Annotated in this window: 55 protein-coding genes, 2 tRNA genes and 1 riboswitch (1 of these 58 cut by a window edge); of the genes, 30 read left to right on the top strand and 27 right to left on the bottom strand. The window is 68.5% G+C overall.

What is annotated here, in order from left to right; all coding sequences use genetic code 11:
• A protein-coding gene (locus ACE3QP_RS14660; RefSeq protein WP_374437185.1) for a flavin monoamine oxidase family protein crosses the window boundary here: on the top strand, window positions 1-714 show its final stretch. The gene continues 837 nt to the left of window position 1, outside the view; 714 of the gene's 1,551 nt are visible here — the last part of the coding sequence; its start codon lies beyond the left edge, outside the window; the stop codon is at window positions 712-714.
• Here the strand turns inward: ACE3QP_RS14660 and ACE3QP_RS14655 are convergent.
• Complete coding sequence (locus tag ACE3QP_RS14655; protein ID WP_198112573.1) at window positions 689-1,006, bottom strand: helix-turn-helix transcriptional regulator; 318 nt, start codon at window positions 1,004-1,006, stop codon at window positions 689-691. The genes ACE3QP_RS14660 and ACE3QP_RS14655 overlap by 26 nt on opposite strands.
• A 75-nt stretch (window positions 1,007-1,081) precedes the next feature.
• On the opposite strand from ACE3QP_RS14655, the gene ACE3QP_RS14650 reads away from it, so the two are divergent.
• Window positions 1,082-3,154, top strand: coding sequence for a prolyl oligopeptidase family serine peptidase (locus tag ACE3QP_RS14650; protein ID WP_374437183.1), 2,073 nt, complete (start codon window positions 1,082-1,084; stop codon window positions 3,152-3,154).
• Here the strand turns inward: ACE3QP_RS14650 and speD are convergent.
• From speD to ACE3QP_RS14620, 6 genes are all read right to left on the bottom strand, one after another.
• Window positions 3,151-3,513 carry an adenosylmethionine decarboxylase gene (speD, locus tag ACE3QP_RS14645; protein WP_374437182.1) on the bottom strand — a complete coding sequence of 121 codons (363 nt, stop codon included), beginning with the start codon at window positions 3,511-3,513 and terminating at the stop codon, window positions 3,151-3,153. The genes ACE3QP_RS14650 and speD overlap by 4 nt on opposite strands.
• The gene (locus ACE3QP_RS14640) at window positions 3,514-3,762 is read right to left on the bottom strand and encodes a MoaD/ThiS family protein (RefSeq protein WP_374437180.1); all 249 of its coding nucleotides are present in this window, start codon (window positions 3,760-3,762) and stop codon (window positions 3,514-3,516) included.
• A gap of 7 nt (window positions 3,763-3,769) precedes the next feature.
• A complete protein-coding gene (glp, locus tag ACE3QP_RS14635; RefSeq protein WP_374437178.1) occupies window positions 3,770-4,984 on the bottom strand; it encodes a gephyrin-like molybdotransferase Glp in 1,215 nt (404 codons plus the stop codon).
• Entirely contained in the window at window positions 4,985-6,388 is a 1,404-nt protein-coding gene (gene thrC / locus ACE3QP_RS14630; protein ID WP_374437176.1) for a threonine synthase, read from the bottom strand.
• Window positions 6,389-6,520: 132 nt separating this feature from the next.
• Complete coding sequence (locus tag ACE3QP_RS14625; protein ID WP_198112578.1) at window positions 6,521-7,837, bottom strand: homoserine dehydrogenase; 1,317 nt, start codon at window positions 7,835-7,837, stop codon at window positions 6,521-6,523.
• Window positions 7,838-7,845: 8 nt separating this feature from the next.
• Window positions 7,846-9,075, bottom strand: a complete 1,230-nt coding sequence (locus tag ACE3QP_RS14620; protein WP_374437174.1) for a pyridoxal phosphate-dependent aminotransferase — start codon at window positions 9,073-9,075, stop codon at window positions 7,846-7,848.
• A gap of 113 nt (window positions 9,076-9,188) precedes the next feature.
• Here ACE3QP_RS14620 and ACE3QP_RS14615 point away from each other — a divergent pair, with 113 nt between their 5' ends.
• From ACE3QP_RS14615 to ACE3QP_RS14600, 4 genes are all read left to right on the top strand, one after another.
• Entirely contained in the window at window positions 9,189-9,560 is a 372-nt protein-coding gene (locus ACE3QP_RS14615; protein WP_374437172.1) for an Mth938-like domain-containing protein, read from the top strand.
• A gap of 151 nt (window positions 9,561-9,711) precedes the next feature.
• A complete protein-coding gene (locus ACE3QP_RS14610; RefSeq protein ID WP_198112581.1) occupies window positions 9,712-10,200 on the top strand; it encodes a peroxiredoxin in 489 nt (162 codons plus the stop codon).
• A gap of 278 nt (window positions 10,201-10,478) precedes the next feature.
• Complete coding sequence (locus ACE3QP_RS14605; protein WP_374437171.1) at window positions 10,479-12,608, top strand: alpha-amylase family glycosyl hydrolase; 2,130 nt, start codon at window positions 10,479-10,481, stop codon at window positions 12,606-12,608.
• 121 nt (window positions 12,609-12,729) lie between these two features.
• Complete coding sequence (locus ACE3QP_RS14600; RefSeq protein ID WP_374437170.1) at window positions 12,730-14,352, top strand: PhoH family protein; 1,623 nt, start codon at window positions 12,730-12,732, stop codon at window positions 14,350-14,352.
• 60 nt (window positions 14,353-14,412) lie between these two features.
• On the opposite strand, the gene ACE3QP_RS14595 is transcribed toward ACE3QP_RS14600, so the two are convergent.
• Entirely contained in the window at window positions 14,413-15,024 is a 612-nt protein-coding gene (locus tag ACE3QP_RS14595; RefSeq protein WP_374437168.1) for a PEP-CTERM sorting domain-containing protein, read from the bottom strand.
• A gap of 130 nt (window positions 15,025-15,154) precedes the next feature.
• Entirely contained in the window at window positions 15,155-17,056 is a 1,902-nt protein-coding gene (locus ACE3QP_RS14590) for a propionate--CoA ligase (protein WP_374437166.1), read from the bottom strand.
• A gap of 249 nt (window positions 17,057-17,305) precedes the next feature.
• Here ACE3QP_RS14590 and ACE3QP_RS14585 point away from each other — a divergent pair, with 249 nt between their 5' ends.
• Genes ACE3QP_RS14585 through mobA form a run of 3 tightly spaced genes read left to right on the top strand, consistent with a single transcriptional unit; the run spans window position 17,306 to window position 19,655 of the window.
• Window positions 17,306-17,920, top strand: a complete 615-nt coding sequence (locus ACE3QP_RS14585; protein ID WP_198112586.1) for a C40 family peptidase — start codon at window positions 17,306-17,308, stop codon at window positions 17,918-17,920.
• Window positions 17,921-17,968: 48 nt separating this feature from the next.
• Complete coding sequence (gene moaA / locus ACE3QP_RS14580; protein ID WP_374437164.1) at window positions 17,969-19,048, top strand: GTP 3',8-cyclase MoaA; 1,080 nt, start codon at window positions 17,969-17,971, stop codon at window positions 19,046-19,048.
• Window positions 19,041-19,655: a molybdenum cofactor guanylyltransferase MobA gene (gene mobA, locus ACE3QP_RS14575; RefSeq protein ID WP_374437162.1), complete on the top strand. Its 615-nt coding sequence runs from the start codon at window positions 19,041-19,043 to the stop codon at window positions 19,653-19,655. Before moaA ends, mobA begins: the two co-directional genes overlap by 8 nt.
• A 3-nt stretch (window positions 19,656-19,658) precedes the next feature.
• Here mobA and ACE3QP_RS14570 read toward each other — a convergent pair whose 3' ends face one another.
• Window positions 19,659-20,549 carry a patatin-like phospholipase family protein gene (locus tag ACE3QP_RS14570; protein ID WP_374437161.1) on the bottom strand — a complete coding sequence of 297 codons (891 nt, stop codon included), beginning with the start codon at window positions 20,547-20,549 and terminating at the stop codon, window positions 19,659-19,661.
• A 33-nt stretch (window positions 20,550-20,582) separates the two neighbouring features.
• On the opposite strand from ACE3QP_RS14570, the gene ybiB reads away from it, so the two are divergent.
• The 16 genes from ybiB (at window position 20,583) to ACE3QP_RS14490 (ending at window position 35,302) form a co-directional block, all read left to right on the top strand.
• Window positions 20,583-21,527 carry a DNA-binding protein YbiB gene (gene ybiB / locus ACE3QP_RS14565; RefSeq protein ID WP_374437159.1) on the top strand — a complete coding sequence of 315 codons (945 nt, stop codon included), beginning with the start codon at window positions 20,583-20,585 and terminating at the stop codon, window positions 21,525-21,527.
• A 64-nt stretch (window positions 21,528-21,591) separates the two neighbouring features.
• Window positions 21,592-22,581: a sulfite exporter TauE/SafE family protein gene (locus ACE3QP_RS14560; protein WP_374437158.1), complete on the top strand. Its 990-nt coding sequence runs from the start codon at window positions 21,592-21,594 to the stop codon at window positions 22,579-22,581.
• A 3-nt stretch (window positions 22,582-22,584) separates the two neighbouring features.
• Window positions 22,585-24,306, top strand: coding sequence for a nitrite/sulfite reductase (locus ACE3QP_RS14555; RefSeq protein WP_374437156.1), 1,722 nt, complete (start codon window positions 22,585-22,587; stop codon window positions 24,304-24,306).
• Between the two features lie 8 nt (window positions 24,307-24,314).
• Complete coding sequence (locus tag ACE3QP_RS14550) at window positions 24,315-24,809, top strand: DUF934 domain-containing protein (protein ID WP_374437155.1); 495 nt, start codon at window positions 24,315-24,317, stop codon at window positions 24,807-24,809.
• Window positions 24,806-25,558, top strand: coding sequence for a phosphoadenylyl-sulfate reductase (locus ACE3QP_RS14545; RefSeq protein WP_374437153.1), 753 nt, complete (start codon window positions 24,806-24,808; stop codon window positions 25,556-25,558). Before ACE3QP_RS14550 ends, ACE3QP_RS14545 begins: the two co-directional genes overlap by 4 nt.
• A complete protein-coding gene (gene cysD, locus ACE3QP_RS14540; protein WP_374437151.1) occupies window positions 25,555-26,520 on the top strand; it encodes a sulfate adenylyltransferase subunit CysD in 966 nt (321 codons plus the stop codon). Before ACE3QP_RS14545 ends, cysD begins: the two co-directional genes overlap by 4 nt.
• Entirely contained in the window at window positions 26,520-27,809 is a 1,290-nt protein-coding gene (locus ACE3QP_RS14535; protein ID WP_374437150.1) for a sulfate adenylyltransferase subunit 1, read from the top strand. The genes cysD and ACE3QP_RS14535 overlap by 1 nt, the downstream gene beginning before the upstream one ends.
• Window positions 27,809-28,564 carry a uroporphyrinogen-III C-methyltransferase gene (gene cobA / locus ACE3QP_RS14530; protein ID WP_374437148.1) on the top strand — a complete coding sequence of 252 codons (756 nt, stop codon included), beginning with the start codon at window positions 27,809-27,811 and terminating at the stop codon, window positions 28,562-28,564. The genes ACE3QP_RS14535 and cobA overlap by 1 nt, the downstream gene beginning before the upstream one ends.
• A 39-nt stretch (window positions 28,565-28,603) precedes the next feature.
• The gene (gene fdxA / locus ACE3QP_RS14525) at window positions 28,604-28,927 is read left to right on the top strand and encodes a ferredoxin FdxA (protein ID WP_127681772.1); all 324 of its coding nucleotides are present in this window, start codon (window positions 28,604-28,606) and stop codon (window positions 28,925-28,927) included.
• Window positions 28,927-30,015 (top strand): NAD(P)/FAD-dependent oxidoreductase, encoded by a 1,089-nt coding sequence (locus tag ACE3QP_RS14520; protein ID WP_374437146.1) that lies wholly within the window; start codon window positions 28,927-28,929, stop codon window positions 30,013-30,015. Before fdxA ends, ACE3QP_RS14520 begins: the two co-directional genes overlap by 1 nt.
• A 92-nt stretch (window positions 30,016-30,107) precedes the next feature.
• Complete coding sequence (locus tag ACE3QP_RS14515; RefSeq protein WP_374437144.1) at window positions 30,108-31,691, top strand: hypothetical protein; 1,584 nt, start codon at window positions 30,108-30,110, stop codon at window positions 31,689-31,691.
• A 63-nt stretch (window positions 31,692-31,754) separates the two neighbouring features.
• Window positions 31,755-31,854: riboswitch (TPP riboswitch) on the top strand.
• A 35-nt stretch (window positions 31,855-31,889) separates the two neighbouring features.
• A complete protein-coding gene (locus ACE3QP_RS14510; RefSeq protein WP_374437142.1) occupies window positions 31,890-33,992 on the top strand; it encodes a TonB-dependent siderophore receptor in 2,103 nt (700 codons plus the stop codon).
• 53 nt (window positions 33,993-34,045) lie between these two features.
• Window positions 34,046-34,121 (top strand) — tRNA-Asn (locus ACE3QP_RS14505).
• Between the two features lie 99 nt (window positions 34,122-34,220).
• A tRNA-Asn gene (locus ACE3QP_RS14500) sits at window positions 34,221-34,296 on the top strand.
• Between the two features lie 56 nt (window positions 34,297-34,352).
• On the top strand, window positions 34,353-34,694 hold the full coding sequence (locus tag ACE3QP_RS14495) for a zinc ribbon domain-containing protein YjdM (protein ID WP_374437140.1): 342 nt from the start codon (window positions 34,353-34,355) through the stop codon (window positions 34,692-34,694).
• A gap of 185 nt (window positions 34,695-34,879) precedes the next feature.
• A complete protein-coding gene (locus ACE3QP_RS14490) occupies window positions 34,880-35,302 on the top strand; it encodes a hypothetical protein (protein ID WP_374437139.1) in 423 nt (140 codons plus the stop codon).
• On the opposite strand, the gene ACE3QP_RS14485 is transcribed toward ACE3QP_RS14490, so the two are convergent.
• Window positions 35,286-36,281, bottom strand: a complete 996-nt coding sequence (locus tag ACE3QP_RS14485) for an alpha/beta fold hydrolase (protein ID WP_374437138.1) — start codon at window positions 36,279-36,281, stop codon at window positions 35,286-35,288. The genes ACE3QP_RS14490 and ACE3QP_RS14485 overlap by 17 nt on opposite strands.
• An 86-nt stretch (window positions 36,282-36,367) precedes the next feature.
• Here ACE3QP_RS14485 and ACE3QP_RS14480 point away from each other — a divergent pair, with 86 nt between their 5' ends.
• Window positions 36,368-37,318, top strand: a complete 951-nt coding sequence (locus ACE3QP_RS14480; protein WP_374437137.1) for a LysR substrate-binding domain-containing protein — start codon at window positions 36,368-36,370, stop codon at window positions 37,316-37,318.
• Between the two features lie 141 nt (window positions 37,319-37,459).
• On the opposite strand, the gene ACE3QP_RS14475 is transcribed toward ACE3QP_RS14480, so the two are convergent.
• Entirely contained in the window at window positions 37,460-38,335 is an 876-nt protein-coding gene (locus ACE3QP_RS14475; protein ID WP_374437135.1) for a biotin synthase, read from the bottom strand.
• A 26-nt stretch (window positions 38,336-38,361) separates the two neighbouring features.
• Here ACE3QP_RS14475 and ACE3QP_RS14470 point away from each other — a divergent pair, with 26 nt between their 5' ends.
• A complete protein-coding gene (locus ACE3QP_RS14470; RefSeq protein WP_374437134.1) occupies window positions 38,362-39,072 on the top strand; it encodes a ComF family protein in 711 nt (236 codons plus the stop codon).
• Between the two features lie 4 nt (window positions 39,073-39,076).
• Window positions 39,077-39,547, top strand: coding sequence for a tRNA (cytidine(34)-2'-O)-methyltransferase (locus tag ACE3QP_RS14465; RefSeq protein WP_374437133.1), 471 nt, complete (start codon window positions 39,077-39,079; stop codon window positions 39,545-39,547).
• Window positions 39,548-39,577: 30 nt separating this feature from the next.
• Here ACE3QP_RS14465 and ACE3QP_RS14460 read toward each other — a convergent pair whose 3' ends face one another.
• The 5 genes from ACE3QP_RS14460 to ACE3QP_RS14440 form a co-directional block, all read right to left on the bottom strand.
• Complete coding sequence (locus ACE3QP_RS14460) at window positions 39,578-40,585, bottom strand: NAD(P)H-dependent glycerol-3-phosphate dehydrogenase (protein WP_374437132.1); 1,008 nt, start codon at window positions 40,583-40,585, stop codon at window positions 39,578-39,580.
• 55 nt (window positions 40,586-40,640) lie between these two features.
• Entirely contained in the window at window positions 40,641-41,102 is a 462-nt protein-coding gene (secB, locus tag ACE3QP_RS14455; RefSeq protein ID WP_374437131.1) for a protein-export chaperone SecB, read from the bottom strand.
• A gap of 54 nt (window positions 41,103-41,156) precedes the next feature.
• On the bottom strand, window positions 41,157-41,417 hold the full coding sequence (gene grxC, locus ACE3QP_RS14450) for a glutaredoxin 3 (RefSeq protein ID WP_374437129.1): 261 nt from the start codon (window positions 41,415-41,417) through the stop codon (window positions 41,157-41,159).
• Window positions 41,414-41,791 carry a rhodanese-like domain-containing protein gene (locus ACE3QP_RS14445; RefSeq protein WP_374437228.1) on the bottom strand — a complete coding sequence of 126 codons (378 nt, stop codon included), beginning with the start codon at window positions 41,789-41,791 and terminating at the stop codon, window positions 41,414-41,416. The genes grxC and ACE3QP_RS14445 overlap by 4 nt, the downstream gene beginning before the upstream one ends.
• Before the next feature lie 91 nt (window positions 41,792-41,882).
• On the bottom strand, window positions 41,883-43,394 hold the full coding sequence (locus ACE3QP_RS14440; RefSeq protein WP_374437127.1) for a methyl-accepting chemotaxis protein: 1,512 nt from the start codon (window positions 43,392-43,394) through the stop codon (window positions 41,883-41,885).
• Window positions 43,395-43,555: 161 nt separating this feature from the next.
• On the opposite strand from ACE3QP_RS14440, the gene gpmA reads away from it, so the two are divergent.
• Window positions 43,556-44,293 carry a 2,3-diphosphoglycerate-dependent phosphoglycerate mutase gene (gene gpmA, locus ACE3QP_RS14435; protein WP_374437125.1) on the top strand — a complete coding sequence of 246 codons (738 nt, stop codon included), beginning with the start codon at window positions 43,556-43,558 and terminating at the stop codon, window positions 44,291-44,293.
• On the opposite strand, the gene ACE3QP_RS14430 is transcribed toward gpmA, so the two are convergent.
• Genes ACE3QP_RS14430 through ACE3QP_RS14400 form a run of 7 tightly spaced genes read right to left on the bottom strand, consistent with a single transcriptional unit; the run spans window position 44,275 to window position 50,337 of the window.
• Entirely contained in the window at window positions 44,275-45,885 is a 1,611-nt protein-coding gene (locus ACE3QP_RS14430; RefSeq protein WP_374437123.1) for a GMC family oxidoreductase, read from the bottom strand. The two genes, gpmA and ACE3QP_RS14430, sit on opposite strands and share 19 nt — an antisense overlap.
• Before the next feature lie 5 nt (window positions 45,886-45,890).
• Window positions 45,891-46,622 (bottom strand): lysophospholipid acyltransferase family protein, encoded by a 732-nt coding sequence (locus ACE3QP_RS14425; protein WP_374437121.1) that lies wholly within the window; start codon window positions 46,620-46,622, stop codon window positions 45,891-45,893.
• Window positions 46,619-47,908, bottom strand: coding sequence for a dihydroorotase (locus tag ACE3QP_RS14420; protein ID WP_374437119.1), 1,290 nt, complete (start codon window positions 47,906-47,908; stop codon window positions 46,619-46,621). Before ACE3QP_RS14420 ends, ACE3QP_RS14425 begins: the two co-directional genes overlap by 4 nt.
• A complete protein-coding gene (locus tag ACE3QP_RS14415) occupies window positions 47,905-48,897 on the bottom strand; it encodes an aspartate carbamoyltransferase catalytic subunit (protein WP_374437227.1) in 993 nt (330 codons plus the stop codon). The genes ACE3QP_RS14420 and ACE3QP_RS14415 overlap by 4 nt, the downstream gene beginning before the upstream one ends.
• Window positions 48,867-49,376, bottom strand: coding sequence for a bifunctional pyr operon transcriptional regulator/uracil phosphoribosyltransferase PyrR (gene pyrR, locus ACE3QP_RS14410; protein WP_374437117.1), 510 nt, complete (start codon window positions 49,374-49,376; stop codon window positions 48,867-48,869). Before pyrR ends, ACE3QP_RS14415 begins: the two co-directional genes overlap by 31 nt.
• On the bottom strand, window positions 49,373-49,762 hold the full coding sequence (ruvX, locus tag ACE3QP_RS14405) for a Holliday junction resolvase RuvX (protein WP_374437116.1): 390 nt from the start codon (window positions 49,760-49,762) through the stop codon (window positions 49,373-49,375). Before ruvX ends, pyrR begins: the two co-directional genes overlap by 4 nt.
• Window positions 49,759-50,337, bottom strand: a complete 579-nt coding sequence (locus tag ACE3QP_RS14400; protein ID WP_374437114.1) for a YqgE/AlgH family protein — start codon at window positions 50,335-50,337, stop codon at window positions 49,759-49,761. Before ACE3QP_RS14400 ends, ruvX begins: the two co-directional genes overlap by 4 nt.
• A gap of 34 nt (window positions 50,338-50,371) precedes the next feature.
• On the opposite strand from ACE3QP_RS14400, the gene ACE3QP_RS14395 reads away from it, so the two are divergent.
• Window positions 50,372-51,799 (top strand): deoxyribodipyrimidine photo-lyase, encoded by a 1,428-nt coding sequence (locus tag ACE3QP_RS14395; RefSeq protein WP_374437113.1) that lies wholly within the window; start codon window positions 50,372-50,374, stop codon window positions 51,797-51,799.
• On the opposite strand, the gene tssA is transcribed toward ACE3QP_RS14395, so the two are convergent.
• From tssA to ACE3QP_RS14380, 3 genes are read right to left on the bottom strand one after another with little or no spacing between them, the layout of a single operon-like run.
• Entirely contained in the window at window positions 51,800-52,846 is a 1,047-nt protein-coding gene (gene tssA / locus ACE3QP_RS14390) for a type VI secretion system protein TssA (protein ID WP_374437111.1), read from the bottom strand.
• A gap of 2 nt (window positions 52,847-52,848) precedes the next feature.
• Complete coding sequence (locus ACE3QP_RS14385; RefSeq protein ID WP_374437109.1) at window positions 52,849-53,370, bottom strand: hypothetical protein; 522 nt, start codon at window positions 53,368-53,370, stop codon at window positions 52,849-52,851.
• Window positions 53,371-53,379: 9 nt separating this feature from the next.
• Window positions 53,380-54,942 (bottom strand): hypothetical protein, encoded by a 1,563-nt coding sequence (locus tag ACE3QP_RS14380; protein ID WP_374437107.1) that lies wholly within the window; start codon window positions 54,940-54,942, stop codon window positions 53,380-53,382.
• Window positions 54,943-55,111 lie beyond the last annotated feature (169 nt).

Below are 55,111 nucleotides of genomic sequence, written 5' to 3'. Positions count from 1 at the left end.
GTGGAGCGCCTGGCCGCACCGCTGACGGAGGCCATCCACCGCCAGCGCTTGGCGCTGGCCGTCAATGAAGAGCGCGAGGGCGTGAGCGTGCTGGCCCAGGGCCCCGAGGGCCTGGAGCAGTGGCAGGCCCACCAGGTGGTGCTGGCCACGCCGCTCTTCATCGCCCGCCGGCTGCTGCGCCGCCCCGACGCCGCGCTGGACACACTGCAACTTCCGCGCGCCCCCTGGCTGATCGCCAATCTGCGCCTGGACGGCCCGCTGCTGCAGCGCCGCGGCGCGCCGCCGGCCTGGGACAACGTCATCCACGGCAGCGCCGCCCTCGGCTATGTGGACGCTCGCCACCAGAGCCTGGACCCGCGCCCCGGCCCCACGGTGCTGACGGCCTACTGGGCCCTGCCCGAAGCCCGCCGCGCCGAGCTGCTGAGCCGCCCCTGGCGCGACTGGCTGGCCGAGCTGCTGGCGCACTACACCGGCGTGCACCCGGACCTACCCGAGCGCCTGATGGAGGCCCGCCTGACGCGCTGGGGCCATGCCATGGCCATCCCCGCGCCCGGCGTGCGCGGGCAGGCCGCGCTGGCCGCGCTACGCCAGGGCCGCGGGCGCCTGGCCTTCGCGCACAGCGATCTGGCCGGCTATTCGGTGTTCGAAGAAGCCTTCGAGGCCGGCCGCGCCGCCGCGGAAGGCTTGCTCACTCGTCCGGCCCGAGCGCGTTGAGCTCGGCCGCGCAGCGCGCCAGCAGCTCCACCGCACCGATGCTGTTGAGGCGATAGAGGTTCTCGGTGCCGCGCGGGTGCAGCTCCAGCAGCCCGGCCTGGCGCATGATCTTCAGGTGGTGCGAGATGGCCGGGCGAGACAACGGCAGGTGCTCGGCGATCTGATTCACGTTCAGCGCTTCGTGCTGGCTCAGCAGCAGCAGGATCTGCTGGCGCGGGATCTCGGCCAGCGCGAAGAACAGCGGCTTGCATTCGGCAAAGGTCTGCGCCAGCTGCTCGATCGATGTGCTCATCGCACGGTCCTTTGGTTCAAACGTTCGAACCAATTGTAGGCAGCGCGGGCCAGACCCCGCGGCGACACTGCGGCCATGGTCACCGCCTCCCCCCGCCCCTCCCGCAAGGCGCCGCCGCTGACAGTGGACGCCCTCTGGCAACTCGAACGCGTTGGCGCCCCCAGCCTGGCCCCCGATGGGCGGCAGCTGGTGTGCACGCTCACACGGCACTCGATGACCGACAACCAGGCGCGCAGCCAGCTGTGGCTGCTGCCCACCCAGGGCCGTGCGCGCCCCCGTGCGCTCACCGCCTGCGGCGACAAGGACGGCCAGCCGGCCTGGTCCCCCAAAGGCGACCGCATTGCCTTCCTGGCGCGGCGCGAGCAGGAAGGCGAGCGCGACCACACGCCGCAGCTCTACCTGATCGCCCCCGACGGCGGCGAGGCCCAGCGCGCCAGCCGCTTCGCGCCCGGCATCGAGGCCTTCAAGTGGCTGCCCGATGGGCGCGGCATCGTGTTCTCGGCCTGGGTCTGGCCGGAGCTCAAGGGTGCGGCCGCGCAGAGCCGGCGCTTCAAGGCCTACTCCGAACGCAAGGAAACCGGCTACGCCACCAGCGAGGCCTACTACCGCCACTGGGACCACAACCTGCCCGAAGGGCGCGTGCTGCACCTGCTGCGCCTGGACCTGGGCAGCGGCCGCATCACCGATCTGTTCGAAGGCACCGGGCTGGAGCTGCCGCGCGACGGCGAGGCTGGAGCCACCGCCTGGGACATCCACCCCAGCGGCCAACGCATCGCCTTCCAGCACGACCCCGCCGCGCGCAAGCGCCCCAGCAACCGCCTGGCCGTGGCCGAGCTGGACCTGCGCACCCGCCGCGTGCGCACCCTGGCCGATGACCCGCAGTGGAACTTCGGCGCGCCCAGCTACCACCCGGACGGCCACAGCCTGGCGCTGTGCGCGGCCGAGACCGGCCGCAGCCACAAGGCCTTGAACGAGCTCGCCCTGGTGGAGGGCCTGGACGGTCGCCGCCCCAGCTGGCGCGTGCTGACGGCACGCGACTGGGACCACGACGTGGAAGCCCCGCTGCGCTGGGCCGATGCCGGCCAGACCCTGCTGTTTGCCGCCGAACAGCGCGGCCGCCGCCTGCTGTGGCGCCACACGCTGAGCGCGGCCCAGACCGCCGCACTGCACCCCGAAGGCTGGGTGCAGGCCTTCACCTGCGCCGGCGACACCCTGGTGCTGGCGGCCGACAGCGCCCAGCACCCCACGCGCCTGCTGGCGCGCAGCTTGGCGGCGGCCGGCTCAGACACACCCCGCCGCCTGGAGCGCTGGAACGACGCCCTGCTGGCGCGCCACCGCCTGGGCGCGGTGCAGGAGCTAACGGTGGCGGGCGCGCGGGGCGAGCCGGTGCAATGCTGGATCACCTACCCGGTGGACTTCGACCCCAAACGCAAGCACCCGGTGCTGCACGTCATCCACGGGGGCCCTTATGCCGCCGCGGGCGACAGCTTCAACTACCGCTGGAACCCGCATGTGCTGGCCGCGCGCGGGCATGTGGTGGTGCAGCTGAACTATCACGGCTCCAGCGGATTCGGCTTTGCGTTCCGCGACAGCATCATGGGCCGCCAGGGCGAGCTCGAACTGCAGGACATCGAAGCCTGCACCGACTGGCTGCGCCGCCAGCCCTGGGTGGACCGCGAACGCATCAGCGCCAGCGGCGGCAGCTATGGCGGCTTCCTGGTGGCCTGGATGAACGGCCATGTGAAAACGCCCGGGCGCTACCGCAGCTATGTCTGCCACGCCGGCGTGTTTGACCGCGTGGCCACCTTTGCGGCGGATTCCTACATGGAACGCCCGCGCGACCTGCACGCCCGCTACTGGGAAGACCCGGCGCGCGTGGCCGCGCAGAGCCCGCACAGCGCGGCCCAGCATTTCCAGACGCCCACGCTGGTGATCCACGGCGCGCGCGACTACCGCGTGCCCGACTGCAACGGCCTGGCCTACTACAACACCCTGCAGGCGCGCGGCATCGACAGCCGGCTACTCTGGTTCCCCGACGAGAACCACTGGGTGCTGAAGCCGCGCAACAGCAAGCTCTGGTACCAGGAGTTCCTGGACTGGGTGGAACGGCACGACCGGCCGGCCACGCCGAGAAAGAAACGCGGCTAGAGCGAACCGCGCTCGACCGCCTGCACCTTCACCTGCTGCGGCGCAAAGGCGGCCTGCAGCGCCGCCAGCAGGGCCTGCGCCTTGGCGCGGTTGTCGGCGCTGTAGTTGCAGACGTAGACGTCCAGCGTCACTGCTTGCTGTTCCGGCCAGGTGTGGATGGCCAGATGCGATTCGGCCAGAAGCACCACGCCGGTGATGCCGGAACCCGAGGGCTCGAAGGCATGAAAGCACTCGGCCACGGCCTGCAGACCCGCTGCCGCCACCGCCTGCACGCACAAGCCGCGCAGTGCGGCCGGCTCGGTCATCAGAGCCTGGGGCGCGCAGCCGCGCAGGTCGGAGCATAGGTGAAGGCCTTGCACCTAGCCTCCGGTGACCGGCGGAAAGAAGGCGAGCTCGTCGCCGTCCTGCAGGGTCACCTCTTCGGCGCACATCTGCTGGTTGCGCGCGCAGCGCAGCAGCTGGCCACGGCTCAGGGCCTCGGCATGCGCGCCGCCGCGGGCGATCAAGAGGTCGCGCACGGCGGCGGCCGTCAGGCCCTCGGTGAAGGGCAGGCTTTCCTGCGGGCCCAGGGCCTCGCGCAGGCGGGCAAAGTAACGCAGCGTCAGCACGGGTTCTTTACGTTTTCAGCAACAGGGGGAGGAAGGGTACGACGTCCCCCGGCTGCACCAGTTGACCGGGCGCCAGCGCCACCAGGCCGTCGGCCCAGGCCAGCGAGGACAGCACGCCCGAGCCCTGGTTCTGGAACAGCGCGGCGCGGCCATCAAGCTGCAGACGCACGCGCAGAAATTCCTGGCGGCGCGCGTCCGGCCGCTTCCATTCAAACGCAGCCGCCACCGGCAGCTGCAAATTGCGCGGCTCGGCCTCGCCGGCCAAGCGGCGGATCAGCGGGCGGGCCAGCAGCAGGAAGGTGACGAAGCTGGACACCGGGTTACCGGGCAGTCCGACGAAATGCGCTTCCGATCCATCGCTTCGACGGATCTGCCCATAGGCCAGCGGCTTGCCGGGCTTGATGGCGATCTGCCAGAGATCCAGACGGCCTTGCGACTCCAAGGCGGGCTTCAGATGGTCTTCCTCGCCCACCGACACGCCGCCGCTGGTCAGCACCAGATCCGCCGCGGCGGCGGCGCGGGCCAGCGCGTCCTTCGTGGCCTGCAATTGGTCGGGCACGATGCCCAAGTCCTGCACTTCACAGCCCAAGTCTTCCAACAGCGCGCGCAGGGTGAAGCGGTTGCTGTTGTAGATCGCTCCAGGCGGCAGGGGCTCGCCGGGCATCACCAGCTCGTCGCCGGTGGAAAAGAGCGCCACGCGCACGCGGGCATGCACGGGCAGCGCGGCCAGGCCCACCGAAGCGGCCAGGCCCAGCGCCGCGGCGTCCAGCCGGGTGCCGGCAGCCAAGATCTCGCTGCCGGCGCGGATGTCCTCGCCCGCGCGACGGATGTTCTGGCCGGCCTGCAGTTCCTCGGGCAAGCGCACCCACACCTGGCCCGCTTCGTCCGTGCGCGTTTGGCACTGCTCCTGCATCACCACCGCTTCGGCGCCGGCCGGCACGCTGGCGCCGGTAAAGATGCGCGCCACACCGCCCGCCGGCAGCGCCGCGGGCCAGCGGCCCGCGGGCACGCGCTGCAACACGGGGCGCTCTTGGCCGGCATCCGCCACGCGCACGGCGTAACCGTCCATGGCGCTGTTGTCGGCGGAAGGCACGTTGATTCCGGCCACCACGCCTTGCGCCAGCACGCGGCCGCGCGCGGCGGCGGTGGGCAGGGTCTCGATGCCGGCCACCGGCTGGGCAGCGGCCAGCAACCGGCTCAGCGCCTCATCCAGGCTCAGCATTCAGAGCCCCAAGGCGGCATCGATGACCGAGCGCACCTGGCCGATATCGGCATCCAGCACCTGCACGCGCTTGGGCAGGTTCTCGATACCCTCCAGCCCGGCCGGCCGCGGCGGCTGCGCACCGGTGGCTTCGACGATGGTTTCGGCGAACTTGGCCGGCAGAGCCGTCTCCAGCACGATCATCGGCACGCCAGCCTGGCGCTGCTCGACCGCCACCTTCAGGCCATCGGCCGTGTGCGGATCGATCAGGCGGCCGTAGCGCTGCTGGCAACTGCGGATGGTGGCCAAGCGGTCGGCGTGGCTGCTGGAACCCGAGGCAAAGCCGAACTCCGTCGCCACACGCTCACGGTCGGCCGCCGGGATCTCGAAGGCCGGCGCCGTGAAGGCAGCGCGGACCCGCGCGCCCTCGCGGCCGAACAGATCGGCGATGAAGCGCTCGAAATTGCTCGCCTTGCTGATGTCCATCGAGGGGCTGCTGGTGGCGTGCGTGTACGCGGCCCCGCGCGGCGCGTAGCGACCGGTGCGGAAGAACTCGTCCAGCACGTCGTTCTCGTTCGTGGCCACCACCAGCTGGGCGATCGGCAGCCCCATCTGCCGCGCCACATGGCCGGCGCAGACGTTGCCGAAGTTGCCGCTGGGCACGGTAAAGCTCACGCGCTCTTCGTTGCTCCGCGTCGCTTGGAAGTACCCGGCGAAGTAGTAAACCACCTGGGCCAGCAGACGCGCCCAGTTGATGCTGTTGACGGTGCCGATCTTGCGGCTCTTCTTGTAGGCCAGGTCGTTGCTGACGGCCTTGACGATGTCCTGGCAGTCGTCGAACACGCCGCGCACCGCCAGGTTGTGGATGTTCTTGTCCTGCAGGCTGAACATCTGCGCCTGCTGGAAGGGGCTCATGCGGCCGTGCGGGCTGAGCATGAAGACATTGACCCCCGCGCGGCCACGCATCGCGTACTCGGCGGCACTGCCGGTGTCGCCACTGGTGGCACCCAGGATGTTGAGCTGCTCCTGGCGGCGGCCCAGTTCGTACTCGAACAGCGCCCCGAGCAGCTGCATGGCCATGTCCTTGAAGGCCAGGGTCGGCCCGTTGGACAGCTCTTCCAGGAAGAGCCCCGGCTCCAGCTCGTGCAGCGGCGTGATCTCAACGCGGCCACCGAACACCTCGGCACGGTAGGTCTGCGCGCAGATGCGCTGCAGGTCCGCGGCCGGGATGTCGTCGATGTAGAGGGACAGGATCTCGAAGGCCAGCTCAGGGTAGGCCAAGCCGCGCCAGCGCGCGAGCGTGGCAGCGTCCACTTGCGGGTAACGCTCGGGCAGGTAGAGCCCGCCGTCTTCGGCCAGGCCTTCGAGCAGGATGTCGCAGAAACGCTTGGCTTCACCGCCGCCGCGGGTCGAGAGGTATTTCATTGAATCTAGACCAATGGAATCAGTCGGGGCTGGGCACGGCCCATCAAGCGGCCGCCGTGGAACCGGCTTTGCCGGGCCACTGGCGGCGCCCCCTTGAGGGGGAGGCGCCGCAGGCGCTTCGGGGGTGGGCCATTACGCCAGGTCTTCCTTGCGAATGCGGACGATCGGGGCCAGAACGGAGGGCAGCGACTGCATGAACTCCTGCGCGCGGTCCATGCGCTCTTCCACCGTCACATGGGTCAGGATGATCAAGTCGGTCTGGCGCTCGCCCTCCAGCGACTCGCGCTGCAGCACGGCGTCGATGCTGATGTCGTTCTCGGCCAGGATGGTGGTGATGCGGCTCAGCACGCCGGTCTCATCGGCCACGCGCAGACGCAGGTAGTAGGACGAGCGCACGCCGGACATCGGCAGGATGGGCGTGCTGCCCATCTGGTCCGGCTGGAATGCCAGGTGCGGCACTCGGTGGTCGGGGTCGGCGGTGGCCAGGCGGGTCACGTCCACCAGGTCGGCGACCACCGACGAAGCGGTGGGCTCGGCACCCGCGCCCTTGCCGTAGTACAGCGTCGTGCCCACGGCATCGCCCTGCACCATCACGGCATTCATCGCGCCTTCCACATTGGCGATCAGGCGCTGGGTCGGAATCAGCGTGGGGTGCACGCGCAGCTCGATGCCCCCCAGTTCATCGCGCCGGCGTGTGATGCCCAAGAGCTTGATGCGGTAGCCCAGCTGCTCGGCGTACTTGATGTCGATGGCCTGCAGGCCGGTGATGCCCTCGACATGGGCCTTGTCGAACTGCACCGGCGTGCCAAACGCAATCGCGCTGAGGATGGTCAGCTTGTGCGCGGCGTCCACGCCTTCGATGTCAAAGGTCGGGTCGGCTTCGGCGTAACCGAGGCGTTGGGCTTCCTTCAGCACGACGTCGAAGTCCAGGCCCTTGGCGCGCATTTCGCTGAGGATGAAGTTCGTCGTGCCGTTGATGATGCCGGCCACCCACTCGATGCGGTTGCCCGCAAGCGATTCCCGCAGCGCCTTGATGATGGGAATGCCACCCGCCACGGCGGCCTCGAAGGCCACCATCACGCCCTTGGCCTGGGCCTTGGTGAAGACCTCGTTGCCATGCACGGCCAGCAAGGCCTTGTTGGCGGTGACGACATGCTTGCCGTTCTCGATCGCGGCCAGCACCACGTCCTTGGCCACGCCTTCGCCGCCGATCAGTTCGACCACGATGTCGATCTCGGGATCGCGCACGATCTCCATCGGGTCGGCCACCACGCGCACGCCCTCGCCCACCTGGGCTCTGGCGGCCGCCAGATCACGACGGCAGACCGCCGCGATCTCGATGCGCCGGCCGGCGCGGCGACTGATTTCTTCCTGGTTGCGGGTCAGCACCTGGAAGGTGCCGCCGCCCACGGTGCCAAAGCCCAGCAGGCCCACTCGGATCGGTTTCATAGATTGGTTCAAGCGTGACGTTTGCGGTAGCCGGCGAGGAAGCGGCCGATGCGGCCAATCGCTTCCTCAAGGTCGTCGACATGGGGCAGGAAGACCACCCGGAAATGCTGGGTGTCGCGGTGGTTGAAGCCGGTGCCCTGCACGATCAGCACCTTCTCCTCGGCCAGCAGCTCGTAGGCGAATTGCTGATCGTCGGCGATCGGGTAGAGGGCCGGGTCCAGGCGCGGGAACATGTAGAGCGCGCCCTGCGGCTTGACCACCGACACACCTGGAATGGCGGTGAGCAGCTCGTAGGCCATGTCGCGCTGGCGCGCCAAGCGCCCGCCCGGCGCCACCAAGTCCTTGATGCTTTGGTAGCCGCCCAGCGCGGTCTGGATGGCGAGCTGGCCCGGCGTGTTGGCACACAGGCGCAGCGAGGCCAGCATGTTCAGGCCCTCGATGAAGTCGCGGGCGTCCTTCTTGGCGCCGCTCACCACCATCCAGCCCGAGCGGTAGCCGCAGCTGCGGTAGTTCTTCGAGAGGCCGTTGAAGGTCAGGAACAGCACATCGTCGGCCAAGCTGGCCATGCAAATGTGCTTGGCGCCGTCGTAGAGCGTCTTGTCGTAGATCTCGTCGGCCAGGATGACGAGGTCGTGCTCGCGCGCCAGCTCGATGATGCCGAGCAGGGTTTCACGCGGGTACACCGCCCCGGTCGGGTTGTTGGGGTTGATGACGGCGATGCCCTTGGTGCGCGGCGTGATCTTGGCGCGCATGTCGTCCAGGTCAGGCAGCCAGCCGGCTTCCTCGACGCAGCGGTAATGCACCGGGCGCCCGCCGGCCAGGCCGGTGACGGCCGTGTAAAGCGGGTAATCGGGCGAGGGCACGAGCAACTCGTCGCCTTCGTTCAGCAGCACGTTCACCGCCAGGGTGATGAGCTCGGAGACGCCATTGCCCAGGTAGACGTCATCGACCGTGACGCCGGCGATGCCCTGTTGCTGCGTGTAGTGCACGACCGCCTTGCGCGCCGAGAAGAGGCCCTTGCTGTCGGTGTAGCCGGCGGCCTCGGCCGAGGGCAGGTTGCGGATCATGTCGTGCACGATCTCGTCCGGCGGCAACAGGCCGAAGGCGGCCACATTGCCGATGTTCAGCTTGATGATGCTGGTGCCCTCTTCCTCCATCTGGCGGGCCTTTTCCAGCACCGGGCCGCGGATGTCGTAATTGACATTGGCCAGCTTGGTGGACTTCTGCAGGGGCTTCAAACCGGAACTCCAGGGGTGCTGCCGATAATGCTGCGGCGCACACAGAACAAACGGGTGCCGATTTCAACACAGGGCCCTGGCCTGCCTTCGCCTGCCACGCAGGCTTACCCACGATGAAGTTCCAGCTCGATCAAGCCGAGGGTGTCAACGCCATTACCCGGGTCGCGCCCGGCCAGGTCTGGGTGCAGGACCAGCTGCACGAGCAATCGGTGCTGGTGCCCTGGCGCGGCACGGTGCAGGCCTGGGCGCCGCGGCGGTTCGAAGAACTCGAACCGGCCCACTTCGAGGTCATCCTGGCGCTGCAGCCCGAGTTGGTGATTCTTTCCAGCGGCGCCAAGCTGCGGTTCACGCACCCCAGCCTGTATCGGAGCCTGATCGAGGCACGCGTGGGCATCGAGACCATGGACCTGAACGCGGCCAGCCGCACCTATACGGTACTGGCCGGCGAAGGCCGCAAAGTGGTGGCCGCCTTGCTGCTCGCGTGAACCCCGCCACGGGTGGCACTTGCCACTACCCGTATAATCGCAGGCTGTGCCCGTTTTCGTGATTGACCAAGGCTGCTCTTGGTGGATCACCCTCAAACGGGGCGAACCCAGGGCACGATGGGTTTGCCCCTAGCCGCGAGACCCCGACCTCATGACGCCTGCGCTCAACAAAGCCCTTCCCGACATCGAGGCCCAAGCCACCGGCGGGCTCAAGTTCACGCAGCATAGCTTCGCAGGCCGGTTTGTCGTCCTGTATTTCTACCCCAAGGACAACACCCCCGGCTGCACCACCGAGGCCATGCAATTCCGCGATCACTACAAGGAATTCACGGCTTTGAACACCGTGGTGATCGGCGTGTCGCGCGACAACCTGATTTCGCACGCCAAGTTCAAGGAAACCTTGGGCCTGCCGTTCGAACTGGTGGCCGACACCGAAGAGAAGCTCTGCCACATGTTCGGCGTGGTGAAGAACAAGATCATGTACGGCAAGAAGGTCAAGGGCATCGAGCGCTCGACCTTCCTGATCGACCCCCAAGGCGTGTTGCGCGCCGAGTGGCGCGGCCTGAAGGTGGCCGGCCACGTGGAAGAGGTCATTGACGCCATCAAGACCCTGCAAGGCGCCACCAAGGCTGCTGCCTGAGCCTTAGCCGCTCCCAAAAGCCCGGCGCTGCCGGGCTTTTTTACGTCTGTGATTCCGAACAAGTACCCAAACTACAAAGCAATAGAACTTTTTGTTTCCAAATAGTCCAGGTCATCAGTAGGAACACGAGGCCTGTTTGGCGCATCACGTAGTCAAACTACAGATGCGCCAACACCTTGGTGGGCAGTCCAGGTGAAAGCAGTCGGCGCAGCTTCATCCACCCGACCGGCCCACCGACGCATCGCATGCGCGCAAGGCCGGCACACCCCGGAACCGCCATGCAGACCCCACAGCTTTCGCGCCTCGGCGCCCTTCTCCTCGCCTCGCTCGCCGCCACCGCCCTGGCCGCACCGGACACCCATGTGTCCAACAAGGCGAGCTTTGCCACCGACGTGATCTATCAGGTCGTCACCGACCGCTTCGTCGACGGCAATGCCGCCAACAACCCGAGTGGCGCCGCCTTCAGTGCCGGCTGCACCCAGCTCAAGCTCTACTGCGGCGGGGACTGGCAGGGCCTGATCAACAAGATCAACGACGGCTACTTCACCACCATGGGCATCACCGCCCTGTGGATCTCGCAGCCGGTCGAGAACATCTACGCCGTCATCAATTACAGCGGCACCAACAGCACCGCCTACCACGGCTACTGGGCGCGCGACTTCAAGAAGCCCGACCCGCGCTACGGCACGCTGACAGACTTCCAGAACCTCATCAGCGCGGCCCATGCCAAGGGCATCAAGGTCATCATCGACTTCGCGCCCAACCACAGCTCGCCGGCCTCGCAGACCGACGCCAGCTTTGCTGAGAACGGTCGCCTGTATGACAACGGCGCCCTGCTGGCCGGTTACTCGAATGACCCCAGCGGCTACTTCCACCACAACGGCGGCACCAGCTTCGCCAACCTGGAAGACGGCATCTACCGCAATCTCTTCGATCTGGCCGACATTGACCACAACAAGGCGGCGATGGACCTGTACTTCAAGCAGGCCATCAAGGCCTGGCTGGACTTGGGCATCGACGGCATCCGCATGGACGCCGTCAAGCACATGCCGGCAGGCTGGCAGAAGAACTTCATGGCCGAGATCTACGCCTACAAGCCGGTGTTCACCTTCGGCGAGTGGTTCCTGGGCGAGAACGAGGTTGACCCCGCCAACCACGCCTTCGCCAACACCAGTGGCATGAGCCTGCTGGACTTCCAGTTCGGCCAACGCGTGCGCCAAGTGTTCCGCAATGGCACGAAGACCATGCTGGACCTGGATGCCATGTTGGATGCGAGCGCTACCCAGTACAAGCAGCTGGCCGATCAAGTCACCTTCATCGACAACCATGACATGGACCGCTTCCAGGTCAGCGGCGCCAGTGGGCGCAAGCTGGAGCAGGCCCTGGCCCTGACGCTGACCTCGCGTGGTGTGCCCGCCATCTACTACGGCACCGAGCAGTACATGGCGGGCAATGGCGACCCCAACAACCGCGCCAAGATCGGCGCCTTCAACACCAGCAACACCGCCTTCAAGGTCATCCAGGCGCTGGCACCGCTGCGCAAGAGCAACCCGGCGCTGGCCTACGGCACGACGCAGGAGCGCTGGAAGAACAGCGACATCTACATCTACGAGCGCAAGTTCGGCAGCGCGGTGGCCCTGGTCGCCATCAACCGCAACCTCAGGAGCAGCGCCAGCATCGGCGGGCTGCTGACGGCGCTGCCCAACGGCAGCTTCACCGACAAGCTGGGCGGCCTGCTGAACGGCAACAGCATCAGCGTCAGCGCCGGGGCGGTGCCCACCTTCACGCTGGCCGCCGGCGCCGTGGCCGTGTGGGAATACAAGCCCGCCAGCTACACCAGCCCGCTGCTGGGCCATGTGGGCCCGATGCTGGGCAAGGCCGGCAACACGGTCACGATCGACGGCCGCGGCTTTGGCGCCACCAAGGGCACGGTCTACTTCGGCAGCACCGCCGTCACCGGCACCAACATCCTGAGCTGGGAAGACAGCCAGATCAAGGTCAAGGTACCCGCCGCCACGCCCGGCAACTACGCCATCAAGGTGGCAAACGCCGGTGGGGCCCAGTCCGCCACCTATGGCGACTTCCAATTGCTGAGCGGCAATCAGGTGTCGATGCGCTTCGTCGTCAACAACGCCAGCACCGCACTCGGCGAGAACGTCTACCTGACCGGCTCGGCCTACGAGCTGAGCAACTGGAGCAGCAGCAACCCCGTGGGGGCCTGCTTCAACCAGATCATGCACAGCTACCCGAGTTGGTACTGCGATGTCAGCGTGCCGGCCAGCACCACGCTGCAGTTCAAGTTCATCAAGAAGAACGGCGGCGCAGTGACCTGGGAGGGCGGCAGCAACCACACGGTCACCACCCCGGCCTCGGGCGCCGGCAAGGTGATCGTGAATTGGCAACCTTGACACCGAACCTTTGCGGCCCGCGCCGCTGTGCATAATCGATTCGTGCCCAGCGAAATCGCCGCATCCCACGAAGCCGCCCGGCCCCGGGCGGCTTTTTTGTTTCCGTATCCGTAGCCCACCGATGCCACTGCCCAAACCGCCTGCCAAGAAAGCCGATCGCGTTCCCCCCAGTGCCCTGGCCACGGACTTGAAACCAGGCGCCAGCCCCAAGCCCAAAGCGGCGGCCAAACGACCCAAGAGCCCTGCAGTGCTCAGCGTGGCCGCGCCGCCACCAGCCCTGGCCCCGATGGCCGCAGCGGTGCAGGAGCCCCCGAAGCGCAAGCGCAGCGCTCCCCAGCCTGGTGAGAAGCCCAAGCTCTTCGTGCTTGATACGAACGTGCTGATGCACGACCCGATGTCGCTCTACCGCTTTGAGGAACACGACATCTTCCTGCCTCTGATGACGCTGGAGGAGCTGGACGGTCACAAGAAGGGCATGAGCGAGGTGGCGCGCAACGTGCGCCAGGTCAGCCGCGAACTGGACGTGCTGGCCGCCTCCCTGCAGACCCAGACGCTGGAGGAGATGGCCAAGGGCCTGCCGCTGGACCACAGCGGCCACCGCGAGGCCGGCGGCCGCCTGTTCTTCCAGACCGAGGTGCTGAGCACCGCACAGCCCCTGGGCCTGCCGCAGGGCAAGGCGGACAACCAGATCCTTGCCGTGGTGCAGGCGCTGAAGGAACGCCACCCAGGGCGCGACGTGGTGCTGGTGTCCAAGGACATCAACATGCGCATCAAGGCCCGTGCCCTGGGCCTGCCGGCGGAGGATTACCGCAACGACAAGGCGCTGGAGGACAGCGACCTGCTCTACACCGGCGTGCAGCAACTGCCCGCCGACTTCTGGGAGCGCCATGGCAAGACCATGGAGAGCTGGACCCAGGGCAGCCACACGAACTACCGCATCTCGGGCCCGCTGGTGCCCTCGCTGCTGATCAACGAGATGCTCTACCTGGAGGCCCCGGGCGAAGCGCCGCTGCATGCGCGCGTCACCGAGATCACCGGCAAGCACGCGGTGCTGCGCACGCTGAAGGACTACACCAACCCGAAGAACGCCGTTTGGGGCATTGCAGCGCGCAACCGCGAGCAGAACTTCGCTCTGAACCTGCTGATGGACCCCGAGGTCGATCTGGTCACACTGACCGGCACGGCCGGTACCGGCAAGACCCTGCTGACCCTGGCGGCCGGGCTGGCGCAGGTGCTGGACGAGCGCCGCTACTCCGAAATCATCGTCACCCGCGTGACGGTGCCGGTGGGCGAGGACATCGGCTTCCTGCCCGGCACCGAAGAGGAAAAGATGAACCCCTGGATGGGCGCGCTGGACGACAACCTGGAGGTGCTGACGCGCGGCGACGGCGCCGCCGGCGATTGGGGCCGTGCCGCCACGCAGGACCTGATGCGCTCGAAGGTGCGCATCAAGAGCCTGAACTTCATGCGCGGGCGCACCTTCCTGAACAAGTTCGTCATCATCGACGAGGCCCAGAACCTGACGCCCAAGCAGATGAAGACCCTGCTGACGCGCGCGGGCCCGGGCACCAAGATGATCTGCCTGGGCAATCTGGCTCAGATCGATACGCCCTATCTGACCGAGGGCAGCTCGGGCCTGACCTTCTGCGTGGACCGCTTCAAGGGCTGGGCGCACAGCGGCCACATCACGCTGGCGCGGGGTGAGCGCTCACGGCTGGCGGACTTCGCCTCCGAGGTACTCTGAACCGCTGCAGCACAAATACAAAGGGCGCCCGCGGGCGCCCTTTGTCTTGGAGGAGAAGCCTCAGGCGCGGCGGCGGCGCGTGAAGCCCAGGCCCAGCAGGCCGGCGCCGAACAGGGCCAGCGAAGCCGGCTCAGGCACGGCCTGCACCAGGCTGACGTTGTCCAGCGAGCCACCCAGCGAGTCGTTGCGGCCCACGCTGGCGAAGCCCAGGGTGTTCAGCCCTTGCTGGGCCGTCACTTCGAAGTGGTACTCGACCCACTGGTGGGCATTCAGGCCCAAGCCGTTGGCGGTCAGGGCCGAGAGCAGCTGGCCGTTCCAAAGCACCTGCAAGCCATTGCTGTCAGCCGCCACGCCGGCGCGCGGCGAGTACCAGAAGCTCAGCTCGTACTCGGCGCCGGGCGTGAGGTTGGCCAGGCTCTGGCTCATGGCGCTGTTGCCGTAGCTGTCCAGCTCGATGTAGTTCTGCCCTTCCTTGGCGGCACCGGCGACGTTGCGGCGCACCTCGATGCCCGGACCGCTGACCAGGCTCCAGCCATCGAGCGAGCCGTACACCTGCCACTGGCCATTGGCCAGCTTGGTGGATTCAAAGCCGCCGTTCTTCAGCACGTTGACGGGACCGGCAGCCGCCGCCAGGGGCAGCACGAGGGCAAGAGAAGCAAGAAGTTGGCGCATGGGATGAGGAGGAAGGCAGCCCGAACGGGCGAAACCGTGCGACTCTGCCTGCTCAGGCCCTCCTATCGGCGTGCACCTTTCACGGCCCGAACCCGCGGGCCGAGCCAGGTCGCACGCGGCGTGAATCCCGTCACGCCGGCTTCAGGCGCTCCGCCAGGGCCTGTAGCGTGGCCGCATCTTCCAGGGTGGAGAGATCGCCCAGCTCGCGCCCCTCGCACAGCGCCTGCATGGCGCGGCGCAGCAGCTTGCCCGAGCGCGTCTTCGGCAGGGCCTGCACCACCAGCACGCGCGCCGGGCGCGCCACGGCGCCAAGTTGCTCGTTGACGCGTTGCATCACCGCGGCCGCCAGTGCGTCCTCGGGCATGGCCTGCTTGGGCACGACGAAGGCCACCGCCACCTGGCCCTTGAGCTCATCGGCCACGCCCACCACTGCCACCTCGGCCACCTCGGCCACCGAGGCGATGCTTTCCTCGATCTCGCGCGTGCCCAGGCGGTGGCCGGCCACGTTGATGACGTCGTCGCTACGGCCAAGGATGAAGGTGTAGCCATCGGCATCGCGCGTGGCGACGTCAAAGGTGGAGTAGAGCTGGCGGCCCGGGATGCTGGACCAGTAGGTCTTGACGAAGCGCTCGTCGTCGCCCCACACCGTTTGCAGGCAGCCTGGCGGCAGCGGGTAGTCCAGCGCCAGCACGCCCTTCTGGTTCGGGCCATCCAGCGTGGCGCCGGTCTCGGGGTCCACCAGCAGGGCGTGGTAGCCGTACATGGGCAGGCCGGGTGAGCCCAGGCGCTCGTGCATGGGCGCCACGCCGCGCGCCAGGGTCAGGATGGGCCAGCCGGTCTCGGTCTGCCAGTAGTTGTCCACCACCGGCTTGTCGAGTGCGTCGCGGATCCAGCGCGCGGTTGGCTCGTCGAGCGGCTCGCCGGCCAGGAAAAGGGCGCGCAGCGAGGACAGATCGCTCTGCGTCAGGTAGCTCGGGTCGGCCTTGCGCAGAACGCGCACCGCCGTGGGGGCGCTGAACATCACGCTGACTTGGTACTTCTGCACCAGGCGCCACCAGATGCCGGGGTCGGGCCGCACGGGCGTGCCCTCCACCATCAGCGTGGCCATGCCAGCGATCAGCGGGCCGTAGACGATGTAGCTGTGGCCCACCACCCAGCCGATGTCGCTCGTGGAAAAGAAGGTCTCGCCAGGGTGGCCGTCGAAGATGTGGCGAATGCTGGCGGCCAGCGCCACGGCGTAGCCACCGACATCGCGCTGCACCCCCTTGGGCCGGCCGGTGGTTCCGCTGGTGTAGAGCGTGTAGCTGACCTCGTTCGATTCCAGCCATTCGCAGGGCACGCGCTCGCCGCGCACGGCCTCGCGCTCGCTGGCGTAGATGAAGTCCCGGCCCGCCTGCGGCTGCAGCGGCACCAGGCCGCGATCGATCCACAACACCTGCTCGACCTTGTGCTGGCTCAGGCGCAGCGCCTCTTCCAGCAGCGGCTGGTAGGCCTGCAGCTTGCCGGCGCGGCTGCCGGCATCGCAGCTGACGATGAGCTTGGGGCTGCAGTCCTCGATGCGCCCCGCCAGGCTGTGGCTGGCAAAGCCGCCGAACACCACCGAGTGGATGGCACCGATGCGCGCGCAGGCCAGCATGGCGAAGGCGGCCTCCGGCACCATCGGGCAGTAGATCAGCACGCGGTCGCCGCGGCCCACGCCGCGCCGCTTGAGCATCGCCGCCGCCGCTTCAACCTCCTGCCGCAGCTCGGCGAAATTCCATTCGCGCTCCTGGTCGACCTCGGTCGAGATCCAGACCAGCGCGCGCCGTTCGGGGTGGGCAGCGGCATGCCGGTCCACCGCGTTGTGGCAGAGGTTGGTGCGACCGCCCACGAACCAGCGCGCGAAGGGCGGCCTGCTCGCATCGAGCACCTGGCTCCAAGGCTCCTGCCAGTCGATCAGGGCCGCCTGCTCGGCCCAGAAGGCCTCGGGCTCGCGCAGCGAACGGGCGTGGAACTCGGCGTAACGGCCGGTCGGGTCGGCGGCGGTGGGCATGGGCACTCTCCTGGCTGCAAACACTGTCATTAGAGGCCGTTGGCGCTGACAAGAGCCTGACCGCCCCCGGACTTACCGCATGCCGACAAACCCGCTGAATCTGTCGAAAATCTTGACACCCTACCGCCCCGGCCGGCACACTCCGCCGCTTTTCGAGGGGGATCCCGTCCCCCACGAAGCCGGGTTCGCACGAGCCCGGACCCGCCCCCGGCGACGGCCGGGCCTCGGATCCAACCCACCCTGTTGCGGATGCGTCTACGCCCTGCCCTGGCGATCACCCTGCTTTGCGCCGCTCTGGCGGCGCAAGCTTCGCCCACGGCCGGCCCTCCGCATCCCGACGCAGCCCCCACGCCGGCCACCGCCGCTAGCGCCCCGCGCGGCGCGGCGATCGAACGCTTCCTGGCTCAGCAGGGCTGGATGGGCCCGCCGGGCGAAGGCGGCGAAACCAGCCACTGGCTGGGCCAGGCCCGCGAAGGCGCCACCGGCATGGTGCGTGCCGCCATGGGCTTTCTGGGCGTGCCCTACCGCCGCGGCGGCAACACGGCCGCCCAGGGTTTTGATTGCAGCGGCTTCACCCGCTATGTGTTCGAACGCAGCCTGGGCCTGGTGCTGCCGCGCCGTGCCGACGAGCAGGCGCGCCTGACCGATCTGCTCAGCATCCGTAAGGACGAACTGCGCCCCGGCGACCTGGTGTTCTTCAACACCATGCGCGCCACCTTCTCGCATGTGGGCATCTATGTGGGCGAAGGCAAGTTCATCCACGCCCCGCGCGCGGGTGCCGTGGTGCGCGTGGAAGACATGCGCGACAGCTACTGGGAACGCCGCTTCACCGGCGCCCGCCGCGCGCCCACGGCCACGAACTGACCTTGCGCAAGCTGCGGGTCTGAGGGCTCCGCCACAATCGCCCGCGTCATGCAAGAGACGCGCATCCCGCTGCACCTGCTGCGCCGGCTCCCGCCCGAGCCCACGCCACGCCCCCACGACCGTCTGGGCCGGCCGCTGCGTGATCTGCGCATCTCGGTCACCGACCGCTGCAACTTCCGCTGCAGCTACTGCATGCCCAAGGAAATCTTCGGCCCCGGCTACCGCTTCCTGCCGCAGCCCGAACTCCTGAGCTTCGAGGAAATCACCCGCGCGGCGCGCGCCTTCGTGGCCCTGGGCGTGGAGAAGATCCGCCTGACCGGCGGCGAGCCGCTGATGCGGCGCGAGCTGCACCATCTGGTGGCCCAGCTGGCCGCGCTGCGCACGCCCGAGGGCCGGCCGCTGGACCTGACGCTCACCACCAACGGCGCCCTGCTGGCGCGCCAGGCCCAGGCCCTGCGCGAGGCCGGGCTGCAGCGACTCACGGTGAGCCTGGATGCGCTGGACGACGCGCTGTTCCGCCGCATGAACGACGTCGACTTCCCGGTCGAGCAGGTGCTGGAAGGCATTGCCACCGCGCAAGACCTGGGCTTTGCGCCCGTCAAGATCAATATGGTGGTGCAGCGTGGCGTGAACGACCACGAGGTATTGCGCCTGGCCGAGCACTTCCGCGGCAGCGGCATGGTGCTGCGCTTCATCGAGTTCATGGACGTGGGCTGCAGCAATGGCTGGCGCATGGACCAGGTGGTGCCCAGCCGCGAACTGCAGCAGTTGGTGCACGCGCGCTGGCCGCTGCGCGCGCTCGAAGCCTGCCAGCCCGGCGAGACCGCCGAGCGTTGGGCGTATGAGGATGGGGCCGGCGAGATCGGCTTCATCTCCAGCGTGACGCAGGCCTTCTGCGGCGATTGCAACCGCGCGCGCCTGTCCACCGACGGCCGCGTCTTCCACTGCCTGTTCGCCCACCAGGGGCACGATCTGCGCCACCTGCTGCGCGACGGCGCCAGCGACGACGCGGTGCTGCAGGGCGTCATTGCCGCCCACTGGCAGCGGCGGGCCGACCGCTATTCGCAGTTGCGCGGCGAGGGCACGCAGGATTTGCCGCGCGTCGAAATGCATTTCATCGGTGGCTGAGCCGCCGCGCATCGCCGCCGTGGTGCTGGCCGGCGGCGAGGGCCGGCGCATGGGCGGGCAGGACAAGGGCCTGCTGCTCTGGCAGGGCCGGCCGCTGGTGGACCAGGTGCTGGCGCGCCTGCGCGGCCAGAGCGGGGTGGAGATTGCTGCCAGCGCGCTGAGCGTGAATCGGCATCTGGAGGACTACCGCAGCCGCGGCCTGCCCCTGCTGACCGACCCGGACGAGCTTCGCGGACAGGGCCCGCTGGCCGGCATGCTGCAGGCGCTGGCCTTTGCGCGCGGTCAGGGCTTGGACTGGGTGTGGATGTTGAGCTGCGATGCCCCGGCCCTGCCGCTGGACCTGGCCGCGCGCCTGTGCACGCGCCAGCGTGACAGCGGCGCGCCGGCGGTGCTGCCGGGCGTGCAGGAACCCGAGGGCCTGCGTTGGCACCCGGCGCACGCGCTGCTGAATGTGAATCTGGAGGGGCCGATCCGCCGCGCGCTGGAAGGCGGCCAGCGCCGCGTGCTGCAGGTGCTGCAGCAGGCCGGCGCCGTGGCCCTGGAACTGCCGGCCGAGGCCGCGCCCGCCTTCGCGAACTTCAACCGGCCCGAGGATCTGGCCGGCTGAGCCTCAGCGCGGCGCCACGGCCTTCTTCAGCTGGGCGAGTGAAGCCTGCGCGGCAGCCCGGCCGGCGGCAATGGCGCGCATGCGGGCGCTGAAGTCGCTGGAGGCCACGCCGTTCAATTCAGGCCGCAGCACCACCTCGGCCTCGCGCAGCTCCAGGCTGTTGATCGAGCGGCCCATGATGGCCACGGTCTGCATAAGCAGGCTGAAGGGGTCGGTCTTGGTCTGCGGGTTGGGCGGCGAGCTGATGTCGATGGCGATCACCACCTCGGCCCCCATCTGGCGCGCATAGCGCACCGGCACCGGGGCCACCAGGCCGCCATCCACATAGAGCTTGCCGCCGATCTCCACCGGCTGGAACACCGCCGGCACGGCGCTGCTGGCGCGCACCGCGGTGCCCAGGTCGCCGGTGCGGAACATCACGCCCTGGCCGTCGGCCAGGTGCGTGGCCACGATGCCCAGCGGCAGACTCATCTGCTCGATCGGGCGCGCGCCGGTCTGGCTGCGCACGTAGCGGGCCAGTGCCTCGCCCTTGATCAGGCCCTTGAGCGGGAAACTCCAGTCGGTGATGGCGCCCTCGTCCATGGTCTCGGCCAGGCGGGCCATTTCGGTGCCGTTCTTGCCGCTGGCGTACAGCGCCGCCACCAGGGAACCGGCCGAGGTGCCGACCACCAGATCGGGCCTGATGCCAGCCTCTTCCAGCACCTGGATGACGCCGATGTGCGCAAAGCCACGCGCCGCGCCGCCCCCAAGCGCCAACGCCACCTTGGGCGCGCGCAGCACCTTGGGCGGTGGCGGCTGCACAGGCTCGACCGGCGGCGGGGTGGGAACGGGGTGAGGACTGCTGCAGGCCAGCAGGGCAAGCAGCAAAGAGAGGCTGAACAGGCGACGAATCATGGCGGGCGCGATTGTCTCTATGCTGGGCTGGCCATGAACGAAGCCCTGAACCTGCCCGCCCTCATCAAGGAAATCGGCCGCGGCGCGCGCGGCGCGCGCGACCTCGGCTCAGCCCAGGCCGCCGCACTGTTCGGCGCGATGCTGGACGGCCAGGTCGAGGACCTGCAACTCGGCGCCATCGTGCTGGCGCTACGGGTCAAGGGCGAGTCCGTCGAGGAGCTGCTGGGCTTTGCCCAGGCGCTGCAGGCGCGCACGCAGCGCCTGACGCCGCCGCCGGGGCCGCGCCTGGTGCTGCTGCCGGCGCTGAACGGCGCGCGCAAGCTGCTCAATCTGATGCCGCTGCTGGCCCTGCACCTCGCGAGCCGCGGCGTGCCGGTGCTGATCCACGGCCGCAGCGACTTCGGCGCCGCCCGCGGCGCCACCTTCGAGCTGCTGCAGGCCCTGGGCCACCCGCCCTGCACCCACCCGGCCGCGGCCGAGGCCGCGCTGGCACAGCAGCGCCTGGCCGTGCTGCCCACGGCCGCGCTGGCGCCGGGGCTGGACGCACTGATGGCCCTGCGCCCGCGCCTGGGCCTGCGCAACAGCGCGCACACCCTGGTCAAGCTGCTGGACCCGGCGCCCGGGCGCTCGGTGCGCGTGGTGGCCGTCACCCATGGCGATTTCCTCGACCGCCTAGGCCAGGCCCTGCCCCGGCTGACGGCGGCGGACGGCGGCGCCGCCCTGCTGCTCAAGGGCTGCGAGGGCGAGGCCTACCCGCACCCGCGCCGTCCGGCCAGCCTGCAGGCCTGGCAGGCCGGCCAAGCGCTGGAGCTGGCGCCCGGGGAAGCGGTGGAAGACCCGCTCTGGGAAACCGCGGGCGACCCGGCCGCCGACGCTGCGCGCCTGCGCGAACTGCTGGCCGCCGGCCCCGCCGCTTGGCCGCTGCGCCTGCGCGAGATGGCACTCACCCTGGAGCGCTTGGCTTCATATTCTTCATAAGCATATAAAGCCAACGAAAAAGTAGTTTCAGAAATAAGCGCCGGTTCTTAGAGTCGCGACCTCCATGAAAGTCCGCGACCTCGACCTCAGCAACAACCCGGTGAATGCCGAGCACGCCGAACTCGGCCTGCCGCCGCTGGAAAACGCCGTCACGCACGCGGGCCAGGCCAGCGCGCACCCGGTGCTGCGCTATGCGATGTGGTCGGTGGTCTTCCTGCTGATGGCCTTGACCATCGCACTGGCCACCCGCTTGTTCAACCAGCCGGTGGGCCACAGCGGCGGCTTCGAGCTGATCGCCCAGGCGCTCAGCAGCCGCGAGTTCTGGACCGCCGCCGCAGTCGGCCTGCTGGCCCAGACGGTGGACGGCGCCCTGGGCATGGCCTACGGCATCACCAGCACCAGCTTTCTGCTGGCCAGCGGCAGCAGCCCGGCGGTGGCCAGCGCGGCGGTGCACATCGCCGAGGTCTTCACCACCGGCGTCTCGGGCATCAGCCACATCAAGCTGGGCAATGTGAACAAGAGCCTGTTCCTGCGCCTGCTGGTGCCCGGCATGCTGGGCGCGGCGGGCGGCGCCTGGGTGCTGTCCAGCGTGGACGGCAAGGCCATCAAGCCCTTCGTGGCCGGCTATCTGCTGCTCATGGGTCTGTACGTGATCAGCAAGATCTTTCGCAAGATCAAGCCGCGCCGCGAAGAGCCCAAGCATGTCGGCAAGCTCGGGCTGGCCGGCGGCTTCCTGGACGCCGTGGGCGGTGGCGGCTGGGGCCCGGTGGTGACCACCACGCTGGTGGGCACCGGCAACGACCCGCGCATCACCATCGGCTCCGTCAACCTGGCCGAGTTCTTCCTGACCTTCATCAGCGCCGGCGTGTTCGCCGTGCTGATTGGCGACCAGAGCCCCTGGACCACCGTGGCCGGCCTGGTCATCGGCGGCCTGTTCGCCGCCCCTTTTGCCGCCCTGCTGACCGCCAAGCTGCACACCAAGGCCTTGCTGGCCCTGGTGGGTACCGTGATCGTGATCGTGAGCTCCTTCAATATCTACCGCGCCCTGGTCTAAGCCATGTACCGCTACACCGCCTTCGACCGTCACTTCGTCCACCAACGCGCCGCGCAGTACCGCGACCAGCTGGAGCGCCACCTCAAGGGCCAACTCGGCACGGATGAATTCCGGCCCCTGCGCCTGCAAAACGGCTGGTACGTGCAGCGCCACGCGCCCATGCTGCGCGTCGCCATTCCCTACGGCGAGCTGAGCAGCCCGCAGCTGCGCCAGCTGGCCAAGATTGCCCGCGAGTACGACATCGTCAGCGAAGGCCCCTTCAAGGGCCAGGGCGGCTACGGCCACTTCACCACCCGCCAGAACCTGCAATACAACTGGATCCCGCTGGACCGCAGTGCCGAGGTGATGGAGCTGCTGGCCGCAGTGGACATGCACGGCATCCAGACCAGCGGCAACTGCATCCGCAACATCACCAGCGACGCCTTCGCCGGCATCGCACAGGATGAGATCGTCGACCCGCGCCCCTACTGCGAAATCCTGCGCCAGTGGTCCACCCTGCACCCCGAGTTCGCGCACCTGCCGCGCAAGTTCAAGATCGCCGTCAGCGGCGCTGAGGAAGACCGTGCCGCCATCCTGTGGCATGACATCGGCCTGCAGCTGAAGAAGGACGCCAGCGGCGCCGTGGGCTTCCAGGTCTTCGTCGGCGGCGGCATGGGCCGCACGCCCATCATCGCCACCGAAGTCGCCGCCTTCGTGCCCTGGCAGCAGATCCTCGTCTTCATCGAGGCCATCGTGCGCGTCTACAACCTGGCCGGCCGGCGCGACAACCTCTACAAGGCCCGCATCAAGATCCTTGTCAAGGCCGAGGGCCAGAAGTTCGTCGACGCCGTGAACGCCGAGTTCAAGGCCATCCTGGCAGGGGACCTGGGCGGGCACGAGCAGCTGATCCCCGAGGCCGAGCTGGCGCGCGTCAAGGCCTGCTTCGTCGACCCGAGCGATGTGCGCGCCATCCCCGCCCTCGACCCGAGCCGCCTGAGCAGCGAACCCGCTTACCAGCGCTGGCTCGCACGCAATGTGCATCCGCACCGCGTCAGCGGCTTCCGCGCCGTGACGCTGAGCCTCAAGCGCGTCGGCATCGCCCCTGGCGACACCTCGGCCGATGTGATGGACGCCGCCGCCGCGCTGGCCGACCGCTTCAGCCAGGGCGAGCTGCGCGTCAGCCACCGCCAGAACCTCGTGCTGCCCTGGGTGCGCGAGGCCGATCTGGCCAAGCTCTTCGAGGCCGCGCGCGCCACCGGCTTCGCCACGCCGAATGCCGGCCGCCTGACCGACCAGATCGCCTGCCCCGGCGGCGACTACTGTGCCCTGGCCAATGCCCGCTCCCTGCCGCTGGCGGCGGCCATCGCCGAGCGCTATCAGGACCTGGACGAGCTCGAAGACCTGGGCGACATCGACCTGCACATCAGCGGCTGCATCAACAGCTGCGGCCACCACCACAGCGGCCACATCGGCGTGCTGGGCGTGGACAAGGACGGCACCGAGTGGTACCAGCTGACGCTGGGCGGCAGCGATGGCAGCACGCTCAGCGGCCCCGCCACGCCGGGCAAGGTCATCGGCCCCAGCTTCGCGGCCGACGAGATTGCCGACGCCGTGGAAGCCGTGCTGGAAACCTACAAGAGCCAGCGCCAGGGCGGCGAGCGCTTCATCGAGACGGTGAAACGCATTGGCCTGGATCCCTTCAAGAGCGCCGCCAATGCGGTGCGCGTGGCGACGGCCCGGGCCTGAGAGTGATCATGAAATTCATCGACCCCCATCACGACCTCTGGCAACACGCCGTGGGTGAAGACGGCCCCAAGCCGGATCCGGACCCCGCCCCGCACCGCCTGCTGAGCCTGGAGCAATGGCATGCCGTGCGCGGCCACTGGCCGGCGGGTGTACCGGTGGCCATCGAGTTCCCGAACGATGCCGACATCACCCAGCTGGTTCCGGACCTGTACCGCATCGCCCTGGTGGTGCTGGACTTCCCGAAGTGGACCGACGGCCGCGCCTACAGCCAAGCCCGCCTGCTGCGTGCGCGCCACCGCTTCCAGGGCGCCATCCGCGCCCGGGGCGAGGTGCTGGTGGACATGCTGCAGCTGCTGCACCGCACCGGTTTCGACGAGGCCCAGCTGCGCGGCGATCAGTCGCAAGAAGCCGCGCGCCGCGCGCTGGCCTTCTTCGCCGAAGGCTTCTACCAGGGCGATGTGCACGAAGCGCGCCCGGTGTTTTTGCGGAGTGCGGCACGATGAGCACGAGCGCCCTCCCCTGGGCCGCGGCGGCGCCGCAGGGCAATGCCATTGCGCTCTACGCGCGCTGGAGCCCCGAGCTCGACGCCAAGATCGAGGCCGCCGTGCAGCGCCTGCGCGATGCCGCCGTGGCCCATGGCGCCGGCCTGGTGCAAAGCAGCAGCCTGGGCGTGGAGGACATGGTCATCACCGACCTGATCGCCCGCCACCAGCTGCCGATCGACATCGCCACCCTGGACACCGGCAAGCTGCACGCCGAAACCCTGGGCCTGATCCCGCGCATTGCCGAGCGCTATGGCCGCGAGGTCGCGGTGTTCCAGCCGCTCAACGAGCAGGTCATCCAGTTCGTGCGCCGCGAGGGCGAAGAGGCGATGTTCAAGAGCATCGAGCTGCGCAAGGCCTGCTGCGGGGTGCGCAAGCTGGAGCCGCTGGCGCGCATGCTCAAGGGCCGCAGCGCCTGGATCACCGGCCTGCGCCGCGAGCAGAGCGGGGCGCGAGCCGAGGTCGCCTTTGACGAGGACGATGGACAGGATCGCCGCAAGCTCAGCCCGATCGCCGACTGGACCTGGGCCGAAGTCTGGGCCTATGTCGAGCGCTTCAAGGTGCCCACCAACCCGCTGCACGACCAGTTCATGCCCAGCATCGGCTGCGCACCCTGCACGCGCGCCATCGCGGTGGGCGAGGACTTCCGCGCCGGCCGCTGGTGGTGGGAGGACAGTTCCAAGGAGTGCGGTCTGCACGTCAAACCATGAATGCCGCTGTGAAACCCGAACACCTGATCGCCGAAGTCGACAACGCCCACCTGGATGCGCTGGAAGAAGAAGCCATCTTCATCCTGCGCGAGGTGGCCGCCAGTTTTGAGCGCCCCGCCCTGCTGTTCAGCGGCGGCAAGGACAGCTGCGTGGTGCTGCGCCTGGCCGAGAAGGCCTTCAAGCTGAAGGACAAGAGCCACCCGAGCGGCTTCAAAGGGCAACTGCCCTTCCCCCTGGTGCACATCGACACCGGGCACAACTTCCCCGAGGTCATCAGCTTCCGTGACCAGCGCGTGGCCGAAATGGGCGAGCGCCTGGTGGTGGGCCATCTGGAAGACAGCATCGCCAAGGGCACGATTCGCCTGGCGCACCCGCTGGAGAGCCGCAACGGCCACCAGACCGTGACCCTGCTGGAGACCATCGAGGAGCACCGCTTCGACGCCCTGATCGGCGGCGCGCGGCGCGATGAAGAGAAGGCGCGCGCCAAGGAGCGCATCTTCAGCCACCGCGATTCCTTTGGTCAGTGGCAGCCCAAGGAACAACGCCCCGAGCTCTGGCAACTGTTCAACACCCGCATCCGCCCCGGTGAGCATTTCCGCTGCTTCCCGATCAGCAACTGGACCGAGCTGGATGTGTGGCTCTACATCCAGCGCGAGAACATCCCGCTGCCGCCGATGTACTACGCCCACCCGCGCCAGGTGATGCGCCGCAAGGGCCTGCTGGTGCCGCTGACCGAGGTGACCCCGCCGCTGGACGGCGAGGCCGTGGAGACCGTGGAAGTGCGCTTCCGCACCGTGGGCGACATGACCTGCACCTGCCCGGTGGAAAGCCCGGCGCGCAATGCCGCCGAAGTGGTGAACGAGACGCTGACCGTGACCATCAGCGAGCGCGGTGCCACGCGCATGGACGACCGCACCTCGGATGCGTCCATGGAACGTCGGAAAAAAGAGGGGTACTTCTGATGCAAGCGCTGCGATTCCTGACCGCCGGCTCGGTGGATGACGGCAAGAGCACCCTGATCGGCCGCCTGCTGTTCGACAGCAAGGCCATCCTGGCCGACCAGCTCGACACCCTGGAGCGCCGTGCCGCCGGCAGCCCCATCGACCTGAGCCTGCTGACCGATGGCCTGGAGGCCGAGCGCGAGCAGGGCATCACCATCGATGTGGCCTACCGCTACTTCGCCACCAAGCACCGCAAGTTCATCATTGCCGACGCCCCCGGCCACGAGCAGTACACCCGCAACATGGTGACGGCCGCGGCCGGCAGCGATGCCGCCGTGGTGCTGGTGGACATCACCAAGCTGGACCTGAGCCAGCCCGAGGTGACGCTGCTGGCGCAGACGCGCCGCCACTCCCTGCTGGCGCAGCTGCTGCGCGTGCCCAGCATCGTGTTCGCCATCAACAAGATCGACGCCATCGAGCAGCCCGGCCCCGGCTTTGCCAAGGTCAAGCGCGCGCTCGACGCCTTTGCCCAGGCCGCCGGCCTGGACGTGGTGGCCACCGTGCCGGTAAGCGCGCTGCGTGGCGACAACGTCACCCAGCCGCTGGACGCCCCCTGGTGGAACGGGCCTTCGCTGCTGCAGGTGCTGGAAGGCCTGCCCTGCGTGCAGGAGCGCGTCGATGCGCCGCTCTCGCTGCCGGTGCAGTACGTGCAGAAGGACGCCTACCAGAGCGAAGGCGCGGGCTTTCAGCCGCGCGTGCTCTGGGGCCGCATCGCCCACGGTGCGGTGAAGGTGGGCGACGAGATCGAGGTCCTGCCCAGCCGCCAGAAGGCCGTGGTGGCGGGCCTGCGCCGCGCCGCCGAGGACGTGCAGCGCGGCCAGGCCGGTGAGTCGGTGGGCGTGATCCTGGACCGCCAGCTCGACGTGAGCCGGGGCGACTGGCTGGCGCAGCCGGGCAAGTCCGCCCTGCAAAACCGCTTCCCCGCCACCCTGGCCTGGCTGGACACCGAGCCCGCCAAGCCCGGCCGCAAGTACTGGGTGCGCCATGGCAACCGCTGGGTGCAGGCGCGCATCGCCGCCATCGATTCGGTGCTGGACATCCACAGCCTGGAGGCCCGCGACGCGCATGAGCTCGGCGTCAACGCCATCGGCCGCGTGCAGATGGAGGTGCAGCACGAGCTTCCGGTCGAGCCCTTTGAATTCAACCGCGTGGGCGGCGCGCTGATCGTCGTCGACCCCGCCAGCCACCGCACCAGTGGCGCGCTGCTGGTGGACCTGCCCGCCGCCGCGCCGGCCGAGGAGGACTGGTGATGGGCCAGGTCGTCTTCGTCAGCGCCGGCCCGGGGGCCGCCGATCTGATCACCCTGCGCGGCGTGCAGCGTCTGGCCCAGGCCGATGTGGTGCTGTTCGACGCGCTCACCGACCCGGCGCTGCGTGCGTTTGCGCCGAACGCGCGCTGGATCGATGTGGGCAAGCGCGGCTTTGCCCATGCCGTGAAGCAGACCGAGATCAACGCCCTGCTGGTGCAGCACGCGCTGGAGAGCACCCTGGTGGTGCGCCTGAAGGGCGGTGACGCCTCGGTGTTCGGCCGCCTCGAAGAGGAGCTGGAAGCCCTGGCCGCGGCCGGCATCGGATCCGAGGTGGTGCCCGGCGTGACCGCCGCGCTGGCCGCCGCTGCGCACACGCAGCGTCCGCTCACCCGCCGCGGCGCCGGCCGCAGCGTGGCGCTGAGCACCGCGATGACGCAGGCCGGCGAGTTGATCGCCAGCAAGAGCGCCGACACCGAAGTCTTCTACATGGCCGGCAAGCAGCTGGCCGCCCTGCAGCGCCGCCTGCTCGCGGCCGGCTGGGCGGAAGACACGCCGACCCTGGTCGTCAGCCGCGCCGGCTGTGCCGATGCGCTGTCCAGCAGCCATGCGCTGCAGGACCTGCCCGCCGCCACCCTGCTGCACCGCGGCCGACCCACCGTTGTCACCGTGGGCGTGGGCGCCCGCGCCGTGGCCGGCAAGCCCACTGTCTGCGCCAAGTCAAAGCGCGTCTCCAGGCAAACCCTCCCCACCACCTAAAATCGCCGGCTTTGCCCTACCCAGCGCGAGCCACGCACCATGACCCACGTCGTTACCGAAGCCTGCATCCGCTGCAAGTACACCGATTGCGTCGATGTCTGTCCCGTGGACTGTTTCCGCGAAGGGCCGAACTTCCTGACCATCGATCCCGATGAATGCATCGACTGCGCCGTCTGCATTCCCGAGTGCCCTGTGAACGCCATCGTCCCCGAAGAGGACGTGCCCGGCGACCAGCAGCACATGATCAAGCTGAATGCCGATCTGGCCAAGAAGTGGCCCTCGATCACCAAGCGCAAGGCCCCGCTGCCGGATGCGGATGACTGGAAAGACAAGACCGGGAAGCTCCCCGAGTTGATCAAGTAATGGACCAAGCTACTCCTCACGCCGGCGTCATCGAGACCGACGCCGTCATCGTCGGCGCCGGCCCGGTGGGCCTCTTCCAGGTGTTCGAACTCGGCCTGCTCGAGATCAAGGCGCACATCATTGACTCGCTCGCCTACCCGGGCGGGCAGTGCATCGAGCTCTACCCGGACAAGCCGATCTACGACATTCCGGCCCTGCCCGTCGTCACCGGCAAGGAACTGACCGACAACCTGCTCAAGCAGATCGAGCCCTTCGGCGCCACCTTCCACCTGGGTCAGGAAGTGACCACGGTGGAGAAGCAGGAAGACGGCCGCTTCTTCGTCGCCACATCGAAGGGCACGCAGTTCCTGACCAAGACCATCTTCATCGCCGGCGGCGTGGGCTCGTTCCAGCCGCGCACGCTGAAGGTGGATGGCATCGACAAGCACGAGAGCAGCCAGGTGCACTACCGGGTCAAGAACCCGAGCCAGTTCGCCGGCAAGAACCTCGTCATCGTGGGCGGCGGCGATTCGGCGCTCGACTGGGCGCTGAACTTCTGCGCCGGCAATGCCGATGGCAACCCGCACAAGGCCGAGAGCGTGATCCTGGTGCACCGCCGCGATGGCTTCCGCGCCGCGCCGGCCTCGGTGGCCAAGATGCGCGAGCTGTGCGAGCAGTACGAGATGCAGTTCATCGTCGGCCAGGTCACCGATCTGGACGAGGGCGAAGACGGCCTGCTCAAGGGCGTCAAGGTCACCGGCGGCGATGGCGTCACCCGCGTGGTGCCTTGCGACGAAGTGCTGGTCTTCTTCGGCCTCAGCCCCAAGCTGGGCCCGATCGCCGAATGGGGCCTGGCGCTGGAACGCAAGCAGATCCTCGTGGACACCGAGAAGTTCAGCACCTCGGTGCCGGGCATCTTCGCGGTGGGTGACATCAACACCTACCCGGGCAAGAAGAAGCTGATCCTGTCCGGCTTCCATGAAGCGGCCCTCGCCGCCTTCGGGGCGATGCCCATCATCAACCCCGAGAAGCGCGTGCACCTGCAGTACACGACCACCAGCCCGAAACTGCACAAGGTGCTGGGCGTCGAGACGCCGGTGTTCGACTGAGCCTGACAGAAGAATAAAAAAAGCACGCCGCCCTGAGGGGCGGCGTTGCCGTTTCTGGATTCCACAAGAGCCTGAGGGAGGCTGCGGCCCACATGACCCCGGTTTCCACGCGCGGCCCGGCCGCGCAGAACCCATCCAGACCCGAGCGAACCGGCTACTTCGCCCGCCACTGGCGCGGCGAACAAAGCCTGGTGCGCAGCTACTGGATCAACAACATCCTGGTGGCCTCGCCGCTGGCCTTTTTGCTCACCGGCTTGATGGCCTGGATCAGCGCCAAGGGCGATTCGCTGCAGGTCAGCGCCATCGTGCTGCTGATCGGCGTGCCCCTGCTGATCCTGCTGGACACCTGGTGCGTGGTGGGCGGCTGGCGCGCAGCGCGCCACTACCGCGAGGACGGTGGCTCGGGCCTGTGGAGCTTCCTCGCGCGCCTGACCCTGGGCCTGGGCGCACTGCAATTGATCGTGTCCGTGCTGTTCGGCTTCCTGCCCCAGGTCGGCTCGTTCTGGCAGATGGCGCGCGGCATCGACCCCATCGGCCAGGCCACGCTGAGCCTGTCGGACGACGGCCGCAGCCTGAAGCTTGAGGGCACCATCGGACTGGGTGACGGCGAGCGCCTGCGCACCCTGCTGGCCAGCGAAAGCGCCAAGGGCCTGCGCCGCATCGAGCTCAGCTCGCCCGGCGGGCGCGTGCGCGAAGCCGAGAAGATGGCTGAAGCGCTGAAGAAGCATGGCCACGCCAGCCGGGTGGTGGGCACCTGCGCCAGCGCCTGCACCCTGGTGTTTCTGGCTGGCCAGCCGCGCCAGGTGATGAATGGCGCCCAGCTCGGCTTCCACCGCGCCAGCACCGGCACCTACAACCCCGTCATCGACGAACTGGCCAATCAGGACCTGGCGCGCATCTACCGCCAGTTCGGCCTGCCCGAGCCCCTGATCGAGCAGACCCTGAGCACACCCTCGCACAGCATCTGGTTCGCGCCGCGCAAGGACCTGCTGCTGCACCGCCTGATCGCCCCGCCGCCACAGACTCTGGCCGTCGACCTGCCCCCGCTCGGCTCGGCCGAGGCCGAGTACACGGACGCCCTGCAGTCGCATCCGGTGTGGGAAGCGCTGGAGCAGCACACCCCCGGCACCTTGGCCGCGGTGGCGACACGCCTGCGTGCCGCCCATGTCGAAGGCGCTGCCGAGGAAGTCGTCCAGGCCGCCGCCGTGCCACAACTGGCCAGCCTGATGCCGACGCTGATCGGCGGCAGCGATGCCGTGCTGCGGCGGCGCTATGTGCAGATCGTTGCTGACCAGCTGAAGGCGCTCAAGGCGCCGGCCAAGCGCGGCGAGCGCCCACCCTGCAAGGACCTGCTGGATGGCCGTCTGGCGGTGCGCCAGCAGTTGCCCCTGCCCCTGCAGGTGCGTGAGAGCGAGTGGCTGCTGGACGCCGCCGGCAGCGCCGCCAAGATCTGGCGCGCCAAGCCGCCCAGCCCGCTCGAAATGGAAGTGATGGAACGCTCGGTGGGCTCGGCCGCCATCGGCATGCTGAACCGCCTGTGGGCCGATGCCCCCGACGCACCCGTGCGCGAGGGCGCGGCGAGCTGCGACCGCACCATCGCCCTGCTCGACCACCTGCCCAGCCAGCCGGCCCTGCGCCGCGATCTGGTCGATCGCCTGTTGTTCCAGGCCCGCTGAACAGGGCGCGAAAAGCCGCACCCTACAATCTGCGGCTTCGCGCATCGGGATCTTCCCGGGCGCGACCCACGCTAGGGGTGCTGGTGGCCTTGCCGCCGGCTGAGACAAACCCTTGGAACCTGATTGAGGTAATCCTCGCGCAGGGAAGCGTGGCCAAGGCGCCCGCGGCGCCCTGCCCGCCCCCTGCCATCACCACCGATGGCAATGACACCGAAGTACGCCCTCCCCTTCGCTCTGCTGACCCTGGCACTCCAGGCCCAAGCCCAGCAGCAACTCCCCACCGTCTCCATCAGCGGCCGCAACGCCAACGCGCCAGTGAGCCTGGGCGGCTTTGGCGATACCCCGGCCGCCCGGCTGCCGCTGCAGGCCCTGCGTATTGACGCCGAGCGCCTGCAGGAACTTGGCCTGGACGGCCTGGGCGCATTGCCCAAGCTGGATGCATCGGTCAGCGACAGCTACAACAGCATCGGCTACTACACCCAGCTGCGCGTGCGCGGCTACGAGCTGGACACGCGTTTCAACCTGCGCCGCGAAGGCCTGCCCATCAGTGGCGAAACCGGGCTGGACCTGTTCAACAAGGCCGCGCTCGAACTCCTCAAGGGCAGCAGCGGCCTGCAGGCCGGCACCAGCGCGCCCGGCGGTTTGCTGAGCTTCGTCGTCAAGCGCCCGGACGCCGACCGCCTGGACCTGAACCTGAGCTGGGAACAGCACAACTCGCGCGCGCTGGCGCTCGATTGGGCCAAGCGCTGGGGCAAGGAATTCGGCCTGCGCGTCAACTTGGCCGCCGCCGAACTGGACCCCTGGCTGCACAACAGCCGCGGCCGCCAGCATGGCCTGGCCCTGGCGGGAGACTGGCGCCTGGGCGCCGACACCCTGCTGGAAGCTGAAGTTGAGAGCAGCCATCACAGCCAACCCAGCCAGCCCGGCTTCAGCCTGCTGGGCAACCGCCTGCCCAGCATCGACAGCGTCGACATCCGCCGCAACCTGAACGAAGCCAGCTGGCGCCTGCCGGTGGTACTGGACAACGGCTTCGCCACCCTGCGCCTGCGCCAGCGCCTGAACGCCGACTGGAACCTGCTGCTGCAGGCCGGCGTGCAGCGCGCCCACAATGACGACCGCGTCGCCTTCCCCTTCGGCTGCTCCAGCGAGGACGACTACAGCCGCTACTGCAGCGACGGCAGCTTCGACCTCTACGACTTCCGCAGCGAGAACGAGCGCCGCAGCACCGACGCGCTGCGCGCCGCCGTGGACGGCCGCGTGCAGCTGGGCGGCCTGACGCACCAGCTGCGCGCCGAAGCCCTGCTGAGTCGCTATGAAGCACGATTCCAGCGCCAGGCCTACAACTGGGTCGGCTACGGCTCGGTGTTCCAACCCACCCCCAGCCAGCCCGACCCCAGCCTGACCGACGAGAACACGCACCGCGACGAGCGCAGCCGTGAGCTCGCCCTCAGCGACCAGGTGCAGATCGGCGCGCTGGAGCTTTTTGCCGGCCTGCGCCACAGCCGCATCGAACGCGAGGCCGTGCGCACCGATGGCTCGCGTGCCACGAATTACACCCAGTCCTTCACCACCCCGTGGCTGGGTGCGAGCTGGGCGCTGGCGCCGGATCTGCGCGTCTACGCCAGCTGGGGCCAGGGCATCGAGAGCGAAGTCATCCCCAACCGCAGCCGCTACCAGAACGCCGGCCGCGCGCTGCCGGCGCTGAAGAGCCGCCAGCTCGAAGCGGGCTTGAAGGCCGGCAGCCAGACCGTGGAGTGGAGCCTGGCCGCCTTTCAGATCCAGCGCCCGGTCTGGGCCGACCTGGGCAGCTGCAGCGCCGCCAACAGCTGCGAGCGCCGCGAGGACGGTGAGGCGCGCCACCGCGGTGTGGAAGCGCAAGCGGACTTCAAGTGGCAGGGTGGCGGGCTGATGGGCTCGGCGCAATGGCTGCAGGCGCGCCGCGAAGGTTCGACGCAGGCCGGCGTCAATGGCTTGCGCCCGGTCAATGTGCCGGCGCGCTCCTACCGCGTGGGCGTGCATCAACAGGTGCTGCAGGGTCTGCGCCTGCAAGGCAACCTGGTGCACGAAGGCCGCCGCGCCGTGCTGCCAGACAACTCGATCGAGCTGCCCTCCTGGACCCGTCTGGACCTGAGTGCGCGCTATCAGCACGCGGTCGGCACCCAGCAGTGGACCTGGCAGCTGGGCGTGGACAACGCCACCAATCAGCGCGCCTGGAAGGAAGCCCCCTACAGCTTCGGCCACAGCTATTTGTTCCCGCTGGCGCCGCGCTTCTGGAAGGCCGGTTTGAGCATCGCGCTCTGATCGCCCTCTTGTAGACATTCAAAAAAACAGTCTATACTCGCGGTCTTCGCTGTTCCCCGATAGCTCAGTCGGTAGAGCGCCGGACTGTTAATCCGTAGGTCCCTGGTTCGAGCCCAGGTCGGGGAGCCAACCCAGCGAACACAATCAGACAACGCACCTTGTGCATCCCGCTCAGGTGCGTTTGCATTTGAAGGCCGTCGCAACCGATTGGCGGCCGGACAGATCGATTCCTCGATAGCTCAGTCGGTAGAGCGCCGGACTGTTAATCCGTAGGTCCCTGGTTCGAGCCCAGGTCGAGGAGCCAAATCAGAACCCTCAGCAGCGCAAGCGGCTGGGGGTTTTTTCTTCCTCGCGCCGCCCATGAACACCCTGCCCGCCTGCCCCCAGTGCCACTCCGAACTGACCTACCAGGACGGTGACCAGTTCATCTGCCCTGAATGCGCGCACGAATGGTCGGCGCAGGCTGCACCGGCTGCCGAGTCCGAGGCCCGCGTGGTGCGCGATGCCGTGGGCAATGTGCTGGCCGATGGCGACACCGTCACCTTGGTGAAGGACCTCAAGGTCAAGGGCTCGTCCCTGGTGGTGAAGGTGGGCACCAAGGTGAAGAACATCCGCCTGGTGGATGCCGACCACGACATCGACTGCCGGATCGAGGGCATTGGAGCGATGAGCCTGAAGTCGGAGTTCGTGAAAAAGGTCTGACAGCCTTCTTCCCCCAAACGCGCAGTCACCTCTACACTGCGTGCTCGCTGTGCCCCCTTGGGCGTGCAGCACCGCCGATTTACCAACTACTTGCGGGCGGTTAACAAGTACGGCTAAAGCGTTGCGGCTCCGTGAAGCCCCGGGCCGGCAAACGCCGGTTCTTGGGCTCACGGAGTTTTTCATTCATGCAAGGTCTTGCCTCTTTTGACCGCTGCCTGGCCCAGCGCCATGCCTTCGCCGCACCGGCGGCTCGCAGCGACAGCCGCCCCCGCCTGAACCGCTACCTGATCGGTCCCTTGGCCGACCAGGTGCTGCCGCTGGCGGCCACTGCCGACGCACGCACCCTGCTCAAGCTGGCCCATGACATTGGACCGGGCGACTGGCTGGGCGTGCTAGCTGAAGAAGGCGGCAGCCACACCCCGGCCTGGCGTCTGGCGGTCTGCCGCGCGGCGGGTGGGCTGGAGTGGCTGAGCCCCGCCTGGCATGCGCGTGCCGGCACCGCGCCGCACCTGCTGCAGCAAGAGCTGCAGGCGCGCGCCGTGCAGGCGCTGTGGACCCAGGGCTGGCGCGTGCTGGACGGCCTACCGGCGGTCAATACCCCGGCCTGAGCGCCGGCACCTTCGCCTCGATCCGCTCCAGCAGCAGCGGCCACAGGCGCTCGCCCGCCGCGCGGCGGAAGGGGCCGAAGTGGCCCAGGCGCTTCAGGCCGATCTCCTGTGGATGCAGATGCACGCGCTCGACGCGATCGCCGGCGTGCTCGAAGCAGCGCGCCAGCGCGTCCACGGCGGGCGCGGGGCCATAGGTCAGGTCGTCGGCCACGCTCCAGAGCTGCAGATGGCCCTTGAAGTCCTGCGGGCGGTACCAGTCGCGGCAGGCCGGGTCGGCGGTGAAGTAGCCGGCCGAGCGGCCCCAGCGGCTCCAATCCAGCGCGGCCGGGCCCGGCAGGGTCTCGCCCCCACCCAAGGCCCAGCCGGGCAGACGGCCGGTCAGGCGCACGCACAGCGGCACCCAGTGGGAGAAGAACACCCGCGTGACGGTGCGGTGCCAGCCCGCCGGCCACAGGCCCCAGTAACCGAACTGCGAGCCCACGGTGATGGCGGCGTCCAGGTGCGCCAGGCCCTCCACCATCGGCAGGCCATTGCCGCCCAGGGAGTGACCGACCCAGAGGATGGGCAGACGCTGTGGCCCGCGCCCGGCGCGTTCACGCGCGGCGGCCAGGGCGGCGGAAAGGTCCAAGCGTATCCAGTCGCGCATCGAAGCCCGGCCCGCCCCGGCCGCGCGCGAGGCGCCCATGCCGCGGTAATCAAAGCTCAGCACCGCATAGCCGCGCGCGGCCAGCCATTGCGCAAAGGCCTGGTAGTAGCGCTGGGGCACGCCGGTGGCCGGGGCCAGCACGGCCACGGCACGCGCCGCACCCTGCGGCTCGAAAACACGGCCGTGCAGCAGGGCGCCATCGGTCGCTGCAAAGGCCAGGTTCAAGCCCTCGATCGCCCCCGGCTCCTCGCCGGGCAGCGCGGCCTGCAGCAGGGCCAGATTGGGCGAACCCAGCAGTTGGGGCCAGGAGGGTTGGGCGAGTTGGGCGTGCATGGCGATCTCAGTCTGGAAACGGCGGGCGAATGCTAGAAACGAGACTCTTTGTTGACTAGATAGCCTTTAATCCACACACTGGTTACATGAAATCAACAAAAACGACTGCAGAGGCCCTGTCCGCCGTCACGCTGCGGCGCCAGCGCGAGCGCAACGAGCTGGATGCCAACGCACTGGAGCTGTTTGCCCGGGTGGCGGCGGCCGGCAGCTTTGCGCAGGCCGCGCGCCAGCTGGGCCTGACGCGCGCGGCCATCAGCCGCCGCGTGGCAGCCATGGAGGAGCAGGTAGGCCAGGCGCTGCTGGCGCGCACCACGCGCTCTCTGGGCCTGACGGATGCCGGCCGCCAGTTGGCGCGACGCGCGCAGGCCGTGCGCGAGGCCGCCGAGGCCGCCCGCCACAGCCTGCGCCGCGACGCCGAAGGACTGAAGGGCCAGCTGCGCATCACCGCCGTCGCCACCTTTGGCCAGCATGTCCTCTTACCCCTGCTGGCCGAGTTCCGCCGCCAGCACCCCGGCATCCAGCTCGACCTGCTGTTCACCGACCGCCGCGTCGACCTGCTGCGCGAGGGCGTGGACGTGGCCTTTCGCATCACCCGCAAGCCGCCGCAGGATCGGGTGGCCCAGCCCGTGCTGCGCTTTCGCATCAAGGCCTATGCGGCGCCCGGCCCGGCGCTGCAGGAACCCGCCGAACTGCAACAACAGCCCTTGCTGCTGTTCGGCAGCGCGCCGGAAGCCGTGCCCCTGCTGTGGCGCCACGCCGATGGGCACACCGAGCAGATCGAGCTGCAGCCCAGCTTCAGCGGCGATTCGATGGACGCGCTGATCGAGCTGGCCCGCCAGGGCGCCGGCGTGGTGCTGGCGCCCGACTACTGCGTGCGCGCGGACCTGGCAGCCGGCCGGCTGGTGGACCTGCTGCCCGACTGGCAGCTGCCGATCGCCGAGGGCGAACAGATCCAGGCCCTGACCCTGCCCGCCGCCACCGCCGGCACCAAGGCGCGTGCCCTGGTGCGCCATGTGGCCGAGCGCTTGGCCGCCTAACAGGCTGTTGAAAAGCGTAGCGAGGAAGGCAAGCTGCTAGGCGCACGGCGCGGAGGAACCGGAACGTACTCTCTGTACGTGAGGATTCCGAGCACCGCGCAACGACGCAGACGGCCTCCGCAGTAGCTTTTCAACAGCCTGCTAAGGCTTGCGCCGCTTCGCCAGCTGATCCTTCAGGCTGCTGAGCGACACGCTCGCCTCGCCAGGCACGCGCGGCTCGGCCCTCAGCGCGTGGCCGCAGACGAACTCCAGCGTCAGCGCCAGGCGACCATCGCTCTGCTGCAGTTGTTCAGTCGCGGCAGCCAGCCAGCGCCGCTTCCAGCGCGGCGTGCGCAGGCCGGCGTGCCGGTCAGGTGCCAGGTTGCCACCCAGGGCCGCCAGCTCGCGCCACAGGGTCTCGCCATCGGCCCAGGTCAGGGTGAGGCGCTCCTGGTCCATTACGGGGTCGGCAAAGCCGGCCTTGAGCAGGGCGTCGCCGAGGTCGTGGAGGTCGATCCAGGCCGGTGTGGCTGCACCCCAGCCTTCACGGGCATAGAGAGCGCGCAGCTCCTTGAAGCTGTCCGGCCCCAGCGTGGAGAAGAGCAGATAGCCCTGCGGCGCCAGCGCCTGGGCCCAGCGGCGGAACAGCGCATCCGGCTCGGCCTGGCCCAGCAACCCGAGGCTGGCCCAGAGCATCTGCGCACCGCCCGGCGACAGGGCCTCGGGTGCCAGCACGCGGTCGGCGCTGCGCTTCCAGGGCTGCCACCAGGGGGCGCGCAGCAAGCGCTGCGCCGCCTCGGCCGCATCGGGCTCGGCCCATAGGATCTCGGCCTGCGGGTAGCGCGCGCGCAGCGCCGCCTGGCCGCCGCCCAGCAGGCCCTGCCAAAGCACGACGGTCTGCGCGTCCAGCTTGATCCAGTCCAGGCGCTCAGCCATGCGGGCGGCCAGGATCTGCGCCAACCAGGGCGTTTCGCCCAACTTCGCCAAGCGGCGCGCCTGGCGCGCCAGGGCACGGGGATCGGGGGGATTCAGACTCACCGGGGCAGTATCGCTAAGCTCCCCGCATGAGCCTGCTGCAGCGCCTGCACCCCCGCGCCTGGCCCCTGCCCGGAGGCTGCTGGGTCTGCCTGGGCTGGAGCGGCGCGCGCATCTGTGCCGATTGCCGCAACGCCTTTGCCCGCCCCCTGCCGCGCTGCGGCGGCTGTGCCCTGCCCCTGCCGCCCGGCACACACAGCGCGCTGTGTGGCCACTGCCTGCAGGAACCTCTGGGCCTGACGCATTGCTTGGCTGCGGTGGACTACCGAGCGCCCTGGGACGGCCTGCTGCAGGCCCTGAAGTACCGCGGCGAACTGGGCGCCGCCGTGGCCCTGGCCGAGTTGCTGCCCGAGCCGCCGCCCGAACTGCCACGCCCGCAGGCTCTGCTGCCCGTGCCCCAGCACGAGGCACGGCTGCGCGAGCGTGGCCACAACCCCGCCGAGCAGTTGGCCAGGGCCCTGGGCCGCCGCCTGAACCTGCCGGTGCAGCGCGACTGGCTGCTGCGCCTGCGCGACACGCCCACGCAAACTCAGCTGAACCGCCCGCAGCGCCATGCCAACCTGCGCGGCGCCTTCGCGCTGGCCGCCGGTGCGCCGGTGCGCGACGGGCATTGGGTCATCGTCGATGATGTCCTCACCACCGGCGCCACCGTGGCCGCGCTGGCGCAGGAGCTGCTGCGACATGGTGCCGCCAGCGTGCAAGCCTGGGTGGTGGCCCGAACCCCTGACCCGCGTGCCTGACTGAATGTTCAACATCGTCCTCGTCCACCCCGAGATCCCGCCCAACACCGGCAATGTGATCCGCTTGGCCGCCAACACAGGCTGCCGCCTGCACCTCATCGAGCCCCTGGGCTTTTCGCTCGAAGACAAGCTGCTGCAGCGCGCTGGGCTGGACTATCACGAGTACGCCGAGCTGCGCGTGCACCCCAGCTGGGCCGCCTTCACACAAGCCGAGCAACCCGACCCGGCGCGCCTGTTCGCCTTCACCACACGCGGCCAGCGCGGCTTTCAGGAGCCGCAGTGGCAGCCGGGGGACTGGCTGGTATTCGGCAGCGAATCCGCCGGCCTGGACCCGGCCGTGCGCGCGCAAGTCGACGCCTCGCAATGGCTGCGCCTGCCCATGCGGCCGGCGCAGCGCAGCCTCAACCTCAGCAATGCGGTGGCGGTGGCGGTGTTCGAGGCCTGGAGGCAGAACGGCTACGCCGGCGCGGCCTGAGCCTCATCGACAAGGGGAACACGCCGCAACCTACAGTTCTGCGCGCGGGTCCCGGGTCATCAGCAGGTTCAGCGCCTGGCTCGGGCTCAGACGTCCTTCCAGCAGGGCCACCACGGTGGCGGTGATAGGCAACTCCAGGCCCAGCTTCTGGCCGCGCTCCAGCACGGTGCGGGCGCTGTAGACGCCCTCGGCCACATGGCCAAGCTGGGCCAGCGCCTGCGCCAGGCTCAGGCCTTGCGCCAGCAGCACGCCAACGCGACGGTTGCGGCTGAGCTCGCCCGTCGCCGTGAGCACCAAGTCCCCCAGGCCCGACAGACCCAGGAAGGTCTCGGCGCGCGCGCCCAGCGCCAGGCCCAGGCGGGTCATCTCGGCCAGGCCACGCGTCAGCAAGGCAGCGCGGGCGTTCAGGCCCGGCGCCTCGCTCCAGGCCTGCTCAATCTCGGCGCGCTCGCGCAGGCCATCGGCCACGCCACCGGCAATCGCCATGACGTTCTTCACCGCGCCGCCCACCTCCACGCCCACCGGGTCGGCCGAGGTGTAGATGCGCAGGCGCTCGCCATGGAAGGCCTGCACCGCGGCCTCGGCCACGCTGGGGTCTTCGGCCGCCGCCACCAGGGCCGTGGGCTGGCCACGCGCCACTTCCTGCGCGAAGCTGGGGCCGGACAGCACGCCAGCGCGCGCGCGGCCGAGTTCGCGGGCAATCTCATGGCCCAGCAGGCCGCTACCGGCCTCGAAACCTTTGCACAGCCAAAGCAACGGCGTGCTGCCCGCACAGGCCTGCAGGCACTCACGCAGGCCCGCCATGGGGGTGCCGACGACGATGAGGTCGGTGCCGGCCAGCGCCGCGGCCCGGTCGGGCGTGACGTGCAGGGCCGGCGGCAGGGCCGAGCCCGGCAGGTAGCGGCGGTTGAGCCGTTCCGCGCTCATGGCGGCGGCCTGCTCGGCGTCGCGCGCCCACAAACGCACCTCGTGCCGGGCGGCGGCCTGGATGGCCAGGGCGGTGCCCCAGGCACCCGCTCCCAAGACGGTGATCTTCATAAACGCAAGAAAAAAAGCGCGCCGGCTGGCGCGCTTTCATTGTGCAGGGCCCTGCTCAGTTGCTCGTGGCGCCAGCGGCCTGCTCGGCACGGGCCTGCTGCTGGGCTTCGAACATGGCCTGGAAGTTCACTTCCGTGAGCAGCACCGGCGGGAAGCCGGCGCGGGTGCACATGTCGGAGACGACGGCACGCAGGTAGGGGTAGATCATCTGCGGGCAGACGATGCCCAGGATGCCTTCGAGCTGCTCGTCGGGCAGGTTGCGGATCTCGAAGATGCCGGCCTGCTTGGCCTCGATCAGGAACAGCACCTTGTCGTTGACCTTGGTGGTCACGGTGGCGGTGACGGCCACTTCAAACACGCCTTCGGCCACGGGCTGAGCGGCCAGGGTCAGGTTGATGTCGACCTGGGGCTGGCCCTGCTCCAGCAGGCTGGCGGGGGCGTTGGGTTGCTCCAGCGACAGGTCCTTCAGGTACATGCGCTGGATGTTGAACACGGGCTGGAGGTTGTCGTCGGACATGGAATGCTTTCGGTGGAGGGCCGGGGGATGCCCCGGCGGCAAAGCGCGGGATTATCAGGCTGCGTTCAGGAGCGGCAGCAGGCCCCCGCGCTGGTCCAGCGCCATCAGGTCGTCGCAGCCACCCACATGGGTGTCGCCGATGTAGATCTGCGGCACGGTGCGACGGCCGGTGCGCTCCATCATCTGGGCTCGTTGCACCGGGTCCAGGTCGATGCGGATCTCCTCGATCTGCTCGACCCCGCGCTGCTTGAGCAAAGCTTTGGCGCGCACGCAGTAGGGGCAGACCTGCGTGGTGTACATCAGCACCTTGTTCATGCCGTGGCTACCTTATCGGTCGGCAGATTGGCCTCGCGCCAGGCGTTCATGCCGCCCGCCACCACCACCACGTTCTCATGCCCGAGCTTGCGCAGCAGCTGGGCGGCGCGATTGGCGCGCGCGCCGCTGACGCACAGCAGCACCAGGGGCAGGGTCTTGTTCGAGGGCAGGCCTTTGGCGCCGGCCTCGATCTGGCCGAGCGGCAGGTTGCGCGCGCCGCTGGCATGGCCGGCGGCAAATTCGGCCGGCTCGGAGACGTCGATCAGCACCGCCTTCTCGCGGTTCATCAGGCGCACCGCCTCGGCGGTGGACACGCCATTTGTCTTGCCCGACAGGCTGGGCCACAGCAGAGCCAGGCCGGAGCCCAGGGCCATCAGCACCAAGAACCAGTTTTTGATCAGAAAGTCGAGCACGACGGCGCCCCAGGCGAAAAAGGGCGCGATTTTAGGTGGGCCGGTGGAACCCTCAGAGCTTGAAGGTCGAAACCGCCTGCTGCAGCCCCTGCGCCTGCTGTTCCAGGCTGCTGGCCGCGGCGGCGGCCTGCTCCACCAGCGCGGCGTTTTGCTGTGTCATCTGGTCGATCTGCATGATGGCGTCGTTGACCTGGCCAATGCCCTCGCTTTGCTCGCTGGAGGCCGCGGTGATCTCGCCAATGATGTCGGTGACGCGCTGCACGCTGGCCACGATCTCACCCATGGTCTTGCCGGCGTCCTGCACCAGGCGGCTGCCGGACTCCACGCGCTCGACGCTGGCGCCGATCAGGCTCTTGATCTCCTTGGCGGCCTCGGCGCTTCGACCCGCCAGCGAGCGCACCTCACCGGCGACGACGGCAAAGCCGCGGCCCTGCTCGCCCGCCCGCGCCGCTTCCACGGCGGCATTCAGCGCCAGGATGTTGGTCTGGAAGGCAATCCCGTCGATGACGCCAATGATGTCGGCGATCTTCTTGGAGCTGGTGTTGATGTCCTCCATGGTGCTGACCACCTGCGAGACCACGGCGCCGCCGCGCTGCGCCACCTCGGCCGCCGAGCCGGCCATCTGGTTGGCCTGACGCGCGGCATCGGCGCTGTGGCGCACGGCTTCGGTGAGGGTGCGCATGGTCGAGGAGGTGGATTCGAGCGAGCCCGCCTGCTTCTCGGTGCGCACCGAAAGATCATGGTTGCCGATGGCGATTTCCTGCGAGGCGGTGGTGATGGAGTCGGTACCGCTGCGCACGTTGCGCACGATGGCGGACAAGCCCTGTGACATGTCCTGAACCGCGGACAGCAGGCTGCCGCTGGCGCCGGGCGCCACGCGGATGTCCTGCGACAGGTCGCCCTCGGCCATGCGGTGAATCACGTCGCTGGCGTACTCGGGCTCACCGCCCAACTGGCGCCAGACCATGCCGATCACCCACCAGCTGCCCACCCCCAGCGCCAGCACGATGACCACGCCCAACGCGATCGTCAGGTAGACGCCGCGGCTGACGCCGTCGCGCGCGCCGGCCAGGCCGGCGTCAAAGCCCTCGCGCGCCAGCTTGCGCGCCTCGGCCAAGCTGGTGTTAAGCGATTTCAGCGTCTCCTGCATGGTCTTGACCGCCGCGTTGCTGTCGCCCTGGCGGATGTCCATCAGCGTCTCGGCGGCCGCGATGGCGCTGCCGTAGTAGGACTCGAAGTCTTTGGTCAGCTTGGCCGTGGTGTCGGCGTGGCGCGGCAGGGACTTCAGGCTGCTGAGCAGCTTGCGCAGCTCGCCCGCCCGCTGCGCGGCCTCTTCCAGGCGCTTCTTCTCGCCTTCGGCCACGGCGCTTTGCACCAGCCCCACCAGCGCTTCCAGGTGGCCGCTGAATTGCGTGGTCTGGTCCATGTAGGGGTAGTCGGCATCGCCAACTTCCTGGATCACCGCCGAGGTGCGGGCGGACATCGCCACCAGCACGACGATGCCGAGCGCAAACAGCACGGCAGCACCCAGGGGCAATGTCCAAATGCGGGTCTTGACCTTCATGAGATTCGCTCCAGTCAGAGAACCTCTGTGTCGAGGCATCTACCACCCTTTGCGCCGACTTTATGCCGGCCCTGCTTCGCGCTTGACCACCCGAAGCTTGGGATTTCCCCCGGGGCGCGCTTTCTAGAATCTGCCCCCTCTCCCTTTACCCGTCTTTGACCATGCACAAGCTCGTCCTGCTGCGCCACGGCGAATCGACCTGGAATCTCGACAACCGCTTCACCGGCTGGACCGATGTGCCCCTGACTGCGACTGGCGTGGCCCAGGCCCAGGCCGCCGGCAAGTTGCTGAAGGCCGAGGGCTACGACTTCGACCTTGCCTACACCTCGGTGTTGAGCCGCGCCATCTGGACGCTCTGGCATTGCCTGGACGGCCTGGAGCGCACTTGGTTGCCGATCCGCAACGACTGGCGCCTGAACGAGCGTCACTACGGTGGCCTGCAGGGCCTGAACAAGACTGAAACGGCGCAGAAGTACGGCGACGAACAAGTGCTGGTGTGGCGCCGTTCCTACGACGTGCCCCCTCCGCCACTGGCCGCCGACGACCCGCGCAGCGAGCGCAGCGACCGCCGCTACGCCGGCATGGACGTGCCGCTGACCGAATGCCTGAAGGACACGGTGGCGCGCGTCATCCCCTACTGGAACGACCAGATCGCGCCCGCCATCAAGAGCGGCCAGCGCGTGCTGATCGCCGCTCACGGCAATTCGCTGCGCGCGCTGATCAAGCATCTGGACGGCATCAGCGACAGCGACATCGTCGGCCTGAACATCCCCAACGGCATTCCGCTCGTGTACGAGCTGGATGCGGACCTGAAGCCGATCAAGAGCTATTACCTGGGTGACGCCGAGGCGATTGCCGCCGCGGCCGCCAAGGTCGCCAGTCAGGGCAAGTCAGCCTGATCCTGCAGCACGAAGCGCGCCGCCTTCTCCGCAATCATCAAGGTGGGGCTGGCGGTGTTGCCGCGCGTGATGCTGGGCATCACGCTGGCATCGGCCACGCGCAGGCCGCTGAGGCCGCGCAGGCGAAGGCGGGCATCCACCACCGCGTCCACATCGGCGCCCATGCGTGCCGTGCCCACGGGGTGAAAGATGGTGGTGCCGATGTGGCCGGCCTGCTCGGCCAATTCGGCATCGCTCTGGAAGGCCGGGCCGGGCTTGAGCTCCTGCGGCGCGTACTTCGCCAAGGCGGGCCGGGCCAGGATGCGCCGCACCACGCGCAGCGCGTCGGCCGCCACCTGGCGGTCGTGTGCGGTGCTCAGGTAGTTGGGGGCAATGGCTGGCGCCTGCAGCGGGTCGGGTGAGCGGATCTGCACCGTGCCGCGGCTGCTTGGGTTGAGCTGGCAGACGCTGGCCGTGATGGCTGCAAAGGCGTCCAGCGGCTGACCGAAGGCCGGCAGGCTGAGCGGCTGCACATGGAACTCGAGATCCGGCCGCGCCTCTTCGGGCCGGCTGCGCGTGAACAGGCCCAGCTGCGAGGGCGCCATGCTCAAGGGGCCGCGGCGGTGCCGCGCGTAATCCCACAGCATGCCCAAGCGCCCCGCCCAGCTGCGCGAGAGCGTGTTGAGGGTGCGCGCGCCTTGCACCTGGTAGACCGCGCGCAGCTGCAGATGGTCTTGCAGATGGGCGCCCACCGCCGGGCGCTCCAGCGTGATCGGGATGCCCAGTCGCTGCAGCAGATCCCCGGGGCCAACGCCCGAGAGCTGCAAGAGCTGCGGCGTGCCGATGGCGCCCAGCGCCAGCAGCACCTCGCGGTGCGCGCGCACCCGCACACGCTGGCCCTGGTGCAGCACGTCGGCGCCCAGGCAGCGGCCGTTCTCGATCCACAGCGGGAGCGCGGGCGTGTCCGTCCACAGGCGCAGGTTGCGCCGGTTGCGCACGGGGTGCAAGAAGGCCTGTGCGGCATTCCAGCGCCAGCCAGCACGCTGGTTGACCTCGAAGTAGCCGACGCCCTCGTTGTCGCCGCCATTGAAGTCGGGGCTGAGCGGGATGCCAGCCTGCTGCGCGGCCTGCACGAAGTCCTCCAGGATGTCCCAGCGCAGGCGCTGGCGCTCGACGCGCCATTCGCCGCCCTGCGCATGGCTGGCGCGGGGCTCGTGCAGGTCCTCATGGGCGAGGAAGTCGGGCAGCACCTGGGGCCAGTCCCATTCAGCGCTGGCCGTGGCACGCGCCCAGTCGGCGTAATCACCGGCCTGGCCGCGCATGTAGATCATGCCGTTGATGCTGGAACAACCACCCAGCACCTTGCCGCGCGGGTAGCGCAGCCGCCGCCCGTGCAGGCCGGGCGCGGGTTCGGTGAAGTAGCCCCAGTCCAGGCGCGGGTGGCCGATCGCTTTCAGGTAGCCGACCGGCACCTTGACCCAGGGCGAGCGATCGGGCCCGCCGGCCTCGACGAGCAGCACCGTGTGGCGCGGGTCGCGGCTCAGGCGGTTGGCCAGCAGGCAGCCAGCAGTGCCGGCACCGAGCACGAGGAAGTCGACTTCCAGCGTGCCCATTGCCGCTACAGCTCGGCCTGGATGCGCTCGCGCGCCACTTCGGCCAACACGCGTCGCTCCAGACCCTGCGTGTCGATGGCCGGCAGGACCTTGAGTTCGGCCTGCAGCCCACGCGCCGTGGCGATACGCCACACCGATTGCAGCAGCGTGGTCTGGCCGACGAACTGCGTGGCGCTGGCAAAGCGCTCGCCCGGCGCGTGAAAGCGCAGCGCCAGGGGTTGCAGCGGCGCATCCACCGTCACCGCCGCCTGCAGCAGATTGGCGTGGAAGGGCAGCAGCTCGGGCCCCGTGCCGGTGGTGCCCTCGGGGAACACGGCCACGGTGTCGCCGGCCTTGAGCGCTTCGGCACAGTGGTGCACCACGCGCAGCGCGTCGCGCTTGCGTTCACGCTCGATGAACAGCGTGCCCGCAGCCGCCACCATCCAGCCGATCAGCGGCCAATGCCGCACGTCCGCTTTCGACACGAACCGCGCTTGGGGCAAGGCCGCGTGCACGCAGGCGATGTCCAGCCAGCTGATGTGATTCAGCACCACGAAGCTGGCCGGCGCCACCGTGCCTTGCTGGTGCACCGTGAGCTTCAGACCCAGGCAACGCAGCAGCCCGGCGCTCCAGCGCTGGATGTGCCACTGCCGGCCCACCGCATCGCGGCGCGGAAACAGCAGGGCCAGCACGGCGATGCCTGCGAACACATGCAGGACGACGCGCAGCAGGCGCCAGGCGCCGAGCAGAACCCTCATTCGCCGCCGTGCACCTGCCGCCCGGCCACCCAGCTGCCCAGCACGCGGCCGGGCAGTTCCATGCCGCAGCGCTCGAAGGCAAAGGGCGTGTGCTTGGCGCGGCTGCGCAGGGCTTCAGGCTTGACGGGCCAGCGGGCCGTCGGGTCGAACAGACAGAGGTCCGCCGGGGCGCCTTCCACCAGACGGCCGGCGGCACTGCCCAGCACGCCCGCGGGGCGGACCGTCAGCGGCGCCAGGGCCTGGGCCAGGCTCAGGCCGGCCTGTTCGCCCCAGAGCAGGGCCAGACCGAGCAGAAGCTCCAGCGCGCTGGCGCCGGGTGTGGCCTCGGCGAAGGGCAAGGCCTTGCCGTCGGCGTCCACCGGCACATGGTCCGAGACCAGGGCGTCCACCGTGCCATCGGCCAGCGCGGCGCGCAGGGCGTCGCGGTCGCGCTGCTGGCGCAGCGGCGGCTCCACGCGGGCGGTGGTATCGAAGTAGCCGATGTCCTGGTCGATCAGGTGCAGGGAGTGCACGGACACATCGGCCGTGACGGGCAGGCCCTCGGCTTTGGCGGCGCGCAGCAGGGCCACGCCTTGTTGGGTGGAGAGGCGCTGCACATGCACAGCCGCGCCGGTGGCGCGCATCAGTTCGAACAGGGTGTGCAGGGCGATGCTCTCGGCCATGGCCGGCACGCCGCTCAGGCCCAGGCGCGTGGCCAGTGGGCCGCTGGCGGCCACGCCGCCGCCCAGATAGGCATCCTGCGGGCGCAGCCAGACGGTGTGGCCAAAGCTGGCCGCGTACTGCAGCGCGCGCCACAGCACCGAGGTGTTGCGCACCGGCTTTTCGGCCTGCGCCAGGCCCACGCAGCCGGCCTGGGTCAGGCCGCCCATCTCGGCCAGCACCTCGCCGGCCAGGCCGCGCGTCAGCGCGCCCAGGGGCAGCACGGTGGCCAGGCCGGCGCGCTGGGTGCGCTGCATCAGCATCTCCACCAGGCCGGGCTCGTCCAGCACCGGGTCGGTGTCGGGCGGGCACACGAGTGTGGTGACGCCACCCGCCACGGCCGCGCGCAACTCGGACTCGATGCCGCCTTCCAGCGCCGAGCCGCTGCCGCGCAGGCGGGCATGCAGATCGATCAGGCCGGGCGCCAGCACCGCGCCCTGGGCGGGCACGCGTTGATCGGGCGTGAAGCCGGCGGGTGCGGCACCCACGCCGACGATGCGGCCATCCGCCACGGCCAAGTCACCCACACGGTCCAGGCCGCTGGCGGGATCGATCAGGCGTGCGCCTTCAAACAGAACCTTGCTCATGCTTCATTCCCCGCCAGGATGGCCATCACAGCCATGCGCACCGCGATGCCGAAACTCACCTGCGGCAGGATCACGCTGTGCGGTCCATCGGCCACCGCCGAGTCAATCTCGACGCCGCGGTTGATCGGCCCGGGGTGCATGACGATGGCATCCGGCTTGGCCAACTGCAGGCGCTCCTCGGTCAGGCCGTAGCGCTGGAAGTACTCGCCGCTGCTGGGCAGCAGGGCGCCGCTCATGCGCTCGTTCTGCAGGCGCAGCATGATGACGACGTCGCAGCCCTGGATGCCTGCTTCCAGGTCGTGGCAGACGCGCACGCCCATTTCGCGCAGGTCGCCCGGCACCAGGGTCTTGGGGCCGACAGCGCGGATGTCGGGCACACCCAGCGTACTGAGCGCATGGATGTCCGAGCGCGCCACGCGCGAGTGCAGGATGTCGCCCACGATGGCCACCGACAGCTGCGTGAAGTCGCGCTTGTAGTGGCGGATCGTGTACATGTCGAGCAGGCCCTGGGTGGGGTGCGAGTGGCGGCCGTCACCGGCGTTCACGACATGCACATGCGGGGCGCAGTGCTGGGCGATCAGGTAGGGCGCACCGCTTTCGGAATGGCGCACGACGAACATGTCGGCGTGCATGGCGGACAGGTTCGCCACCGTGTCCAGCAGGGTCTCGCCCTTGGCCGTGGAGCTGCGCGCGATGTCCAGGTTCAGCACGTCGGCGCTGAGGCGCTTGGCGGCGATCTCGAAGGTGGTGCGGGTGCGCGTGCTGTTCTCGAAGAACAGATTGAAGACCGACTTGCCGCGCAGCAGCGGCACCTTCTTGACATCGCGGTCGCTGACCGAGACGAAGGTCGAGGCGGTGTCCAGGATGTGTTCGATGACGGCCTTGGGCAGGCCCTCGATGGAGAGCAGGTGGATCAGCTCGCCGTTCTTGTTGAGTTGCGGGTGGCGTTTGCTGAGCATCAGACGGTCTCCACTTCCAGGCCGAAGGATTCGCCGTCCTTCTTCAGGTGCAGGCGCTGATGGGCCGGCAGGCTGATGCGCGCGGCGGCCAGTTCGGCCTGCATGGGCAGCTCACGGCCGTTGCGGTCCACCAGCACGGCCAGGGCCACGCGGGCCGGGCGACCGTAGTCGAACAGCTCGTTCAGCACCGCGCGCGTGGTGCGGCCGGTCCAGAGCACGTCGTCGATCAAGAGGATGGGCGCGCCGTCGATCGACTGCGTGAGCTTGGTCGCATCCGCCGTGGCGGCCAGGCCGCGGGCGCCGAAGTCGTCGCGGTGCATGCGGCTGCTGATCAGGCCGGGCGGGCCGGCGCGGCCCAGGTCGCGCTGCAGGCGCTCGGCCAGCCAAGCGCCGCCGCTCCAAATGCCAACCAGCTGCGCGCCCACCCAGTCGGGCCGCGCAAGAAAGGCGCGAACCTGCGTGAGCAGCTCCGCGTACAGGGTTTCAGCGTCCAGCGCCAAGGCACTCATGCTGCGTGCTCCCGCATGTATTGCTCCAGGATCAAGGCCGCCGCAGCGGCATCCACATCGCGTGCGCCCAGGGCTTCGGCCTCGACGCTGGTGTAGCGCTCATCGACCTCGAACACGGGCTTGTGAAAACGGCCTCTGAGCGAGGCCGCGAATTTTTGGGCTGCCGCCGTCATCGCATGCGGCGCCCCGTCAGGGTGGCGGGGGATGCCCACCACCAGGGCGTCGGGCTGCCATTCCTTCAGCAGGGCCTCGATCGGCACGAACACCGCCTTGCCTTGGGCATGCAAAGTGGTGAGCGGCGTGGCGGTGCCGGTCAGGCGGTTGCCGCTGGCCACGCCAACCCGCTTCAAGCCGTAGTCGAAGCTCAAAAAGCTTGAGAAGCTCATGCGTGCCCAGCCTCTTGGCTGAGCATGCGCGGGTCGATGCCCAGCAGGGCCAGGGCCTTTTCGTAGCGCTGCTCCACCGGGGTGTCGAAGATCAACTCAGGCTTGGCGTCCACCGTGAGCCAGCCGTTGCGGCCGATCTCTTCTTCCAACTGGCCGGCACTCCAGCCGCTGTAGCCCAGGGTCACCAGCAGCTTGCGCGGGCCGGCGCCGTGGCTCAGGGCTTCGAGCACATCGCGGCTGGTGGTCATCTCCAGCCCGCCGGGAATGGCGAGCGTGGCGTTGTAGTGGCCGCCCTCTTCGTCCAGGCGCTCATGCAGCACAAAGCCGCGCTCGGTCTGCACCGGGCCGCCGAAGAACACCGGCGTGCCTTTCAGGTCTTCGCGCGCCAGGCTCAGGTCCACCTTCTCAAACAGGCCATCCAGCGTCAGCTCGATGGGCTTGTTGATGACCAGCCCGAGCGCACCCTGGTCGTTGTGTTCACACAGATAAACCACCGCCCCCGCAAACGTGTCATCGGCCATGCCGGGCATGGCGATCAAAAACTGGTTGGTGAGGTCCATCTCGGCCTTGGGCATGGGGGCATTCTATTGAGGGCGACACTCGCGCCCCATGGCAAACCCTGAGCCCACCTTCGTCTGGCTGCGCCGCGACCTGCGCCTGCACGACCACGCCGCCCTGGAACTGGCCTGCCGCGCTGATTCCCCGGTGCTGCTGGCCTTCGTGTTCGACACCGAGATCCTGGATGCCCTGCCCCGGCAAGACCGGCGTGTCGAGTTGATCCACTGCGCGCTGCAGGACCTTGAGACCCAGTTGCGCGAGCGCGGCTGCGGGCTGATCGTGCGGCACGGCCGGGCGCGCGACTGGATTCCGCGCTTGGTACAGGAAACCGGGGCCGGCCGACTGATTTACGCCCATGACGACGACCCCTTCGCGCTGGCGCGCGACCAGGCCGTACGCGCCGCCCTGCCGCTGGGCGTGCAGGTGGAGTCGGTGCAGGACGTCACCGTGTTCGAGCGCCGCGAGCTGCTCACGGGCCAGGGCCGGCCCTACACCGTCTTCACGCCCTACAAGATCGCTTGGCTCAAGGCCGTGCGCGCCGAGCGCCTGGCCGAGCGGCGGCCCTGCCTGGAACAGTTGGCGCCCTCCCCGCTCGCTACCGGCCTGCCCAGCTTGGCCGAGCTTGGCTTCGAGCCCACGGATCTGGATGCGCGCTTTCGCGGCGGCGCTCGGCAGGCGCAGCAGCAGGCGGCCGAGTTCCTCAGCGAGCGGCTGCATGCCTATGCGGAGCGGCGCGACTTCCCGGCCCAGAAGGGCCCGAGTTATCTGAGCCCCGCATTGCGCTTCGGGCTGGTGTCGGCGCGGGAACTGGCCCGCGCCGCCTGGGAGCGCCGCGACGAACCCGGCGCCGCCACGTTCCTGAGTGAACTGATCTGGCGCGACTTCTATCACCAGGTGCTGCACCACCACCCCGGCGTGGTGAACGGTCCGCTCAAGCCCGAGTACGCGGCCGTGCAGTGGGAGCAAGGCCCAGAAGCCGACGCCCATTTCCAGGCCTGGTGCGAAGGCCGCACCGGCTACCCCCTGGTGGACGCCGCGATGCGCCAACTCGCCCGCACCGGCTACATGCACAACCGCCTGCGCATGGTCACGGCCAGCTTCCTGTGCAAGAGCCTGGGGCTGGACTGGCGCCGCGGCGAGGCCTGGTTCGCCGAACAACTGCTGGACTTCGAACTGGCCAGTAACAACGGCGGCTGGCAATGGGCCGCCAGCACCGGCTGCGACGCCCAGCCCTGGTTCCGCATCTTCAACCCGGTGACGCAGAGCGAGAAGTTCGACGCCGAAGGCGCCTTCATCCGCCGCTATGTGCCCGAACTCGCAGCGCTCCCAGATGCGGCGATCCACGCGCCCTGGGCGGCGCGGCCAATCGAGTTGGAGGGCTTGAGGTTGGGGGTGGATTACCCGCTGCCACTGGTGGACCACGCCGAGGCGCGTGAGCGCACGCTGAATCGCTACGGCATCCTCAAGCGCAGCGAGTGATCAGTTGCTGCTGCTGGGGTCCACCCCCAGCATCTCATCCAAGCTGCCCAGCACCCCCTGATCCTTGACCACCTGGCGCAGCCAGGCATGCAGGGGCATCTCGCCCCAGCGCGCGGCCTTCTCAGCCAGATAGGCCACGGGGCTGTGCGGTTCGGTGCGGCGGAAGTAGGCGGCGACCTCCTGCAGTTGAGCCAGGGCCTGAGCGCGGGATTGGATGGGGCCGGTGCGGGTCAGGCCTGCAGAAGCTGCGGCGCTGGGTTCGTTGGTTGGCGCGTCGGGTTCGGGGCTTGCACCTGAGGCAGTGCCCAGACCGGCGTCGCGGCCCAGGCGGCGCAGTTGGTCAGTGGCGTTCTCCAGCGCCTTGCGCGCACCGGCAAACCCGGGGCCTTCGTCGCCCAGGCGCTGGTCGAGTTCGGCTTGCAGGCCCATCAGCGCGGTGCGGGCGGAGTCCAGGGCGGCGAGGTGGCCCTCGAAGGCGGCCAGGCCGGCTTGGGCGACGCTGCGCTGGATGGCGGCCCAGGTGGGTGGGGCGTCGGAGCTGCCTTCGGGCTGCGGCAGGCTGCCGTGCTGGCGGGCGTGGTCGATGTCGCGCAGGCCGAGCTTCAGGCGGCCGAGTTGGATGACCGGGGCGATGGGGGCCAGTTCTTCCACACGCTTGAGGCTCCAAGCCAGGGCGCCGACGCGTTCTTCGTAGTCGCCGCCATCGGCCTGCGGGTGTACGCCATCCCAGAAGCGGCGAATGAGTTCGAGCGTCAGAGTGAGGCCATCGGCCAGACCCGGCAGGCCTTGCACGCGGGCGGCGGCGTCCAGCCACCAGCCGGCCACTCGCAGGTCCTTGGTCTGGTGGGCCAGCAGGTCTTCGCAGGCGCGGAGGACGGCGGGCCAGTCGGCCTGCTTGAGTTCGGTGACCCACTCGCCTTGGGCGAGCGTGGGGTCGTCCTCGCGGCGCAGTTCGGCGATGGCGTCGAAGGCGGGCGAGAAGCCGAGGTCAGGGCCGGTGGCCAGGTTTGGCGGTACGAACGCATCCATCAGGGCTTGGGTGTTCACGCTCATTCCCTCTCATTCGGAGCTTGACGCACCAGTCGACCAGTCACACGCGACTCGTACTGGGGGGTCAACTCGAATTCAGGTTGGTCGGCGCTTTCAAAACTGAAATGACGCCAGGCCGCCCCCTCAAAAGGCAACGCAAAGGGACTGACTGCAGAGGCGCGCAGATTCATCCCCAGCACCACGCGGTACTTGGCAAAACCTTTGCAACTCGTGCTTGAACGCTCCAGCACCAGACAGATGCCGTGGGCATGGCAGCGATCCACATATCTAAGCCCTTTGGGATGCACCAACAAGCTGTATTCGGTGCGAATCGTCCACCAATCGGCATTCCGAGAGGGAATCTTGACATCCCCCAACTCTAGAGCACCCTTGGAAATATTCCCATGCGCATCCTGCAGGTACTCAAGTCCAGGATACAAGGCACGCGCGGGTACCGCCGGGCATTGCTCCGCCGCCGAGGCTGGGGCCGGAATCATCAGACCAGACAGAGAGCACAGCAGAAAGAAACTGGATATCTTCATCGCAGGCAGTCACCGCGCAACAAGTTGTGCCATCAATTCGTCAAATCGCTTCTTCAGATCATCCATATCGTAGGTTCCAATTACTTTATTGCCCTCACGCTTCTTGCGCGCATGGACCCCGCCGGGCAGAGAAGACCAGCGTCCTTTCAAGCGGGTCGCACCCGCTGCCACATCGCCACTTCTAATTGGACCCAAGGCGCCATCCTCTTCCAGCAAGATGACGGCCATTCGATCCTGAGTAGACGGCTCGAAGTTTTTCGGTAGTCCATAGCGTTCACCCTGCAGTCCATTGAAGGTTCCCAATGTGATTTGATAGGCTCCCGCCGGGGTATTTTCTGCCTTCACCCCATCAAATGGATGCTTGGAAAAACCATCAAACAACTTGCCACCAAACTTCATGGAATAGCGCGCCGCGTCGCTCCTGGCGTCGGGGCACTCCCATTCACGCAGAATCCAGAGAAAAGCTTTCACACGAATCTCCGGCAATGGATCAGAAATCTTTCTATAGATTCCGATCACCTGCTGATCCAGGGCACTCTGAAGTCGTCCTGTGGAAAAATCACTCAAATAGGCATCATAGCTCCTGACGTCAATATGCCCGTAATTAACGTTCTGCAGCTTTGGTTGCACCGGCGGCTTCGGTGCCTTCTGCGTAAATTTGCGTGCAAATGGCTTCTTGGGTTCTGCCGCCACCCAGGCCTTCCTGCTGACCTCATACTCTGACCTGGCCGCCTCGTAACGCTTTAAATCCCCTTCATACTTGGCCTGGTCGGTGTGATATCTCTCCAATGCCTTGTCATATTTCAGCTTTTCCGTTGCATCATTCTTCTCAGCCTTGGCTTTTGGATAGCAATAGACAATCACATCGCCCGGCCATGCCCAGCGCGCATCTGGCAATTCAGCGGTGACCTCCCGAAAACCTTGTCCCAGCAACCAAGGGCCCGCGGTGGAAGCGGGGATGTCTTCGTTCACACCGGCCACATAGTTGGCGCGTTTCAGGCCGACCTTGACGGATTTGTAGCAACGTCGAGAGCTCTTGCTTCGCGCCTTGGTTTCGGGCGTGCCGAGCGAACTGCCGGCCAGCTCAGCCAGGATGACCGCCGAGGGCGAAGACAGTGGCGCCATTTCCCAGTTCCAACCCACCTGCTCCTCCATGATTTCGAGCAAGTGCACCAGTTCCTTGGGCGGTTTCTGATCCACGTTGGTGACCGCCAATTTGACCGGCAAGAGCGCTGCACTGCGAGGCTGAGGTGTTGCGGGCGCCACCTTCGGTGCCGAGGCGGCAGGCGCCGCCGTGGCGGGCTTGGCCTGAGCCGCATTCGGGGCAGGAGCACAGGTCAGCGGATGCGTTGGCCCGCTCTTGGCCTTGAAGTCGCTCCACTGCCATAAGCCCAGAGTCGGGATGCCAATCCGCCCGGCCCAGTCGGCGGCATATTCCTTGAGCCGAGCCACCGGGTGGCCGTTGGCATCGCGCCTCGGCTCAGGTGTGGTGCAAGGAGGGGCCTTGCCGCCCCCAAGCGGTGTGCCCTTGGGGGGTGGATTGGGCTTGACCTCTACTGGTGGGGGCTTCACCGCAGGTTGCTGCTCCGGCCCTTTGGGCCCCTCATGCAATTCTGTATTGACCCAGTGAATAGCTGCTCAGGTGTTAGTGTCGAAAGGAAGAAGACATGAGCACCCTGATGGAAGACGAGATCAAGCGATGGACAGCCAAGCGCAAGACGGCGCTGGTGCTGGACATCAT

This window comes from Inhella sp. (assembly GCF_041912635.1).
Classification (GTDB): Bacteria; Pseudomonadota; Gammaproteobacteria; order Burkholderiales; family Burkholderiaceae_C; genus Inhella.
Note: the sequence above shows the minus strand (reverse complement) of the source record. Positions and strands in the feature narration are given on the sequence as shown.

Coding starts and splice junctions, on each gene's coding strand:
- cobA (WP_374437148.1), top strand. CDS start 27,809: ATGGGCCAGGTCGTCTTCGTCAGCGCCGGCCCGGGGGCCGCCGATCTG.
- fdxA (WP_127681772.1), top strand. CDS start 28,604: ATGACCCACGTCGTTACCGAAGCCTGCATCCGCTGCAAGTACACCGAT.
- ACE3QP_RS14655 (WP_198112573.1), bottom strand. CDS start 1,006: ATGAGCACATCGATCGAGCAGCTGGCGCAGACCTTTGCCGAATGCAAG.
- ACE3QP_RS14445 (WP_374437228.1), bottom strand. CDS start 41,791: ATGGCCCTGGGCTCCGGCCTGGCTCTGCTGTGGCCCAGCCTGTCGGGC.
- ACE3QP_RS14440 (WP_374437127.1), bottom strand. CDS start 43,394: ATGAAGGTCAAGACCCGCATTTGGACATTGCCCCTGGGTGCTGCCGTG.
- ACE3QP_RS14430 (WP_374437123.1), bottom strand. CDS start 45,885: ATGGGCACGCTGGAAGTCGACTTCCTCGTGCTCGGTGCCGGCACTGCT.
- ACE3QP_RS14535 (WP_374437150.1), top strand. CDS start 26,520: ATGCAAGCGCTGCGATTCCTGACCGCCGGCTCGGTGGATGACGGCAAG.
- ACE3QP_RS14585 (WP_198112586.1), top strand. CDS start 17,306: ATGCGTCTACGCCCTGCCCTGGCGATCACCCTGCTTTGCGCCGCTCTG.
- ybiB (WP_374437159.1), top strand. CDS start 20,583: ATGAACGAAGCCCTGAACCTGCCCGCCCTCATCAAGGAAATCGGCCGC.
- ACE3QP_RS14485 (WP_374437138.1), bottom strand. CDS start 36,281: ATGCACGCCCAACTCGCCCAACCCTCCTGGCCCCAACTGCTGGGTTCG.
- ACE3QP_RS14520 (WP_374437146.1), top strand. CDS start 28,927: ATGGACCAAGCTACTCCTCACGCCGGCGTCATCGAGACCGACGCCGTC.
- ACE3QP_RS14595 (WP_374437168.1), bottom strand. CDS start 15,024: ATGCGCCAACTTCTTGCTTCTCTTGCCCTCGTGCTGCCCCTGGCGGCG.
- ACE3QP_RS14605 (WP_374437171.1), top strand. CDS start 10,479: ATGCAGACCCCACAGCTTTCGCGCCTCGGCGCCCTTCTCCTCGCCTCG.
- ACE3QP_RS14425 (WP_374437121.1), bottom strand. CDS start 46,622: ATGAGGGTTCTGCTCGGCGCCTGGCGCCTGCTGCGCGTCGTCCTGCAT.
- ACE3QP_RS14395 (WP_374437113.1), top strand. CDS start 50,372: ATGGCAAACCCTGAGCCCACCTTCGTCTGGCTGCGCCGCGACCTGCGC.
- ACE3QP_RS14465 (WP_374437133.1), top strand. CDS start 39,077: ATGTTCAACATCGTCCTCGTCCACCCCGAGATCCCGCCCAACACCGGC.
- thrC (WP_374437176.1), bottom strand. CDS start 6,388: ATGAAATACCTCTCGACCCGCGGCGGCGGTGAAGCCAAGCGTTTCTGC.
- ACE3QP_RS14490 (WP_374437139.1), top strand. CDS start 34,880: ATGCAAGGTCTTGCCTCTTTTGACCGCTGCCTGGCCCAGCGCCATGCC.
- ACE3QP_RS14460 (WP_374437132.1), bottom strand. CDS start 40,585: ATGAAGATCACCGTCTTGGGAGCGGGTGCCTGGGGCACCGCCCTGGCC.
- ACE3QP_RS14420 (WP_374437119.1), bottom strand. CDS start 47,908: ATGAGCAAGGTTCTGTTTGAAGGCGCACGCCTGATCGATCCCGCCAGC.
- ACE3QP_RS14590 (WP_374437166.1), bottom strand. CDS start 17,056: ATGCCCACCGCCGCCGACCCGACCGGCCGTTACGCCGAGTTCCACGCC.
- ACE3QP_RS14480 (WP_374437137.1), top strand. CDS start 36,368: ATGAAATCAACAAAAACGACTGCAGAGGCCCTGTCCGCCGTCACGCTG.
- ACE3QP_RS14560 (WP_374437158.1), top strand. CDS start 21,592: ATGAAAGTCCGCGACCTCGACCTCAGCAACAACCCGGTGAATGCCGAG.
- pyrR (WP_374437117.1), bottom strand. CDS start 49,376: ATGAGTGCCTTGGCGCTGGACGCTGAAACCCTGTACGCGGAGCTGCTC.
- ruvX (WP_374437116.1), bottom strand. CDS start 49,762: ATGAGCTTCTCAAGCTTTTTGAGCTTCGACTACGGCTTGAAGCGGGTT.
- grxC (WP_374437129.1), bottom strand. CDS start 41,417: ATGAACAAGGTGCTGATGTACACCACGCAGGTCTGCCCCTACTGCGTG.
- ACE3QP_RS14625 (WP_198112578.1), bottom strand. CDS start 7,837: ATGAAACCGATCCGAGTGGGCCTGCTGGGCTTTGGCACCGTGGGCGGC.
- cysD (WP_374437151.1), top strand. CDS start 25,555: ATGAATGCCGCTGTGAAACCCGAACACCTGATCGCCGAAGTCGACAAC.
- ACE3QP_RS14510 (WP_374437142.1), top strand. CDS start 31,890: ATGGCAATGACACCGAAGTACGCCCTCCCCTTCGCTCTGCTGACCCTG.
- ACE3QP_RS14545 (WP_374437153.1), top strand. CDS start 24,806: ATGAGCACGAGCGCCCTCCCCTGGGCCGCGGCGGCGCCGCAGGGCAAT.
- ACE3QP_RS14470 (WP_374437134.1), top strand. CDS start 38,362: ATGAGCCTGCTGCAGCGCCTGCACCCCCGCGCCTGGCCCCTGCCCGGA.
- ACE3QP_RS14600 (WP_374437170.1), top strand. CDS start 12,730: ATGCCACTGCCCAAACCGCCTGCCAAGAAAGCCGATCGCGTTCCCCCC.
- ACE3QP_RS14550 (WP_374437155.1), top strand. CDS start 24,315: ATGAAATTCATCGACCCCCATCACGACCTCTGGCAACACGCCGTGGGT.
- ACE3QP_RS14495 (WP_374437140.1), top strand. CDS start 34,353: ATGAACACCCTGCCCGCCTGCCCCCAGTGCCACTCCGAACTGACCTAC.
- ACE3QP_RS14650 (WP_374437183.1), top strand. CDS start 1,082: ATGGTCACCGCCTCCCCCCGCCCCTCCCGCAAGGCGCCGCCGCTGACA.
- ACE3QP_RS14570 (WP_374437161.1), bottom strand. CDS start 20,549: ATGATTCGTCGCCTGTTCAGCCTCTCTTTGCTGCTTGCCCTGCTGGCC.
- ACE3QP_RS14385 (WP_374437109.1), bottom strand. CDS start 53,370: ATGAAGATATCCAGTTTCTTTCTGCTGTGCTCTCTGTCTGGTCTGATG.
- gpmA (WP_374437125.1), top strand. CDS start 43,556: ATGCACAAGCTCGTCCTGCTGCGCCACGGCGAATCGACCTGGAATCTC.
- ACE3QP_RS14615 (WP_374437172.1), top strand. CDS start 9,189: ATGAAGTTCCAGCTCGATCAAGCCGAGGGTGTCAACGCCATTACCCGG.
- ACE3QP_RS14610 (WP_198112581.1), top strand. CDS start 9,712: ATGACGCCTGCGCTCAACAAAGCCCTTCCCGACATCGAGGCCCAAGCC.
- glp (WP_374437178.1), bottom strand. CDS start 4,984: ATGCTGAGCCTGGATGAGGCGCTGAGCCGGTTGCTGGCCGCTGCCCAG.
- moaA (WP_374437164.1), top strand. CDS start 17,969: ATGCAAGAGACGCGCATCCCGCTGCACCTGCTGCGCCGGCTCCCGCCC.
- ACE3QP_RS14400 (WP_374437114.1), bottom strand. CDS start 50,337: ATGCCCAAGGCCGAGATGGACCTCACCAACCAGTTTTTGATCGCCATG.
- secB (WP_374437131.1), bottom strand. CDS start 41,102: ATGTCCGACGACAACCTCCAGCCCGTGTTCAACATCCAGCGCATGTAC.
- ACE3QP_RS14555 (WP_374437156.1), top strand. CDS start 22,585: ATGTACCGCTACACCGCCTTCGACCGTCACTTCGTCCACCAACGCGCC.
- ACE3QP_RS14515 (WP_374437144.1), top strand. CDS start 30,108: ATGACCCCGGTTTCCACGCGCGGCCCGGCCGCGCAGAACCCATCCAGA.